Annotated in this window: 57 protein-coding genes, 1 tRNA gene and 1 riboswitch (2 of these 59 running past the window's edge); of the genes, 44 read left to right on the top strand and 14 right to left on the bottom strand. The window is 72.1% G+C overall.

The window, feature by feature from the left end; all coding sequences use genetic code 11:
• The 5 genes from hisB to hisIE form a co-directional block, all read left to right on the top strand.
• Positions 1-710, top strand: partial view of a bifunctional histidinol-phosphatase/imidazoleglycerol-phosphate dehydratase HisB gene (hisB, locus tag FXF60_RS01375; protein WP_151523445.1) — the 3' portion only. It extends 385 nt beyond the left edge of the window; only the last 710 of its 1,095 coding nucleotides appear in the window; its start codon lies beyond the left edge, outside the window; its stop codon occupies positions 708-710.
• Complete coding sequence (hisH, locus tag FXF60_RS01370) at positions 707-1,309, top strand: imidazole glycerol phosphate synthase subunit HisH (RefSeq protein ID WP_151523444.1); 603 nt, start codon at positions 707-709, stop codon at positions 1,307-1,309. The genes hisB and hisH overlap by 4 nt, the downstream gene beginning before the upstream one ends.
• 35 nt (positions 1,310-1,344) lie before the next feature.
• The gene (gene hisA / locus FXF60_RS01365; RefSeq protein WP_238335632.1) at positions 1,345-2,100 is read left to right on the top strand and encodes a 1-(5-phosphoribosyl)-5-[(5-phosphoribosylamino)methylideneamino]imidazole-4-carboxamide isomerase; all 756 of its coding nucleotides are present in this window, start codon (positions 1,345-1,347) and stop codon (positions 2,098-2,100) included.
• A complete protein-coding gene (gene hisF / locus FXF60_RS01360; RefSeq protein WP_151523442.1) occupies positions 2,097-2,870 on the top strand; it encodes an imidazole glycerol phosphate synthase subunit HisF in 774 nt (257 codons plus the stop codon). Before hisA ends, hisF begins: the two co-directional genes overlap by 4 nt.
• Positions 2,871-2,951: 81 nt before the next feature.
• On the top strand, positions 2,952-3,572 hold the full coding sequence (hisIE, locus tag FXF60_RS01355) for a bifunctional phosphoribosyl-AMP cyclohydrolase/phosphoribosyl-ATP diphosphatase HisIE (protein WP_238335631.1): 621 nt from the start codon (positions 2,952-2,954) through the stop codon (positions 3,570-3,572).
• A 37-nt stretch (positions 3,573-3,609) separates the two neighbouring features.
• On the opposite strand, the gene FXF60_RS01350 is transcribed toward hisIE, so the two are convergent.
• The gene (locus FXF60_RS01350) at positions 3,610-4,215 is read right to left on the bottom strand and encodes a hypothetical protein (RefSeq protein ID WP_151523440.1); all 606 of its coding nucleotides are present in this window, start codon (positions 4,213-4,215) and stop codon (positions 3,610-3,612) included.
• A gap of 318 nt (positions 4,216-4,533) precedes the next feature.
• Here FXF60_RS01350 and xerD point away from each other — a divergent pair, with 318 nt between their 5' ends.
• The 17 genes from xerD to FXF60_RS01270 all read left to right on the top strand — a co-directional run bounded on the left by xerD (position 4,534) and on the right by FXF60_RS01270 (position 22,472).
• Positions 4,534-5,511, top strand: a complete 978-nt coding sequence (gene xerD / locus FXF60_RS01345; protein ID WP_192796546.1) for a site-specific tyrosine recombinase XerD — start codon at positions 4,534-4,536, stop codon at positions 5,509-5,511.
• A 123-nt stretch (positions 5,512-5,634) separates the two neighbouring features.
• Positions 5,635-6,519, top strand: a complete 885-nt coding sequence (locus tag FXF60_RS01340; protein WP_151523439.1) for a ParA family protein — start codon at positions 5,635-5,637, stop codon at positions 6,517-6,519.
• Positions 6,520-6,530: 11 nt separating this feature from the next.
• Positions 6,531-7,442 (top strand): segregation and condensation protein A, encoded by a 912-nt coding sequence (locus FXF60_RS01335; RefSeq protein ID WP_437440841.1) that lies wholly within the window; start codon positions 6,531-6,533, stop codon positions 7,440-7,442.
• Positions 7,426-8,070 carry an SMC-Scp complex subunit ScpB gene (scpB, locus tag FXF60_RS01330; RefSeq protein ID WP_437440840.1) on the top strand — a complete coding sequence of 215 codons (645 nt, stop codon included), beginning with the start codon at positions 7,426-7,428 and terminating at the stop codon, positions 8,068-8,070. Before FXF60_RS01335 ends, scpB begins: the two co-directional genes overlap by 17 nt.
• Complete coding sequence (locus FXF60_RS01325; protein WP_151523438.1) at positions 8,067-8,999, top strand: pseudouridine synthase; 933 nt, start codon at positions 8,067-8,069, stop codon at positions 8,997-8,999. Before scpB ends, FXF60_RS01325 begins: the two co-directional genes overlap by 4 nt.
• Before the next feature lie 104 nt (positions 9,000-9,103).
• Complete coding sequence (locus tag FXF60_RS01320; protein WP_151523437.1) at positions 9,104-10,123, top strand: S66 family peptidase; 1,020 nt, start codon at positions 9,104-9,106, stop codon at positions 10,121-10,123.
• Positions 10,124-10,250: 127 nt separating this feature from the next.
• Complete coding sequence (gene cmk / locus FXF60_RS01315; protein ID WP_151523436.1) at positions 10,251-10,991, top strand: (d)CMP kinase; 741 nt, start codon at positions 10,251-10,253, stop codon at positions 10,989-10,991.
• Between the two features lie 14 nt (positions 10,992-11,005).
• The gene (locus FXF60_RS01310; protein WP_238335630.1) at positions 11,006-11,857 is read left to right on the top strand and encodes a sulfurtransferase; all 852 of its coding nucleotides are present in this window, start codon (positions 11,006-11,008) and stop codon (positions 11,855-11,857) included.
• Positions 11,858-11,860: 3 nt separating this feature from the next.
• The gene (locus FXF60_RS01305) at positions 11,861-12,349 is read left to right on the top strand and encodes a SufE family protein (protein ID WP_151523434.1); all 489 of its coding nucleotides are present in this window, start codon (positions 11,861-11,863) and stop codon (positions 12,347-12,349) included.
• Positions 12,346-13,890: a ribosome biogenesis GTPase Der gene (gene der, locus FXF60_RS01300; protein ID WP_238335629.1), complete on the top strand. Its 1,545-nt coding sequence runs from the start codon at positions 12,346-12,348 to the stop codon at positions 13,888-13,890. Before FXF60_RS01305 ends, der begins: the two co-directional genes overlap by 4 nt.
• Positions 13,891-13,955: 65 nt before the next feature.
• Positions 13,956-14,029 (top strand) — tRNA-Pro (locus FXF60_RS01295).
• Between the two features lie 450 nt (positions 14,030-14,479).
• Positions 14,480-15,607, top strand: a complete 1,128-nt coding sequence (locus FXF60_RS01290; RefSeq protein WP_151523433.1) for a toll/interleukin-1 receptor domain-containing protein — start codon at positions 14,480-14,482, stop codon at positions 15,605-15,607.
• Between the two features lie 413 nt (positions 15,608-16,020).
• A complete protein-coding gene (locus FXF60_RS16410) occupies positions 16,021-16,179 on the top strand; it encodes a hypothetical protein (RefSeq protein ID WP_192796545.1) in 159 nt (52 codons plus the stop codon).
• A gap of 51 nt (positions 16,180-16,230) precedes the next feature.
• Positions 16,231-18,201: a BCCT family transporter gene (locus tag FXF60_RS01285; protein WP_151523432.1), complete on the top strand. Its 1,971-nt coding sequence runs from the start codon at positions 16,231-16,233 to the stop codon at positions 18,199-18,201.
• Positions 18,188-19,735, top strand: a complete 1,548-nt coding sequence (betC, locus tag FXF60_RS01280; protein ID WP_238335628.1) for a choline-sulfatase — start codon at positions 18,188-18,190, stop codon at positions 19,733-19,735. Before FXF60_RS01285 ends, betC begins: the two co-directional genes overlap by 14 nt.
• A 97-nt stretch (positions 19,736-19,832) precedes the next feature.
• On the top strand, positions 19,833-21,473 hold the full coding sequence (locus FXF60_RS01275; protein ID WP_238335627.1) for a BCCT family transporter: 1,641 nt from the start codon (positions 19,833-19,835) through the stop codon (positions 21,471-21,473).
• 24 nt (positions 21,474-21,497) lie between these two features.
• Positions 21,498-22,472 (top strand): nucleoside hydrolase, encoded by a 975-nt coding sequence (locus FXF60_RS01270; protein ID WP_151523429.1) that lies wholly within the window; start codon positions 21,498-21,500, stop codon positions 22,470-22,472.
• 50 nt (positions 22,473-22,522) lie between these two features.
• Here FXF60_RS01270 and FXF60_RS01265 read toward each other — a convergent pair whose 3' ends face one another.
• Positions 22,523-23,773, bottom strand: coding sequence for an aspartate aminotransferase family protein (locus tag FXF60_RS01265; protein ID WP_151523428.1), 1,251 nt, complete (start codon positions 23,771-23,773; stop codon positions 22,523-22,525).
• A gap of 117 nt (positions 23,774-23,890) precedes the next feature.
• Between FXF60_RS01265 and FXF60_RS01260 the strand changes: the two genes are divergently transcribed.
• Positions 23,891-25,342 (top strand): NAD-dependent succinate-semialdehyde dehydrogenase, encoded by a 1,452-nt coding sequence (locus FXF60_RS01260; RefSeq protein WP_238335626.1) that lies wholly within the window; start codon positions 23,891-23,893, stop codon positions 25,340-25,342.
• Here FXF60_RS01260 and FXF60_RS01255 read toward each other — a convergent pair.
• Both FXF60_RS01255 and FXF60_RS01250 read right to left on the bottom strand, forming a co-directional pair.
• Entirely contained in the window at positions 25,330-26,052 is a 723-nt protein-coding gene (locus FXF60_RS01255) for a GntR family transcriptional regulator (RefSeq protein ID WP_238335625.1), read from the bottom strand. The two genes, FXF60_RS01260 and FXF60_RS01255, sit on opposite strands and share 13 nt — an antisense overlap.
• On the bottom strand, positions 26,049-26,813 hold the full coding sequence (locus FXF60_RS01250; RefSeq protein WP_151523427.1) for a maleate cis-trans isomerase family protein: 765 nt from the start codon (positions 26,811-26,813) through the stop codon (positions 26,049-26,051). The genes FXF60_RS01255 and FXF60_RS01250 overlap by 4 nt, the downstream gene beginning before the upstream one ends.
• Before the next feature lie 86 nt (positions 26,814-26,899).
• Between FXF60_RS01250 and FXF60_RS01245 the strand changes: the two genes are divergently transcribed.
• Entirely contained in the window at positions 26,900-29,767 is a 2,868-nt protein-coding gene (locus FXF60_RS01245; RefSeq protein ID WP_151523426.1) for an FAD-binding and (Fe-S)-binding domain-containing protein, read from the top strand.
• Between the two features lie 12 nt (positions 29,768-29,779).
• On the opposite strand, the gene FXF60_RS01240 is transcribed toward FXF60_RS01245, so the two are convergent.
• Genes FXF60_RS01240 through FXF60_RS01225 form a run of 4 tightly spaced genes read right to left on the bottom strand, consistent with a single transcriptional unit; the run spans position 29,780 to position 34,216 of the window.
• Entirely contained in the window at positions 29,780-30,964 is a 1,185-nt protein-coding gene (locus tag FXF60_RS01240; protein WP_151523425.1) for a M20 family metallopeptidase, read from the bottom strand.
• The gene (locus tag FXF60_RS01235; protein WP_151523424.1) at positions 30,961-32,175 is read right to left on the bottom strand and encodes an aminotransferase-like domain-containing protein; all 1,215 of its coding nucleotides are present in this window, start codon (positions 32,173-32,175) and stop codon (positions 30,961-30,963) included. The genes FXF60_RS01240 and FXF60_RS01235 overlap by 4 nt, the downstream gene beginning before the upstream one ends.
• Complete coding sequence (locus tag FXF60_RS01230; RefSeq protein ID WP_151523423.1) at positions 32,172-33,392, bottom strand: M24 family metallopeptidase; 1,221 nt, start codon at positions 33,390-33,392, stop codon at positions 32,172-32,174. The genes FXF60_RS01235 and FXF60_RS01230 overlap by 4 nt, the downstream gene beginning before the upstream one ends.
• On the bottom strand, positions 33,389-34,216 hold the full coding sequence (locus tag FXF60_RS01225; protein ID WP_238335624.1) for a maleate cis-trans isomerase family protein: 828 nt from the start codon (positions 34,214-34,216) through the stop codon (positions 33,389-33,391). Before FXF60_RS01225 ends, FXF60_RS01230 begins: the two co-directional genes overlap by 4 nt.
• Before the next feature lie 66 nt (positions 34,217-34,282).
• Between FXF60_RS01225 and FXF60_RS01220 the strand changes: the two genes are divergently transcribed.
• The 15 genes from FXF60_RS01220 (at position 34,283) to FXF60_RS01150 (ending at position 48,415) form a co-directional block, all read left to right on the top strand.
• Positions 34,283-35,278 (top strand): D-2-hydroxyacid dehydrogenase, encoded by a 996-nt coding sequence (locus FXF60_RS01220; RefSeq protein WP_151523422.1) that lies wholly within the window; start codon positions 34,283-34,285, stop codon positions 35,276-35,278.
• Positions 35,275-36,723, top strand: a complete 1,449-nt coding sequence (locus tag FXF60_RS01215; RefSeq protein ID WP_151523421.1) for an amidase — start codon at positions 35,275-35,277, stop codon at positions 36,721-36,723. The genes FXF60_RS01220 and FXF60_RS01215 overlap by 4 nt, the downstream gene beginning before the upstream one ends.
• On the top strand, positions 36,720-37,235 hold the full coding sequence (locus tag FXF60_RS01210; protein ID WP_151523420.1) for a DUF3830 family protein: 516 nt from the start codon (positions 36,720-36,722) through the stop codon (positions 37,233-37,235). Before FXF60_RS01215 ends, FXF60_RS01210 begins: the two co-directional genes overlap by 4 nt.
• A gap of 26 nt (positions 37,236-37,261) precedes the next feature.
• On the top strand, positions 37,262-37,750 hold the full coding sequence (locus FXF60_RS01205; protein WP_151523419.1) for a hypothetical protein: 489 nt from the start codon (positions 37,262-37,264) through the stop codon (positions 37,748-37,750).
• A 52-nt stretch (positions 37,751-37,802) separates the two neighbouring features.
• The gene (locus FXF60_RS01200; RefSeq protein WP_151523418.1) at positions 37,803-38,438 is read left to right on the top strand and encodes a CDP-alcohol phosphatidyltransferase family protein; all 636 of its coding nucleotides are present in this window, start codon (positions 37,803-37,805) and stop codon (positions 38,436-38,438) included.
• Positions 38,435-39,352 (top strand): DUF881 domain-containing protein, encoded by a 918-nt coding sequence (locus FXF60_RS01195; protein ID WP_151523417.1) that lies wholly within the window; start codon positions 38,435-38,437, stop codon positions 39,350-39,352. Before FXF60_RS01200 ends, FXF60_RS01195 begins: the two co-directional genes overlap by 4 nt.
• Complete coding sequence (locus FXF60_RS01190; protein WP_151523416.1) at positions 39,349-39,681, top strand: small basic family protein; 333 nt, start codon at positions 39,349-39,351, stop codon at positions 39,679-39,681. The genes FXF60_RS01195 and FXF60_RS01190 overlap by 4 nt, the downstream gene beginning before the upstream one ends.
• 1 nt (position 39,682) lies before the next feature.
• Entirely contained in the window at positions 39,683-40,498 is an 816-nt protein-coding gene (locus FXF60_RS01185) for a DUF881 domain-containing protein (protein WP_151523415.1), read from the top strand.
• Between the two features lie 68 nt (positions 40,499-40,566).
• Positions 40,567-40,956, top strand: a complete 390-nt coding sequence (gcvH, locus tag FXF60_RS01180; protein ID WP_151523414.1) for a glycine cleavage system protein GcvH — start codon at positions 40,567-40,569, stop codon at positions 40,954-40,956.
• Between the two features lie 93 nt (positions 40,957-41,049).
• Positions 41,050-41,511: an FHA domain-containing protein gene (locus tag FXF60_RS01175; protein ID WP_151523413.1), complete on the top strand. Its 462-nt coding sequence runs from the start codon at positions 41,050-41,052 to the stop codon at positions 41,509-41,511.
• Complete coding sequence (gene ftsR / locus FXF60_RS01170; RefSeq protein ID WP_238335623.1) at positions 41,508-42,308, top strand: transcriptional regulator FtsR; 801 nt, start codon at positions 41,508-41,510, stop codon at positions 42,306-42,308. Before FXF60_RS01175 ends, ftsR begins: the two co-directional genes overlap by 4 nt.
• Positions 42,309-42,368: 60 nt before the next feature.
• Entirely contained in the window at positions 42,369-42,863 is a 495-nt protein-coding gene (locus FXF60_RS01165; protein ID WP_151523412.1) for a bifunctional nuclease family protein, read from the top strand.
• Positions 42,864-42,960: 97 nt separating this feature from the next.
• Positions 42,961-43,551 carry a MerR family transcriptional regulator gene (locus FXF60_RS01160; RefSeq protein WP_151523411.1) on the top strand — a complete coding sequence of 197 codons (591 nt, stop codon included), beginning with the start codon at positions 42,961-42,963 and terminating at the stop codon, positions 43,549-43,551.
• A 58-nt stretch (positions 43,552-43,609) separates the two neighbouring features.
• Positions 43,610-43,706: riboswitch (glycine riboswitch) on the top strand.
• Between the two features lie 85 nt (positions 43,707-43,791).
• Entirely contained in the window at positions 43,792-46,671 is a 2,880-nt protein-coding gene (gene gcvP / locus FXF60_RS01155) for an aminomethyl-transferring glycine dehydrogenase (protein WP_151523410.1), read from the top strand.
• Positions 46,672-46,882: 211 nt separating this feature from the next.
• Positions 46,883-48,415, top strand: a complete 1,533-nt coding sequence (locus FXF60_RS01150) for a glutamate-cysteine ligase family protein (RefSeq protein ID WP_367889948.1) — start codon at positions 46,883-46,885, stop codon at positions 48,413-48,415.
• 12 nt (positions 48,416-48,427) lie between these two features.
• Here FXF60_RS01150 and FXF60_RS01145 read toward each other — a convergent pair whose 3' ends face one another.
• On the bottom strand, positions 48,428-49,051 hold the full coding sequence (locus tag FXF60_RS01145; protein ID WP_151523408.1) for a histidine phosphatase family protein: 624 nt from the start codon (positions 49,049-49,051) through the stop codon (positions 48,428-48,430).
• Between the two features lie 18 nt (positions 49,052-49,069).
• Here FXF60_RS01145 and FXF60_RS01140 point away from each other — a divergent pair, with 18 nt between their 5' ends.
• Both FXF60_RS01140 and FXF60_RS01135 read left to right on the top strand, forming a co-directional pair.
• Positions 49,070-49,501, top strand: a complete 432-nt coding sequence (locus FXF60_RS01140; RefSeq protein WP_151523407.1) for an OsmC family protein — start codon at positions 49,070-49,072, stop codon at positions 49,499-49,501.
• A 13-nt stretch (positions 49,502-49,514) separates the two neighbouring features.
• Positions 49,515-50,759 (top strand): APC family permease, encoded by a 1,245-nt coding sequence (locus FXF60_RS01135; RefSeq protein WP_151523406.1) that lies wholly within the window; start codon positions 49,515-49,517, stop codon positions 50,757-50,759.
• Here the strand turns inward: FXF60_RS01135 and FXF60_RS01130 are convergent.
• Positions 50,664-51,386, bottom strand: a complete 723-nt coding sequence (locus FXF60_RS01130) for a DUF421 domain-containing protein (RefSeq protein WP_192796543.1) — start codon at positions 51,384-51,386, stop codon at positions 50,664-50,666. The two genes, FXF60_RS01135 and FXF60_RS01130, sit on opposite strands and share 96 nt — an antisense overlap.
• Positions 51,387-51,459: 73 nt before the next feature.
• Here FXF60_RS01130 and FXF60_RS01125 point away from each other — a divergent pair, with 73 nt between their 5' ends.
• The 3 genes from FXF60_RS01125 (at position 51,460) to FXF60_RS01115 (ending at position 53,962) form a co-directional block, all read left to right on the top strand.
• Positions 51,460-52,461, top strand: a complete 1,002-nt coding sequence (locus FXF60_RS01125) for a GNAT family N-acetyltransferase (protein WP_151523404.1) — start codon at positions 51,460-51,462, stop codon at positions 52,459-52,461.
• A gap of 9 nt (positions 52,462-52,470) precedes the next feature.
• Positions 52,471-53,277 (top strand): alpha/beta fold hydrolase, encoded by an 807-nt coding sequence (locus tag FXF60_RS01120; protein WP_151523403.1) that lies wholly within the window; start codon positions 52,471-52,473, stop codon positions 53,275-53,277.
• Positions 53,278-53,341: 64 nt separating this feature from the next.
• On the top strand, positions 53,342-53,962 hold the full coding sequence (locus tag FXF60_RS01115) for an L-threonylcarbamoyladenylate synthase (RefSeq protein WP_151523402.1): 621 nt from the start codon (positions 53,342-53,344) through the stop codon (positions 53,960-53,962).
• A gap of 18 nt (positions 53,963-53,980) precedes the next feature.
• Here FXF60_RS01115 and FXF60_RS16405 read toward each other — a convergent pair whose 3' ends face one another.
• The 4 genes from FXF60_RS16405 to FXF60_RS01100 form a co-directional block, all read right to left on the bottom strand.
• A complete protein-coding gene (locus FXF60_RS16405) occupies positions 53,981-54,313 on the bottom strand; it encodes a hypothetical protein (protein ID WP_192796542.1) in 333 nt (110 codons plus the stop codon).
• Between the two features lie 83 nt (positions 54,314-54,396).
• Positions 54,397-55,545, bottom strand: a complete 1,149-nt coding sequence (locus tag FXF60_RS01110; RefSeq protein WP_151523401.1) for a methyltransferase domain-containing protein — start codon at positions 55,543-55,545, stop codon at positions 54,397-54,399.
• A gap of 21 nt (positions 55,546-55,566) precedes the next feature.
• Positions 55,567-56,085, bottom strand: a complete 519-nt coding sequence (locus FXF60_RS01105) for a DoxX family protein (protein ID WP_151523400.1) — start codon at positions 56,083-56,085, stop codon at positions 55,567-55,569.
• A 12-nt stretch (positions 56,086-56,097) separates the two neighbouring features.
• On the bottom strand, positions 56,098-56,756 hold the 3' portion of the coding sequence (locus FXF60_RS01100; protein WP_302849006.1) for a homocysteine S-methyltransferase family protein. Its footprint extends 307 nt past the window's final position; 659 of the gene's 966 nt are visible here — the last part of the coding sequence; its start codon lies beyond the right edge, outside the window; its stop codon occupies positions 56,098-56,100.

Genomic DNA, 56,756 nt, shown 5'->3' with positions numbered 1-56,756 from the left:
TGGGCGACCGGGCCACGGACGCCGAGTTCGGCGCCAACCTCGGCATCGCCTCCTTCCTCGTGGGTGAGGACGGCGGCACGGGCGAGCCGCGCACCACCTGGGCCGAGGTCGCGCACCAGCTGGCCGACGCCCCGCGCACCGCGCGGGTGGAGCGCGCCACCTCGGAGACGTCGATCACCGTCGAGGTGGACCTGGACGCCACCGGCGGCAGCCGGATCAGCACCGGCATCGGGTTCTACGACCACATGCTGGACCAGCTCGCCAAGCACGGCGGCTTCCGCCTGCACGTCCGGTGCGAGGGGGACCTGCACATCGACGACCACCACACCGTGGAGGACGTCGCCCTCGCCGTCGGCGAGGCCATCCGCACCGCCCTGGGCGACAAGCGGGGGATCGGGCGCTACGGCTTCATCCTGCCGATGGACGAGGCCCAGGCGACCGCCGCGATCGACCTGTCCGGGCGGCCCTACTTCGCCTACGAGGGGAGCTTCGACCGGGAGAGCGTGGGCGACTTCTCCACCGAGATGGTGGAGCACTTCTGGCGCTCCTTCGCCGACGCGATGCGGTGCACCCTGCACCTGTCGGTGACCGGTGGCAACACCCACCACAAGATCGAGGTGGGCTTCAAGGCGGTCGCCCGGGCGCTGCGGATGGGGATCGCCCGGCAGGGTGACTCCACCGAGCTCCCGACCACCAAGGGCGTGCTGTGAGGGTCGCCCTCGTCGACGGGGGCGGCACCAACATCGGCTCGGTCAGCTATGCCTTGGAGCGGCTCGGCGCGACCAGCCGGCTGACGGCCGACCCCGCCGACATCCTGGCCGCCGACCGGGTGATCCTGCCCGGCGTGGGGGCCGCGGGCGCCGGCATGCGACGACTGCGGGAGCTGGGCCTGGTGGACACCTTGGCGCAGGTGCAGGCGCCCCTGCTCGGGGTATGCCTGGGCATGCAGCTGCTCTTCGAGCGCTCCGCGGAGGACGGCGGGGTGGCGACCCTCGGGCTCGTCCCCGGCGAGGTGGTGGGCATACCGGGCGGTCAAGGGGTCCGCGTGCCGCACATGGGGTGGAACGCCCTCACCGGACTCGCCGACGACCCGCTGCTGGCCGGGATCGAGGACGGCGACCGTGCCTACTTCGTCCACTCCTACGCCGCCGCGCCGAGCGCGCACACCCTCGCGCGGACCGTGCACGGGGAGCCGTGGACCGCCGTGGTGCGATCCGGCCTGCGGTGGGGTGCGCAGTTCCACCCGGAGAGGTCGGCGTCGGTCGGCGCGCGGCTTCTGCGAAACTTCCTGGTGGAGGTCGATCGATGACGCCAGGCCTCCGCACCGACACCGGAGAGAACTCTGTGAGCCACACCGGACCGTTCACCGTCTATCCCGCGATCGACGTCCGCGCAGGTGCCGTCGTCCGGCTGCACAAGGGTGACTACGACCAGGAGACGCGCTACACCGACAACCCGGTGGCCGTGGCGGAGAACTACGCCCGGTCCGGGGCGGCGTGGCTGCACCTCGTCGACCTGGACGCCGCACGCGCCGGGGGCTACACCCTCATCGGGACCCTGACGCGGATCGCGGAGACGACCGGCCTGCGGGTGCAGACCGGGGGAGGGGTCCGGCACGAGGACGACGTACAGCAGCTGCTGGACGCCGGGGCCGAGCGGGTCGTCGTCGGCTCGCTCGCGGTGCGGGAGCCCGCGACCGTCGTCGGGTGGCTGGACCGCTTCGGCCCGGAGCGGATCACCGTGGCCCTGGACACCAGGATCGGCGAGGACGGCACCTGGGTGCTCCCGACCTCGGGCTGGACCTCGGTGGGGGAGCACGACCTCACCACCACGTTGCACCAGTACGGCGACTCGGGGCTGCGGCACGTGCTGTGCACCGACATCGGCCGGGACGGCACGTTGTCCGGCCCGAACTTCCACCTCTACACGATGCTCACCCGCTCCAACCCGGCGCTGCAGGTCCAGGCCTCCGGCGGTGCCCGGTCGGTCGACGACGTGCGCGCCGCGAAGCGTCACGGCTGCGCGGGGATCATCCTGGGCAAGGCGCTGCTCGAGGGTCGCCTCACCGTGGGCGACGCGGTTCGGGAGGAGCAGGTATGACGCTGGCCCGCCGCATCATCCCCTGCCTGGACGTGCGGGAGGGCAGGGTGGTCAAGGGCACCCGCTTCCGCGACCACCGCGACATGGGCGACATCGTCGAGCTCGCCGAGCGGTATGCCCGGGAGGGGGCCGACGAGCTCGTGTTCTACGACATCACCGCCAGTCCCGAGGGCCGCGGCGTCGACGTGGACTGGGTCGAGCGGGTGGCCCGTGCGATCGACATCCCGTTCTGCGTCGCCGGCGGCATCCGGTCGGTGGACACGGCCCGCGCGGTGCTGCACGCCGGCGCGGACAAGGTGTCGGTCAACACGCCCGCCACCCAGCGGCCCGCGCTGGTGGGTGAGCTGGCCGACGCCTTCGGTGTCCAGTGCGTCGTGGTCGGCGTGGACAGCCTGCGGGACGCGGACGGGCAGTGGCGGATCCGGCAGTTCACCGGCAGCCCCGAGGCCACGCGTGCGCTGCCCACCACCACGCTGGACTGGGTGCGCGAGGTCGTCGGGCTGGGTGCCGGGGAGGTCGTGCTCAACTGCATGGGCTCGGACGGCGTGCGCGACGGCTACGACGTCGAACAACTGACAGCTGTCCGGTCCCTGTGCCCGGTGCCCCTCGTGGCCAGCGGTGGCGCCGGCGCGCCGCAGCACTTCGTCGACGTCTTCCGCGAGGCGGACGTCGACGGCGCGCTCGCGGCGACGGTCTTCCACGACGGGTCCATCCCCATCCCGTCGCTCAAGCGGACCCTGGCCGACGCGGGGATCGAGGTCCGCTCATGACCGACCGAGCGTCACGAATGGATGTCTCATGACCGACCGAGCGTCACGAATGGATGTCTCATGACCGACCGAGCGTCACGAGTGGTTGCGCCAGACGTGGGCTTCGGGGTCGGCGACGTCGACTTCTCGAAGACGGACGGGATCATCCCCGGCGTGGTGCAGCACGCCCGGACCCGCCAGGTGCTCATGGTCGGCTTCCTCGACGAGCAGGCGCTGACCACGACGATCCAGACGGGCCTGGCCACGTTCTACAGCCGGAGCCGCGGCGCCCAGTGGACCAAGGGGGAGACCAGCGGCAACGTCCTCCGGGTCGAGGGCATCGAGCTGGACTGCGACCGGGACACCCTGCTGCTCCACGTCATACCCACCGGCCCCACGTGCCACACCGGTGAGCAGACCTGCTTCGACCCCGGCGCCCGCCCCGGGTCGTTCGTGCACGAGCTGGACGAGCTGGTGCGCGGACGTCACGAGGAGCGGCCGGAGGGGTCCTACACCACGACGCTCTTCGACGCGGGGGTGCGGCGGATCGCACAGAAGGTCGGGGAGGAGGGTGTCGAGACCGCGCTTGCCGCGGTGGCGCAGGACGACGAGGCGCTGCTCGGCGAGTCGGCCGATCTCGTCTACCACCTGCTGGTCCTGCTCCGCTCCCGCGACCTCGGGCTCGCTGACGTCGAGAGGGTGCTGCGCGAGCGGCACGGCTGAGGGTCGCGGCACCGGGCCGGGGGGCCGGCGCAGGCGGTTAGCGTCGCGCGCGCAGGCCCACCTCCGCCAGCTCCAGGTCTGCGAGGGCACGCAACGCCTCGGGGTCGCCCGAGGTCCAGGCGCCCACCGGGTCGGGGACGAGCCGCTGCAGCCGCCGAGGATGCTGACGCACCAGCGCGCGGAGGGCCAGCAGCTGCACCGACTCGGGGTCGTCGAGCTCGCCTCCCAACGAGCGTGCGCGACGGACCCAGGCGAGGCGCAGCAGCGCCCACACGAGCACCACGACGAGGATGGGCGTGCCGGCGCTGAGCAGGCTCACCAACCAGGCGACGGTCGTGACCGACCCCTCCAACCGGTCCCCGGCAGTGACCAGGTCGGTGCCGACCCCAGCCGCTCCGGTGAACGGTGCCTGGAGGTCGTCGCCGACGAGGGGGATCTCGGTCACCCGGCCGGCGACGTCGTTCATCCGGGTCTGCAGGCCCGTCCCGGCCGAGCGCAGCGGGTCCGCGGGGGCCGCGAGCGTCATCACCAGGCCGAACACCCACCGCCCGACGAGCACCCAGACCACCACCCAGCCCAGGACGAACAAGTCCGCCGCGACCTGGCGGGTGCGACGGACGGGAGCATCGGCATACCAGCGCATGGGGCCATCCTGACCCACGCGACCCCCGCCCTCACCCCGACCGGCCGCACGTTTTGCGCGGACTGGCCGCACGTTTTGCGCGGACTGGCCGCACGTTTTGCGCGGACCGGCCGCACGGTTTGCGCGGACTGGCCGCACGACCATGCACAGTGCGCGGTCGGTCGACACAAACCGCGCGGTCGGTCGATACAAACCGTGCGGCCGGTCGACACAAACCGCGCGGTCGGTCGATACAAACCGTGCGGTCGGTCGACGCACACTGCGCGGTCGGTCGACGCAAACCGTGCGGCCGGTCGGAGTGCTGAGAGGATCGGAGGCGTGACCCCAGAGCCGCCTGCGACCCCGACGCCGCTGGCGCGTGCCGCGGGGGACTGGCTGGACCACCTGCGGGTGGAGCGGGGCAGGTCCGAGCACACGCTAAGGGCCTACCGGCGAGACCTGGACCGCTACGTCGCCTTCCTCGCCGCCCGCGGGGTCACCGCGCCGGACGAGGTGCAGGAGCAGCACGTGAGCGACTTCCTCGCCCACCTGCGCACCGGCGACGAGGACCACCGGCCGCTGGCCGCCACGTCCGCGGCCCGGGCCGTGGTGGCGGTCCGGGGTCTGCACACCTTCCTGGCGGGCGAGGGTGAGTCGGCCGACGACCCCGCCCGCGCCGTCGCCCCGCCGACCCCACCGCGGCGGCTGCCCAAGGCGCTGGGCGTCGCGGAGGTGGAGCGGTTGCTGCAGGCGGCGGCGCTCGGCGACACCCCCGCGGCCTTGCGCGACCGGGCGCTGCTCGAGGTGCTCTACGGCTGCGGTGCGCGAGTCAGTGAGGCGATCGACCTCGACGTCGACGACCTCGACCTGGCCCGGCCCGAGGACGGGGACGCGGACGGGCTCCCCGGGGTCGTGCGGCTGTTCGGCAAGGGCCGCAAGGAGCGGATCGTGCCCATGGGACGGTATGCCCGTGACGCGGTGGACGCGTGGCTGGTCCGGGGTCGGCCCGAGCTCGCGCGCCGGGGCAAGGGCACGCCCGCCGTCTTCGTCAACGCCCGGGGCGGACGGCTGTCGCGGCAGTCGGTCTGGACCGTCATCAAGGCGGCCGCGGAGCGGGCGGGTCTGGGCGACGCGGTCTCGCCGCACACCCTGCGCCACTCCTTCGCCACCCACCTGCTCGACGGGGGCGCGGACGTGCGGGTGGTCCAGGAGCTGCTCGGGCACGCGTCCGTCGCGACCACCCAGATCTACACGCACGTCTCCACCCAGCACCTGAGGGAGGTGTATGCCCAGGCCCACCCGCGGGCGCGGGGCTGAGCGCATTGCCAACCCTCGACCTCAGGTCGAGGTGCAGAGGAGTGACCCGACCTGGACCCGTGGATTAGGGTCGGAGCGATCGGCGGGACGCCGACCACCACCGAACGGATCTGGAGACACCACGTGAGTCACGACCGGCTGCCCGGCACCGAGACCTCGGGCGTGGGCCAGGAGGGGCCCACCGGCCGTCCGCTGCCCGACTTCCCCGTGCCCGAGCCGCTGGCCAGCCACGGCCCCGCGCGCATCATCGCGATGTGCAACCAGAAGGGTGGGGTGGGCAAGACCACCACGACGATCAACCTCGGCGCCGCCCTCGCGGAGTACGGCCGGAAGGTGCTCATGGTCGACTTCGACCCGCAGGGCGCGCTCTCGGTCGGTCTCGGGGTCCGGACGCACGAGCTGGACGTGACGATCTACAACCTGCTGGTCGAGCGGGGGCACGACGTCCGCGACGTCATCCAGCCGACCGCGGTGCCCGGGATCGACGTGCTGCCGGCCAACATCGACCTGTCCGCGGCCGAGGTCCAGCTGGTCGGGGAGGTCGCCCGCGAGCAGGTCCTGGCCCGCACCCTGCGTGCCGTGGTGGACGACTACGACGTCGTCTTCATCGACTGCCAGCCCTCGCTCGGGCTGCTCACCGTCAACGCGCTGACGGCGTCCCACGGCGTCATCATCCCGCTGGAGACCGAGTTCTTCGCGATGCGCGGGGTGGCCCTGCTCATCGAGACGATCGAGAAGATCACCGACCGGCTCAACCCGCGGCTGGAGATGGATGGGATCCTCGCCACGATGTACGACGGTCGCACCCTGCACTCCCGTGAGGTCGTCCGCAGCGTCGTCGACCACTTCGGCGACACCGTCTTCCACACCGTCATCAGCCGGACCGTGAAGTTCCCCGACGCCACCCTCGCCGCCGAGCCGATCACCACCTACGCCAGCACGCACTCCGGCGCGGAGGCATACCGTCAGCTCGCCCGCGAGCTCATCGCGCGGGGCGGCGCCCCCTGAGCGAGGTCGGTGTGCCGCCTGCACCGGCCCCCGAGACCGGGGCGACCGATCCGCACGCAGCGGCCGGCACCACGGGGGAGGAGACCCCGGGCGGGGTGCTGGTCAGCGGACGGGGCGGGTTCGAGGTCCATCTCGACGTCTTCTCCGGTCCGTTCGAGCTGCTGCTCGGCCTCATCGCCAAGCACAAGCTGGACGTCACCGAGATCGCGCTGGCCAGGGTGACCGACGAGTTCGTCGCCTACCTGCGCGCCGCGCAGGAGGATGAGGGTGAGTGGGACCTGTCGCAGGCGAGCGAGTTCGTCCTCATCGCCGCGACCCTGCTCGACCTCAAGGCGGCCCGGCTGCTGCCGAGCGCCCGCGAGGACGACGAGGAGGACCTGGCACTCATCGAGGCCCGCGACCTGCTCTTCGCCCGCCTGCTGCAGTACCGCGCGTTCAAGCAGGTCGCCGACGAGCTGCGGCTGCAGATGGAGGGCAAGGGCCGGATCTTCGCCCGGGACGTCGGGGTGGAGGAGCGCTTCGCCTCGCTGCTGCCCGATCTGGTGCTCACCGTGACCCCGGAGCAGCTGGCGATGATCGCCGGCACGGCGATGATCCCCAAGCCGCCCCCGGCCGTCGGGGTGGAGCACCTGCACGCCGCGCAGGTGTCGGTGCGGGAGCAGGCGTCCATCCTCGTCTCGCGGCTGCGCGACCGGGGGAGCGCCAGCTTCCGCGACCTGGTCGCGGACGCCGACACCACCTTGGTGATCGTCGCCCGCTTCCTGTCCCTGCTCGAGCTCTACCGTGACACGGTGGTCGCGCTGGAGCAGGACGAGGCGCTGGGCGAGATCATCGTCCGCTGGACCGGTCCGGACTCCGGGGAGGTCGGCGACCAGGTCGGGGCGGAGTTCGACGAGGAGGTGGCCGATGAGCCAGCAGGATGAGCAGCGCGAAGGGCCGATGGAGATCGCCGACCAGGTGGTGGAGACCGAGCAGGTGGCCTTCGACATCCACGACTTCCCGGGTGGGGCGAGGTCGGCGATCGAGGCGGTCCTCATGGTCATCGACGAGCCGGTGACCGAGGAGGCGCTGGCCAGCGCCCTGGAGCTGCCGGTCGACGACGTGGGGGCGGTGCTCGACGAGCTCGCCCAGGAGTATGCCGAGGCCGGCCGCGGATTCATGCTGCGCCGGCTCGGTGGTGGGTGGCGGGTCTACAGCCGGCCGGAATACGCACCGGTGGTGGAGAAGTTCCTCCTGGGTGGCCAGCAGGCCCGGCTCACCCAGGCCGCGCTGGAGACCCTGGCGGTCATCGCCTACCGGCAGCCCATCAGCCGGGCGAGGATCGGTGCCATCCGCGGGGTCAACGTGGACGGGGTCGTGCGGACCCTGCTGGCTCGCGGCATGGTCACCGAGACCGGTCAGGACCCGAGCGGTGGAGCGGTGCTCTACGGCACCACCGACCTGTTCCTCCAGCGGATGGGCCTGGACAGCCTCGACGACCTGCCGGCCCTGGCCCCCTATCTCCCCTCGGCCGAGGTGCTCGAGGAGCTCGCGTCGGAAGGACTCGCATGACCAGCGGCAAGCGCAACCCCGGAGGCCGTGGCGGCCAGGGCAGAGGCCAGCGGCAGGGCGGACGGCAAGGAGCCGGCCGGTCCGGACCGCGCGTCCCCGCCCAGGGCGGTGGCGCCGGCCCCCGGCGCGCCGGGGGCACCCGGCCGCCCCGCCGCCGTCGTCCGAGCACACCGCCGGACCCGGCGACCCGTGACGTGCACAGCCCGGAGGGGGTGCGGCTGCAGAAGCTGCTGGCCGGTGCCGGCTTCGGGAGCCGCCGCGCCTGCGAGAAGCTCATCGAGGAGGGCCGGGTCGAGGTCGACGGGCAGGTCGTCATCGAGCTCGGGGTGCGGGTCGACCCCGCCACCCAGACCGTGCACGTCGACGGCGACCGGGTCGTCGTCGACACCGACAAGGTCTACCTCGCCTTCAACAAGCCGGCCGGCGTGGTCTCCACCATGGAGGACGAGGAGGGGCGCCCGTGCCTGACCGACTACGTCGGTCATCTCTCGCACCGGCTCTTCCACGTGGGACGGCTGGACGTCGACACCGAGGGGCTGCTGCTGCTCACCAACGACGGTGACCTGGCGCACAAGCTGCAGCACCCGGCATACGGCGTGCCCAAGACGTATGTCGCCCAGGTCCACGGGGTCGTCGGGCCCGGCATCGGCAAGCAGCTCCGCGACGGCGTGGAGCTCGAGGACGGGGTCGCGAGGGCGGACAGCTTCAAGCTGGTCGACGATATCCCCGGTCACTCCATCGTGGAGATCGTGCTGCACGAGGGCCGCAAGCACATCGTGCGCCGGATGATGGAGGAGGTCGGCTACCCCGTCGAGGCCCTCTCCCGGGTCCAGGTGGGACCGATCAAGCTGGCCGAGCTGCGCCCCGGCAAGTACCGCGCCCTGTCCGCCGAGGAGGTCGCCCAGCTCTACCGCTCGGCGGGGGAGTGAGGTGTCGGCGTCGCGCCGGGCCGCCGAGGGGAGGGTCCCGTGGGAGTCGGGCATATCCCCGATATCCACGGGACAGACGTGACCCGGCGACCTAGTGTGGCCGGGTGAGACCGAGGTTCCCCGAGCCGCTGCGCCCGGGCGCCGTCGTCGGAGTGACGAGCCCCTCCGCGGGCGTGCCGGCTGAGCTGCACGCGCGCCTGGGTGTCGCGGTCGAGGCAGTGCGGACCCGCGGCTACGACGTCATCGTCGGCGGGTGCATGGACGGGACCACCCACGTCAGCGCCTCCGCCGCCGACCGGGCGGCGGAACTGCAGCGGATGCTGCTCGACCCGAGGATCGCCGCCGTGGTGCCGCCCTGGGGCGGGGACACGGCCATCGACCTGCTGCCTCTCCTCGACTGGGACGGGCTGGCCGCGGCGGAGCCGACGTGGATGGTGGGATTCTCCGACATCGCCACCATCATCACCCCGCTCACGCTCCGGGCCGGGTGGGCGACCATCCACGGGCAGAACCTCATGGACACGCCCTACTCCGTGCCGGACGGGATCGCGAGCTGGCTGGACCTTGTCGCCCTGCCACGCGGAGCGACCGTGCGGCAGACCTCGCCGGGGCGGTATCGCGAGGGCATCGTCGACTGGGTCGAGCACCCGGAGGACGACACCTACGCGCTCGACCTCGTCGGGGGCTGGACGCGCCTGGACGGCGACGGCGAGGTCGACGTCACAGGGCGGCTCGTCGGCGGCTGCATCGAGACGCTGGCGAACCTGGCGGGCACGGCATACCTCGACCCTCGTCCTCTGGCCAGCCTCGGGGATGGGCTGGTGGTCTACGTCGAGGCGGCGGAGCACGATGCCCTCACGATCTGCCGCAACCTGCACGGTATGCGCCTGGCCGGCTTCTTCGACGACGCCTCAGCGGTCCTCGTGGGACGGACGACGGCCCCGGATGGTGCCACCCTGACTCAACACGAGGCGGTCATGGACGCCCTGGACGGTCTCGGCGTCCCGGTGGTCGCCGACGTGGAGTGTGGCCACGTGGCGCCGCACCTGCCGCTGGTCAACGGGGCGCTCGCGCGGGTCGAGCACTCCGCCATGGGGTCCGTCGTGACCCAGACGCTGGCCTGACCCACCTCTGGGCGCCGGTAGGTCATCTGAGTGCCCTTTCGTGCAGGCTGCCGAATGACCTGGCGGCTCACGTGCAGGCGCACCGCAGTGGCCCGGAGCCCCGGTCCTGAGCCGTTAGGCTGGGTCGGTGCAGTCCAGCCCCATCACCGTCGCCATCGACGGGCCCTCCGGGTCCGGCAAGTCCTCCGTCTCCAAGGCGGTCGCACGCGACCTCGGGCTGGCCTACCTCGACACCGGCGCGATGTACCGCGCGGCCGCGTGGCACTGCCTCGACCAGGACCTGGAGCTGAGCGACCAGGAGACCGTGGCGCAGGCCGCGCGCGACCTGCCGCTGCGGATCTCGACCGACCCGGACGACCAGACGCTGCGGGTCGGCGGCACCGACGTCACGGACGCGATCCGCGAGACCCGGGTCACCTCCCAGGTCTCCGCGGTGGCCACCAACCTGGACGTGCGTGCGGAGATGCGCCGCCGCCAGCGCGAGATCATCGACGCCGCCCGGGCGGACCAGGGAGGCATCGTGGTCGAGGGCCGGGACATCACCACGGTGGTGGCTCCGGACGCCGAGCACCGCATCCTCATCACCGCCTCCGAGGAGGCGCGCCTGGCCCGCCGCTCGACCGAGCTGCACGGTGGGGCCGACGCCGACCAGGTCGCCGCGACCCGCGACCAGATCGTCCGCCGCGACCAGCTGGACTCGACGGTGAGCGCCTTCATGGAAGCCGCGGACGGGGTCGTGACGTTGGACACCTCAGACCTGTCCTTCGACCAGGTCGTCGCGGCGGTGCTCGGCCTCGTCCAGGGCGAGGTCGAGCCGCACCGGCGCGCGGACGAGCGCGCCCCGCATACCCCTGACGTCCAGAGCTGATGCGAGGAGAAGACATGAGCGAGAAGATCGACGCCTACGCCCACCCCGAGCGCCTGGTCACGACCGACTGGTTGGCGGAGCACCTGGCCGACGACGACGTGGTGCTGCTCGAGTCCGACGAGGACGTCCTGCTCTACGACACCGGCCACATCCCCGGCGCCCTCAAGCTCGACTGGCACACCGACCTCAACGACCCGCTGACCCGCGACTACGTCGGTGGCGAGCGGTTCGCGCAGGTCATGGGCGAGCGCGGGATCGGGCGCGGCACGACCGTGGTGATCTACGGCGACAAGTCCAACTGGTGGGCGGCCTACGCGCTGTGGGTGCTCACCCTCTTCGGCCACGAGGACGTCCGTCTGCTCGACGGCGGCCGGGCGAAGTGGGTCGAGGAGGGCCGGGAGCTGACCACGGAGGTCCCCGAGGTCACGCCCGTCGACTACCCGGTCGTGGAGCGGGACGACAGCGCCGTCCGTGCGTTCAAGGCCGACGTCCTGGACCACCTGGGGCAGCCGATGGTCGACGTCCGCAGCCCCGGCGAGTTCTCCGGCGAGCTGCTGCACATGCCCGACTACCCGCAGGAGGGCGCCATGCGCGGCGGCCACATCCCCGGGGCGAAGTCGGTGCCCTGGGCACGTGCGGCCAACGAGGACGGGACCTTCAGGTCGCGCGAGGAGCTGGAGCAGATCTACCTCACCGAGCAGGGCCTGGACCCGTCCGACGACGTCGTCGCCTACTGCCGGATCGGTGAGCGCTCCAGCCACACCTGGTTCGTGCTCACCCACCTGCTGGGCTTCGGCACCGTCCGCAACTACGACGGCTCCTGGACCGAGTGGGGCAACTCGGTCGGCGTGCCGGTGGAGCGGTGAGGTATGCCTGAGCAGACCGACAGCGATCGCGCCGACCTTCCAGAGGCGATGGCCGAGCTCGCCGAGGACTTCCACGCGGTCAGCCAGCCGGAGCGCCTGCAGCTCCTGCTCGAGCTGTCCCGCGAGCTCCCCGCGCTGCCCGAGCGGTACGTCGGACAGCTGGACAAGATGGAGCGGGTGGACGAGTGCCAGTCGCCGCTCTTCCTCGCGGTCGAGGTCGAGGACGACGCCGACCGGACGGTCCGGCTCTTCTTCGACGCCCCTGCCGAGGCACCCACGACGCGCGGCTTCGCCGGGATCCTGCACGAGGGCCTGGACGGGCTGACCGCCCGGCAGGTGCTCGACGTGCCCGACGACGCGCCCTACCGCTTCGGGCTCGCCGAGGCCGTGTCGCCGCTGCGCATGCGCGGGATGGTCGGCATGCTGGGCCGGATCAAGCGCCAGGTGCGGCTGCGGTCCGAGGCGCTGAGCGCCGCCGGGGAGAGCGCATGACCGGGCACGACCCGACCGTCGACGACACCGACCACCCGGTCGAGGTGGAGTGGACCGGCGGTGACCCGGACGGCATACCCGACCTGGAGCCGAGCGACCAGGACGAGGCGCTGGAGCAGGCCCTCCTCGCCGGGCTGGACGACTTCGAGCTGTCCGAGGAGGACCAGGCGCTGGTCGAGCGCGGCGAGCTGCCGGAGGACTCCGCGCAGGACGCCGGCGGGCGCCCCGTGGTGGCCGTCGTCGGACGACCGAACGTCGGCAAGTCGAGCCTGGTCAACCGCGTCCTGGGGCGGCGCGAGGCCGTGGTCGAGGACGTCCCCGGGGTGACCCGGGACCGGGTCGCCTACGACGCCGAGTGGTCCGGACGTCGGTTCACCCTGGTCGACACCGGCGGCTGGGAGGTGGACGCGACGGGGATCCACCTGCGGGTGGCGGAGCAGGCCGAGGTCGCCGTGCAGCTGGCCGACGCGGTGATGTTCGTCGTCGACGCGACCGTCGGCGCCACCGACACCGACGAGCAGGTCGTGCGCCTGCTGCGCCGGTCCGGCAAGCCGGTGGTCCTGGTGGCCAACAAGGTCGACGACCAACGCTTCGAGGCGGACGCGGCGATGCTGTGGAGCCTCGGGCTGGGCCAGCCGTGGCCGGTCTCGGCGCTGCACGGCCGCGGGTCCGGCGACGTCCTGGACGCCCTGCTGGACGTGCTCCCGGAGCGGTCCGCCGTCGTCGGCACGGCTCCGGAGGGCGGCCCGCGTCGCGTCGCGCTGCTGGGTCGGCCGAACGTCGGCAAGTCCTCGCTGCTCAACAAGCTCGCCGGCGCGGACAGGGTGGTGGTCGACGACGTCGCCGGCACGACCCGTGATCCTGTCGACGAGCTGATCGAGCTGGGGGACGACGGGCGGGTATGGCGCTTCGTGGACACCGCGGGCATCCGGCGGCGGGTGCACCAGACCAAGGGCGCCGACTTCTACGCCTCGCTGCGCACCCAGGCGGCCCTGGAGAAGGCCGAGGTGGCCGTGGTCCTGGTCGACGTGTCCGAGCCGATCGCGGAGCAGGACATCCGGGTGATCCAGCAGGTCGTCGACTCCGGTCGCGCCCTGGTCGTCGCCTACAACAAGTGGGACACGCTGGACGAGGAGCGCCGCTACTACCTGGAGCGGGAGATCGAGCGGGAGCTGGTGCAGATCACCTGGGCACCGCGGGTCAACATCTCCGCCTCGACCGGACGCAACGTGGCCAAGCTCGTGCCGGCGCTCGACACGGCGTTGGCCTCCTGGGACCGGCGCATCCCGACCGCCAAGCTCAACGCCTTCCTCGGCGAGGTCGTGGCCGGTCAGCCGCACCCGGTCCGGGGCGGGAAGCAGCCGCGGATCCTCTTCGCCACGCAGGCGGACACCCGGCCGCCGAGGTTCGTGATCTTCGCCTCCGGCTTCATCGAGGCGGGCTACCGCCGCTTCCTCGAGCGTCGCCTGCGCGAGCAGTTCGGCTTCGCCGGCACCCCGATCGAGATCTCGGTCCGGGTCCGGGAGAAGCGTCGCCGCTGACCCAGCCGTGCGATTGGGTCGGCAAGGGCGGGATGGGCTAACCTGATCCTCGCCCAAACGGGCCTCGGGCTGTGGCGCAGTTTGGTAGCGCACTTGACTGGGGGTCAAGGGGTCGCAGGTTCAAATCCTGTCAGCCCGACCGAGAGAAGTAGCAGTTCAGAGGCGGTTTCGGAGAGATCCGAGGCCGCCTCTGGTTGTGTCCAGTGGTCGTCTGACAGCAACAGTGACAGCACGGCGTTCGTGTGGCTGGGATACGTGCAGGGCTGCCAGGCATGTTCGGGGCTAAGGGGCCCTCGCGCCGGAGGGCGGGGACTCCGTCGCCGTGGATGGGGTCTGTCTCTGGCAAGTCAGCAGGGGCGCCTCCTGCACAACGGGAGGCCGTCGTCGCCCCTGACGACGTCGCCGTCGTGCAGGGATCATGCCGACGAGGCTCGGGGAGCGGAGGTTATGCGAGACGGTGTGAGGCGCCCTATGGGGAGCCGCGGTGTCTGCCAGCGCGTCCCCATGACCGTAGTGTCGTCAGCGCAATACTGGGTCAGTCCGTTGTTTCAGAGGGCGCCAGTGAAGAGTCTCGGATAGCGTGATCTGCATGTCACAGATTGGGTTTTGGTCATACGTACGCGCCGATGATGAGACCGATATGGGTCGCATTGGACTCTTGTGTGAGGACGTGACTCGGCACTATCAGAGCGAAACGGGGGAGTCTATTGGGATCTTTCGAGATCTCAGCGAAGACGGGTTAGGTTGGGGAGACGATTGGCAAGAGAAAATCAACCACACTCTGTCCAACGTAGCATTCTTCATCCCAATCATCACTCCAAGCTTCTTCAAGAGTGCCTCCTGTCGGAGCGAACTCCAATTCTTTGCGGCGCGCGCGGAGAAGCTGGGGATCACAGAGTTGATCATGCCCATTCTCTACATTCCGGTGCCCGCGATGGAGGCAGAAAGCCCAGAAGATCCGCTTGTGGCAATGATCAAGCGGTATCAGTGGACGTCCTGGGGAGACCTCCGGTTCACCGATCGTGAGAGTGGGAAGTACCGCGCTGCCGTGAATGGCCTCGCTCGGTCGTTGATGGAGCGTGTAGCGCACTTGGCCGAGCCAGAGGTCGTGGCAGCGGTAGAAGCCGCGGTCCGCGAGGGTAAAGGTGACGATGGTCCCGGCGTCCTCGAAAGGTTGGCGAGCATGGAGGAGGCCTTGCCACGCCTCGGTGAAACGGTCACGAAGATCAGCGGTGCCGTGAGGGACATCGGAGGCGTGATGCACGAGGGGACCGCTTCGATCGAGGCTGGCGTTGGTGCGGGCAAGGGCTACGCGGCAAGGTTGACCGTTGCGCGTCGTGTGGCACTGGAACTTGAAGAGCCAGTCACGAGGGTCGAAGTCCTGGGACAGGATTTCACATCAGACCTGGCGGACATAGATGCCGGACTGAGGGTCTTCTTCCAGCAAGTTGAAGAGCAAGGGATACCTGACGAGAATCTCCCCGATGCACGTCGGATGGGAGAAAGCCTCGTTACCCTCGCAGATGTGACCGAAGAGAGTATGGCGTCAACGCAGAAGATGATCGACGCTATTCAGCCTGTCGAGTCCATGTCTCGTGATCTTCGTGGGCCGATGCAGAGGCTGCGTGCTGGACTAGTTGCAATGGTGCAGGCGCGCGAGACGACAAGGGCCTGGGCGGATTTGGCAAACGAGCACGGCCTTGTCGACGGGGACTGAGGTCCGTCGCAGGCACAGTCTCCAGACCCGTACCCATGCGGAGTGGCTATTCGGACCGATCGAGGAGCCGGGGTGGGGGAGGGCGTCACCCCCCACCCTTCGGCGGGAACTTGGCCAGTCCGGTGACGCCAAGACGGCGGGGGTTCGGGTCGTGGCGGCGGCGGGATGCGTGCCCGTATCAAAGTGCGCTCGTCCGGCGCGGCCGTCCACGCGGAGCCCGTGCGGCAGAGCGTGTGAGCGTCGTGGCGCGCAGTGTGGCGTGGTGCTGTGGGAAGGTGCAGGTCAGGGGCGGCTTTGACGTCTGTCGGAGCCGCCTCTGGCATACCCGTCCCCGCACGGATCCACCGTCCGGTCCGTCTCCACCCGGGGCGTCACCCGTGACAGGACACCGCAGTCGCTGTAGGTTGCGGCGCATGCCTGGGCCGGAGAACGCAGACGTCACCTCATCGCTGCGTCGTCCGGTGTGCGTGCCCGGGCCGTGCAGCGGGCACCTGGCCACCCGGCCCACGATCGGGTTCGCCGACGACTCGTGGTCGCTGGCGGCGATCGGGTGGTGGGGCGGCGAGCCCTGATCGGGCGCGACACCGACCCGCCCACCACCCACCTCCCGAGGGGACCCGCCCATGACCACGGAGCAACGACCAGCAGCCCAGAAGATCGGTGACGAGGCCAGGCGCGCGGGCAAGAGGCTCGGCCGCCTCGACTACCAGCGCCCGGAATACCCGCACGGCATCCACCCCGCCCTCGTCCCCGGCATCTCGATCGACGAGCAGCGCCGACGTTACGGCCTGAGCAAGACGGTCTTCGTGCTCGCCGGGGTGCTGACCGTCATCTTCGTCATCTGGGGGGTCGCGGACCCCGAGGGCGTGGCCACGGTCGCGCAGGCCGCCTTCGACTGGTCCACGAGAAACGTCTCGTGGCTGTTCAACAGCGTGGCGATCATCCTCCTGCTCGTGCTGCTCGGGATCGCCTGCTCGCCCTACGGACGCATCCCGCTGGGCAAGGACGGGGAGGAGCCGGAGTTCAGCACCTTCGCCTGGGTCTCCATGCTCTTCGCCGCCGGGATCGGGATCGGGGTGCTCTTCTTCGGTCCCTCCGAGCCGCTCACCTACTTCGTCAACCCGCCACCGCTCACGGCGGAGCCCGAGTCCACCGAGGCCCTGCACGGTGCGCTGGCGCAGACCTACTTCCACTGGGGGTTCCACGCGTGGGCGATGTATGCCCTCGTCGGGGGAGCGGTGGCCTACTCCGCCTACCGGCGCGGCCGGAGCCTGCTGATGTCCTCCGTCTTCCGGTCCATGTTCGGGGCGCGGCACACGGACGGGTTCGCCGGCAAGCTGATCGACTCCTTCGCCATCATCGCGACCCTCTTCGGCACCGCGGCGGCGCTCGGGATCGCGGCCATGCAGATCGGCACCGGCGTGAGCATCGTCACCGGGGTCGGAGAGCTCACCAACACGGTGCTGATCGTCATCCTGCTGGTCCTGACCGGTGGTTTCATCGTCTCGGCGGTGTCCGGCGTGGCCCGGGGGATCCGCTACCTGTCCAGCATCAACATCGTGCTGACCGTCGGCATCGTCGGGATCGTGCTGGTGCTGGGGCCGACCCTCTTCCTGCTCAACCTGCTGCCGTCGGCGATGGTCGAGTACACCGGCTCGATGTTCGACATGATGGGCCGGTCGCTGTCCTGGGGTGAAGAGACGCAGACCTTCCAGTCCGCATGGACGGTCTACTACTGGGCCTGGTGGATCTCCTGGTCCCCCTTCGTCGGGATCTTCATCGCGCGCATCTCCCGTGGTCGCACGGTGCGGCAGTTCCTGCTGGGGACCATCCTCATCCCCTCGACCATGCTGTTCGTGGCCTTCGGCGTGATGGGCGGGACGTCCATCTGGATGTACCGCGAGGGACTGCCCGGGTTCGCCGCCGACCTGGCGCCGGCCCAGGTCTTCTTCACCATGATCGACAACCTGGACTACGTCGCCTGGGTGCCCTACGTGGCGATCGTGGTGCTGTCGATCTTCTTCATCACCTCGGCCGACTCGGCCTCCGTGGTGATGGGGATGCTGTCCAGCCGGGGTGACCAGTCGCCGCGGCGCGGGGTGGTCGTCTTCTGGGGGCTCGTGATGTCCGGCATCGCGGTCGTCATGCTCTCGCTGGGCGACGCGACCGCGCTGCAGGGGCTGCAGCAGCTGGTCATCGTCACCGCGGTGCCGTTCGCGATCGTCATGCTGCTCATCGTGGTCGCGTGGTTCCGCGACCTGCGCACCGACCCCACCACGCTGCGGCACCTGTATGCCCAGAGCGCCATGCAGCACGCCGTCATCGAGGGGGTGCAGAAGCACGGCGACGACTTCTCGCTGCAGGTCGGCAGGGCCGGTCCGGGAGACGGTGCCGGCTCCCACATCGACTCCGAGGACGAGAGCTACACGGACTGGTACCAGCGCCGGGACGAGGACGGTGAGCCGGTGGGCTACAGCTACGAGACCGGCGAGTGGGAGGACGGCTGGACGCCCGAGGGCGAGGACCCGTCACCTCCCGAGGAGGATGGCAAGACCCTCCCCGTGCCGGAGGACGCACGTCGTGCCGAGGACTGAGCGGCGCGGTGCGCCGAACATCGTCCTGATCCAGGCCGACCAGCTCGCACCGCACTACATCGGTGCCTACGGCGACGAGGCGGCGCGCACCCCGCACATCGACGAGCTGGCGCGCGAGGGTGCGGTCTTCGACCGGGCCTACTGCACCACACCCCTGTGCGCGCCCTCGCGTGCCTCGATGCTGACCGGCCGCCTGCCCTCGGACCTCGGGTGCTACGACAACGGGGACGACTTCGCGGCGACCGAGCCGACGTTCGCGCACCTGCTGCGCTCCGCCGGGTACCACACCGCCCTCGTGGGCCGGATGCACTTCATCGGTCCGGACCAGCACCACGGGTTCGAGCAGCGGCTGACCACCGACGTCTACCCCGCCGACCTCGACATGGTCCCCGACTGGGACCGGCCGTTGGACCAGCCGCTGCAGTGGTACCACGACGCGGCGCCCGTCTTCGACGCCGGGGCGGCCGTCGCCACCGTCCAGCAGGACTTCGACGACGAGGTCGTCTTCAGCACCCTGCGCCACCTCAACGACCGGGCCCGGGCGGACCAGGCGGCGGGGGAGCGGCAGCCGTTCCTGCTCGTGACCTCGTTCATCCACCCGCACGACCCGTACGAACCACCCGCGGAGCACTGGGAGCGGTTCGCCGACGTCGACATCCCGGCACCGGCCCACCCCGAGGTGCCGGAGCCGGACCCGCACAGCCACCGGCTGCGGCAGATGTGCGGCTTCGACCGCCGTCCGCCGGGTGCGGACGACACCCGCCGGTCGCGCCGCGCCTACTACGGGGCGGTGAGCTATGTCGACGACATGGTGGGGCGGATCCGGGCCCGGCTGACCTCGCTGGGGCTGGCCGACGACACGGTGATCATCGTCACCAGCGACCACGGCGACATGCTCGGCGAGAAGGGCCTCTGGTTCAAGATGTCGCCCTACGAGCAGTCCTCGCGCGTCCCGATGATCGTGCACGGCCCCGAGGGGCTCGTGCCGCAGGGGAGGTTCGCCAACCCGGTGAGCCTGCTCGACGTGCTCCCGACGCTGCTCGAGCTGGCCGGCGAGGAGCCGGCCGACGAGAGCGACACACCGGTCCGGGGGGTGTCGCTGCTGGAGAGCGCCCGTCGCGAGCGGCGCGGCGCCCGGCCCACCGACCGGGACGTGCTCGTGGAGTATCTCGCCGAGGGCACCCACCGCCCCCAGGTCACCCTGGTCCGTGGCCCGTTCAAGCTGGTCGTGTGCCCCGGCGACCCGGACCAGCTCTTCGACCTCGACACGGATCCGGACGAGCTGCGCAACCGCGCCGACGACCCGGATCTCGCCGAGATCGCGCTGTCCCTGCGCGCAGAGGTGGAGGGTCGCTACGACCTGGCGGCACTGGAGGACTCGGTGCGGTCCAGCCAACGGCGACGCCGGGTCGTCGCCGAGGCCCTCAGCACCGGTCGCCCGCGACCGTGGGACCTGGTGCCGGAGGCGCAGCAGCGCTACGTGCGGGGTGACTTCTGGGACGCCCTCGGCTACGGTCAGGTTCGCGCCGACTAGGCAGGGCACGTCGAGTGTCAGGCTAGCCATGCCGTGAATGTCTCGCTATGGTCAGATTGTCAACAAAAAGACAAAATCTAGCCCTAGGGAATTCACCGTGGACGCACTTGCCCAACGCCTCGGGTTGCGCACCAACCCGCAGATCTTCTTCACGTCGGCCGGCCTCATGGTCCTCATCCTGGCCCTGCTGCTGCTCTTCCCCGCGAGCATCGGTGACGGCTTCGCCGCCGCGCGGACGTGGGTGACGACCAACCTAGGGTGGTTTTTCATCTTCGGCGTCACCGTCTGGCTGGTCTTCCTGATCTGGATCGCCAGCAGCAAGTACGGCGACCTCAAGCTCGGCAAGGGGGACGAGGAGGCCGCCTACACGCGCACCTCCTGGTTCACCATGCTGTTCGCCGGAGGCATCGGCACCGTGCTGATGTTCTGGGGCGTCGCCGAGCCCATCTCGCACTTCACCACCCCGCCCTTCCCGGGCGTCGAGCCCTACAGCGCGCAGGCGGCCGAGGACGCGATGAACGTCGCGCTCTACCACCTCGGCCTGCACACCTGGGCCATCTTCACCCTGCCCGGTCTGGCGTTCGGCTTCTTCATCTACCGCTACGACCTGCCCATGCGGGTCAGCTCGGTGTTCTACCCCTTTCTCAAGGAGCGGATCCACGGCCCGATCGGCAAGACCATCGACGTCTTCGCCGTGCTCGGCACCCTCTTCGGTCTCGCGGTCAGCCTGGGCCTGGGCACCTCCCAGATCAGCGCCGGGCTCTCCGAGCTGACCGGTGTCGGCGACAGCGTCTTCATCCGGGTCGTGGTCATCACCGTGCTCACCGCGGTCGCGACCGTCTCGGTCGCCGTGGGGCTGGACAAGGGGATCAAGCGGCTGTCCAACCTCAACATCGGGATGGCGGTCGGCATGATGATCTTCGTCCTGTTCACGGGCGGCGCCACGGTCTTCCTGCTGCGTGAGCTGATCGAGAGCGCCGGCAACTACTTGGCGGCGCTGCCGTCGCTGGCCTTCTGGAACGACGCGCTGGCCAACGCCACCCAGGCCGACGGATGGGGCTGGCAGGCCGGCTGGACCGTCTTCTACTGGGCCTGGACCGTGACCTGGGCGCCGTTCATGGGCGTCTTCCTGGCGCGGATCTCCCGTGGTCGCACGGTGCGCGAGTTCGTCGGCGGGGTCCTCGTGGCGCCTTCGCTGTTCACCCTCATCTGGTTCGTGATCTTCGGCTGGTCCGCCATGAACATCGACGGCATCGGTGGAGACGGTGGGCCCGTGTCGGCCGCCGTGGCCGAGAGCGTGCCGCTCGCGATGTTCACCTTCTTCGAGAACTTCCCCCTGACCACGCTGATGCAGGGTCTGGTGGTCGTCATCGTCGCGCTCTTCTTCGCGACGTCGGCCGACTCCGCGGCCCTGGTCATCGACATGCTCTGCAGCGGTGAGAACGAGGAGGGACCCGTCGCTCAGCGCGTCTTCTGGGCGGTCTGCCTCGGTGCCCTCGCGGCCCTGCTCATCGTGCTCGGCGGCGACGAGGCCCTCCCCGCCCTGCAGGAGGTCATCACCGTGGTCGGGCTGCCCATCTTCATCCTGGTCTTCGCGATGATCCCGGCGCTCTTCGTCGGGCTGAAGTCGGAGAAGCGGCGGGTGGCGCGCGGCGACGAGAGCGTCACCCCGCAGGAGGAGATCAACCGGGACCCGGAGGAGGCCGACCGGGAGCCGGAGGAGACGCCCACGGCCTGACCCGGTCGTGCGAGGATCCGGTCCATGGAGAAGATCATCCTGGACTGCGATCCCGGTCACGACGACGCGATCGCGATCCTCCTGGCCGCGGCGAGCCCGGCGATCGAGCTGCTCGGGATCACCACCGTGTCGGGCAACCACGACGTCGACCACACGACGCGCAACGCCCTGGCGACGTGCGCCGTCTACGGCATCGAGGTCCCCGTGGCGCGGGGGGCTTCCCGCCCGGTCGTGGCCGATCAGGTGCTTGCCATCGAGATCCACGGGGAGACCGGGCTCGACGGTCCGGTGCTGCCGCCGGCGACCTTCGACCTGGACGAGCGGCACGCGGTCGACCTCATCGTCGACACGGTGATGTCACACGAGCCGGGCACGGTCACGCTGGTGCCCGTCGGCCCGTTCACGAACATCGCCCTCGCGGCGCGCAAGGAGCCGCGCATCGTGGACCGGGTCAAGGGCGTCGTCTGCATGGGAGGTGCCCTCACCCGCGGCAACATCACCCCGGCGGCGGAGTTCAACGTCTATGCCGACCCGCACGCCGCGGACATCGTCCTCCGGGCCGACTGGGAGGTGACCATGTTCGGCCTGGACCTGACCCACCAGGCTCAGGCGACGCCCGAGCTGCAGGAGCGGGTCCGGGCGGTGGGTGGTCCGGTCTCGACCTTCGTCCTCGACATCTGGGACTTCATCGACACCACCCACGGTGGCCTGCTGCAGCTGGCCCACCCGGCGATCCACGACGCCTGTTGCGTCGCGGCCCTGATCGACCCCACCATCTTCGCGACCGAGAAGGCTGACGTCCGGGTCGAGGTCGCGGGCCGGTGGACCACCGGGATGACGGTGTGCAACTTCGAGCGGATGGGCGGGATGCGGCACTTCGGCGGCACGGCCCGCGACCAGGTGGACTTCCGGCACACCGTGGCCACCGAGATCGACCACGACCGCTTCTGCGACCTGATCGTGGACTCGGTGCAGCGCCTCACCGCCGGACTGGGGTGAGCGGGCACCTGCACGTGTCGTCGACCCGGGCGGGCGGGTGACGTGAGTGCTCAGAGCACGTCGGCGAGCGTCTTCTCCCAGGCGTCCCCGGCCTCGTCCACCTGCTCCTCGGTGACCACGAGGGCGGGGATGAAGCGCACCACCTGCGACCACGCGCCGCAGGTGAGCAGCAGCAGCCCGTGGTCCGCGGCCGCCCGCTGGGCGCGGGCGGCGGTCTCGCCGTCCGGCACGCCGTCCGCCGTGCGGAACTCCGCACCGAGCATGAGCCCCAGACCGCGCACGTCGGTGATGGCGGTATGCGCGTCCGCGGCGGCCAGCAGCCGACCGCGGAGCTGCTGGCCGCGGGCCGCGGCGTTCCCCACGAGGTCCTCCCGCTGCATCACGTCCAGCGTGGCCAGGGCGGCGGCGCAGGCGACCGCGTTGGCGCCGTACGTGCCGCCCTGGGACCCGGGCCAGGCACGGCTCATCAGCTCCTCGGAGGCCGCGATCCCGGACAGGGGGAAGCCCGAGGCGATCCCCTTGGCGGTGATGAGGACGTCGGGCGTGACGCCGAAGTGCTCGTGCCCCCAGAACCTCCCGGTCCGCCCCCACCCGGTCTGCACCTCGTCCAGGACCAGCAGGATGCCGTGCCGGTCGGCCCGCTCGCGCAGACCGGCCAGGAACTCGGCGGAGGCGGGGACGTAGCCGCCCTCGCCGAGCACCGGCTCGACGAGGAAGGCGGCGGTGTCCTGCGGGGAGCTGATGGTCTGGAGCAGGTAGTCGAGCTCGCGCAGCGCGAAGGTGGTGGCCTCCTCCTGGCTCCAGCCGTAGTGGGTGGGGTGGGGGAAGGGCGCGACCGCGACGCCGGGCATGAGCGGCGCGAACCCGGAGCGGAACTTGGTGCCCGAGGTCGTCATCGACGCCGCCGCGACCGTGCGCCCGTGGAAACCCCCGTGGAAGGTGATGACGTTGGGCCGGCCGGTCGCCTGCCGCGCCAGGCGGAGCGCGGCCTCGACCGCCTCCGAGCCCGAGTTCACGAAGAACATCGAGTCCAGCCCCGTCGGCAGCACCTCCGACATCCGGTCCACCAGGTCCAGCAGCGGCCGGTGCATGACGGTGGTGTACTGCGCGTGGATGATCTTGGCGACCTGCTCGGTCGCCGCTCGCACGACGTCGGGATGGGCGTGCCCCGTGCTGGTCACGCCGATGCCGGCGGTGAAGTCGAGGTATCGGTCGCCCTGCTCGTCCCACAGGACCGCGCCCTGGCCGCGGTCGGCGATGACGGGGGTGGCCTGTTTGAGCAGCGGGCTGAGGTGCGCCACGGTCGGCTCCTGACGTTGGTAGATTGTCGACAATCTGAACGTACCGCAAGGAGGTCGATCGTGGGCAACGGGCAAGCAGAGGCTGAGGCAACGACGAGGGCAGGTGCGTTGCACCGGGTGCCGACCGACCTGTTCATCGCCGGGGAGTGGGTGGGAGCCGAGACGGGGGAGCGCTTCGACGTGCTCGATCCCGCCACCGGGCAGGCGGTCGCCAGCGTCGCCGACGCCGGACCCCAGGATGGTCTGCGCGCGCTCGAGGCGGCCGCGCAGGTGCAGCCGGAGCTGGCGGCCACGTCACCGCGCCAGCGCGCCGACTGGCTGAACGCCGCATACCAGGCGGTCATGGACCGAGCCGACGAGCTGGCGCTGGTGATGACCCTCGAGATGGGCAAGCCGCTGGCCGAGGCCAAGGGCGAGGTGACCTATGCCGCGGAGTTCCTGCGCCACTTCGCGGAGGAGGCGCTGCGGATCGACGGCGGCTACCAGACGGCTCCCGCGGGCAACGCCCGCTTCCTGGTGATGCGCCAGCCGGTCGGCCCCTCGCTGCTCATCACGCCCTGGAACTTCCCGATGGCCATGGGGACCCGCAAGATCGGTCCGGCCCTCGCCGCCGGCTGCACCAGCGTCATCAAGCCGGCCCAGCAGACGCCGCTGTCGATGCTGGCACTGGTGCAGATCCTGGACGAGGTGGGAGTGCCCTCCGGCGCGGTCAACGCGGTCACCACCACCGGGGCGGGGGCGCTGATGGAGCCGATGATCCGCTCCGGGCAGGCGCGCAAGCTGTCGTTCACCGGGTCGACGAAGGTGGGCAAGGTGCTGCTCGAGCAGTGCGCCGAGCGGGTGCTGCGGACGTCCATGGAGCTCGGTGGCAACGCACCCTTCATCGTCTTCGACGACGCCGACCTGGACGACGCCGTCGCCGGGGCGATGGCCGCCAAGATGCGCAACATGGGCGAGGCCTGCACGGCGGCCAACCGGATCTACGTGCAGGAGTCGGTGGTCCAGGAGTTCGGGCGTCGGCTCGCGGCCGAGATGGGCGGGCTGTCGGTCGGGCCGGGCACGCGCGAGGACGTCACGGTCGGTCCGCTGATCGACCAGGCGGCGCAGGACAAGGTCGCCGAGCTGGTGCAGGACGCGGTCGACGGTGGTGCCGAGGTGCTCACCGGGGGGACGGTGCCGGAGGGTGAGGGCTACTTCTACCCGCCGACGGTCCTCACCGGGGTCTCGCCGCAGGCCAGGATGGCCAGCGAGGAGATCTTCGGGCCGGTCGCCCCGCTGACCCCCTTCACCTCTGAGGCCGAGGTGCTCGGGCTGGCGAACGACACGCCCTACGGCCTGGTGTCCTACGTCTACACCCGGGACCTCGACCGGGCGCTGCGGATGGCCGAGGGGCTGGAGTCCGGGATGGTCGGGCTCAACCAGGGCGTCGTGTCCAACCCGGCGGCCCCCTTCGGCGGGATCAAGGAGTCCGGCCTGGGGCGTGAGGGCGGCTCGGTCGGCATCGACGAGTTCCTCGAGATCAAGTACGTCGGCATCGCCGGCCCGCGACCAGCGGATCAGGAGGGCTGAGGTCCGCCCGAGTCGTCGGTGAGGCTGCCCGCGGTGGACCCTGTGAGCCGCTGCAGCGCGTCCAGCATGTGCTGCACGATCAGCGCGTCGGTATGCCGTGGATCCCCGGCGCCGAGGGACCGGGCGATCTCCCGGTGCTCCCCGACCCGCGCCTCGTCGACCGCGTAGGTCGGCTCGAGCAGGTGGATGCACATCCGGGTCTCGGTGAGCAGGGTCGCGTGGATCCGGGACAGGTGCGGGCTGTCCGCGTGCTCCACCAGGACCTGGTGGAAGTGGATGTCCGCCAGGCTGACGGCGCGCACGTCGCGGACGGCGGCGGCCGCCGCCATCTCGTCGACGACGGCCAGCAGCGCCGCGGACGTGTCCGCGGAGCACGTCTCGTGGATGCGGCCGCCGGCCGCGCGCTCGATGGCCGCGCGGGCGAGGTAGAGGTCGCGCACCCGGGCATCGGTCATCTCCACGACGAACAGGCCCCGGTTGCGGTGCGCGACCAGCAGCCCCTCCTGGGTCAGCCGCTGCAGCCCCTCCCGCAGCGGGCCCCTGCTGACCCCCAGGCGCGCGGCATACTCCACCTCGCCCAGCTGGCTGCCCGGCGCGATCTCACCCTGCGCGATGGCCTCCCGGATCCGGGAGGCGACCATGCTCGGTGTGGACTCGCGGGGGACCGGGTGCAGTGCGGGCGTCGTGCTGCGCTGTGCGTGCATGGTCATGCCCTCGCCCCTGTCGACGACGTGCTCCCGCGCTCCTGGACGTCGGCCTCGAAGAGGCGACCGAGGCCGGGTGCGGCGGGGACCGCGCCGACCAGGCCGAGGCCGGCGTGGACGGTCACCTGGTTGGCGGTGAGCACCGTGGTGCCGAGCTCGGTCTCCAGCTCGGTGATCCACCGGAGGGTGTGCATGGCGGTGTCCGGGACGAGCACCGCCTCCGCACCGACCCGGTCGACCCCGCCGGCGAGGCGCAGCACCTCCTCGCGACCCAAGGTGCCCACCTCGGCGGCGGTGACGATGTCGTGGCTGCCCATGGCGGTCACCGTGATGCCGGCGTCGCCGAGGAAGGTGACGAACGCCTCTGCGACGTCCTGCGGGTAGGACGCGGCCACGGCCACCCGGGTCAGCCCGAGCACCCGGCAGGCCCGCACGAAGGCGAGCGACGTGGAGGTGGTGGGCAGCCCGGTGTGCGCCGCCAGCCGGTCCACCTGTCGGCGCGCGCCGTCGGTGCCGAAGACGAAGCTCCCGGAGGTGCAGGCCCACACCACGGCGTCGCAGCCGTGCGGCAGCTGGTCCGCCCCCTCGGCGAGCCGCCCGGGGCCGCCGAGGTCGAGCAACGCGTCGACGCGGTGCGCGTCCTCGCCGACGCTGGTGTGCACCAGCGGCAGCGAGAGCTGCTGGCCGTGGGTGCGCAGGTGCTGCTCCACCCACGGGTAGTCGTCCTCCGCGCTGTGGCCGGGATAGAGGATCCCGATCGTGCTCATGCACCACGCCCCTGTGGTCGGTGGCCCTGCCTGTGGGCGGGCCGGGAGATGCTTAGATTGTAGACAATCACGGCGAGGAGGGCAGGATGGCGTACGACGTGGCCGCGCTCGGTTGGTCCCTGGACGCCCAGGTGCGGGGCACGGTCCGGCAGGACCCGCTCGGTCGGGCGCTGTATGCCACGGATGCGTCCAACTACCGCGTCGTCCCGGACCTGGTCGTCCTGCCGCGGGACGAGGCGGACCTCGTGGCGGCCCTGGGCCTGGCCCGTGAGGCCGGGGCACCGGTGGCGCTGCGGGGGGCAGGGACCTCGATGGCGGGCAACGCGCTCGGTGGCGTGGTGGTCGACGTGTCCCGCCACCTGGACGCGATCCTCGACCTCGACCCCGTCGCCCGGACGGCGACGGTGCAGCCCGGTGTCGTGCTCGGCCACCTCGTGGCCGCCGCGCGGCCGCACGGCCTGACCTTCGGCGCCGACCCCTCCTCGGCCAGCCGCTGCACCCTCGGCGGGATGATCGCCAACAACGCCTGCGGGGCACACTCGGTGGCGTGGGGGACCACGGCGGACAACGTGCGCAGCCTGCGGGTCCTCACCGCGGACGGTGCGCAGGCCCGGCTCCGGGCGGGCACCCAGGGGCCCGTCGACCCCTCGGTCGCCTCGATCCACGGTCGGCTGGGTGAGCTGGGACGCGACAACGCCACCCTGATCGGGCGGCGGTTCGGCACCTTCAGCAGGCAGATCTCCGGGTATGCCCTCCAGCACCTGCTGCCGGATCCGGGCGTCGACCTGGCACGGCTGCTGTGCGGCAGCGAGGGCACCCTGGCGACCACGCTCGAGGCCACGGTGGACCTCGTCCAGCCGCCCCCGGCCGTCGTCCTGCTCACCCTCGGCTTCCCGACCGCCGTCGCGGCCGCGCGCAGCGTGCCCGTGGTGCTCCCGCACCAGCCGCTGACGATGGAGTCGATCAACGCGACCCTGGTCGAGCGACTCCCGGACGACACCCGGCGCGCGGCCCGGGCGGCCGGCCTGCCGGAGGGCCAGATGTGGCTGCTCGTCGAGGTGGGTGGTGCGGACGAGGCGGACGCGCGCGCCCGCGCCGACGCGGTGGCCGAGGCGGTGCGCGACGGCATACCCCACAGCACGGCCGCCGTCGTCACCGAGCCGGGTGCGCAGGCCGTCCTGTGGCGCTGCCGACGTGACGGCACCGGCCTGGCGACGCGCCGCGCCGACGGCGCCGAGGCGTGGGCGGGCTGGGAGGACGCGGCGGTGCCACCGGACCGGCTGGGGGACTACCTGACCGGCCTGGACGACCTCATGGGGCGGTTCGGCTACTCCGGTGCCTCCTACGGCCACTTCGGCGAGGGCTGCATGCACATGCGCATCGACTTCGACCTCGTCTCCGACGCGGGCGTGCGGGCCTACCGCTCGTTCGTGGAGCAGGCCACGGATCTCGTCGTGTCCCTCGGGGGCTCGGTCTCCGGGGAGCACGGCGACGGCCGCGCCCGCGGGGGTCTGCTGGAGCGGATGTACGGCGCCGACAGCACGGCGCTGTTCGCCCAGGTCAAGGCTGCGTGGGATCCGGAGGGGAGGCTCAACCCCGGGGTGGTCGTCGACCCTCCCGCCGTGGACACGGCGCTGCGGCAGCACGGTCACGCGGAGGGCTTCCCGGAGCGGACGAGGCTCGCCTTCGCGCAGGACGCCGGCAGCTTCGCGCAGGCACAGCGCCGGTGCGTCGGCGTCGGCAAGTGCATCCAGACCTCGGGTGGCGTCATGTGCCCCAGCTACCAGGTCACGCGGGACGAGACCCACTCCACGCGGGGCCGGGCGCGGGTGCTCTTCGAGATGATGGAGGGCGACGTCATCACCGACGGGTGGCGCGCCGAGGAGGTGCGCGAGGTCCTCGATCTCTGCCTGTCCTGCAAGGGGTGCGTCGGGGACTGCCCGGTCAACGTCGACATGGCGAGCTACAAGGCCGAGTTCACCCACCAGCACTACCGCGGCCGACCCTGGGCCAGGCCCCGGTCGCACTGGTCGATGGGCTGGCTCCCGCTGCTGGCGAGAGGCGCCGCGCTGGCCCCGTCGGCGACCAATGCGGTGACCGGCTCGGCGGCAGCGGGCCTGCTCAAGCGGGCCGGGGGCATCGCTCCCGGCCGAGCGATCCCTCGCTTCGCGGACCGGCCCTTCACCCGGTGGTTCCGGCGGGAGCACCGGCCGGCCCGCGGGGAGGGCCGCCCCAAGGTGCTGCTCTGGCCGGACACCTTCACGACCTATCTCTCGCCCGACGTCGGCCGTGCCGCGGTGCGCGTGCTGGAGGACGCCGGGCTGGAGGTCCACCTGCCGCGGGGCCCCGTGTGCTGCGGCCTGACGTGGATCTCGACCGGTCAGCTGGGAGTCGCGGGCCAGGTGCTCAGCAGGTCCCTGGCCACCATCGGGCCGGCGCTGCGGGCAGGGGCCACCGTCGTGGGGCTGGAGCCGAGCTGCACCGCCGTCTTCCGGCACGAGGCGGTCGACCTGCTTCCCGACGACCCGCTCGCCGGCCTGGCGCGCACGCAGGTGCGCACCCTCGCCGAGACCCTCGCGGAGCACGCACCTGACTGGGCGCCGCCGCGCCTGGACCGGGACGCGCTGGTGCAGGTGCACTGCCACCAGCACTCGGTCCTCGGCTTCGACGCCGACCGGGCACTGATGGAGCGGGCGGGCATCCGGGCCCAGGTGCCCGACTCCGGCTGCTGCGGGCTGGCGGGCAACTTCGGCTTCGAGGACGGCCACGAGGACATCTCCCGCCAGGTGGGCGAGCGGGTGCTCGCGCCGATGGTCCGGGCGGCGGAGCCGACGACGGAGGTGCTGTCCGACGGGTTCTCCTGCCGCACCCAGATCGCCTCGCTCACCGACCGCCGCGGGCGGCACCTCGCCGAGCTGCTCGCCGACGGCATACCCCGGCGCGGCGCACCGTGAGGCGGCGGCCGGTCAGCCCAGCATCCGCACGATGGTGAGGGCGTAGGCACGCGCCGCCAGCAGCAGGTCCTCGACGGCCACCGACTCGTCCGGCCGGTGCGCCTGCTCGGTGACCGAGCCGGGCCCCTGCACGACGACGGGTATGCCCCACGCCTGGGCGACCAAGCCGCCGTCGCAGGCCGCGGTCCAGCCCTGGACCGCCCCGGGTGCCCTTCCGGCGTCCACGACCGCCGCGTCGCACGCCCGCACCAGCGCCTCCTGCGGGTCGGTCTCGAAGGCGGGCATGTCCATCGGCGAGCACACGCTCCAACTGAGCCCCTGCGCCTCCAGGTCCAGCTCCGCCAACCGGTCCCGCACCGTGTCCAGCACCGGCCCGATGGGCTCACCCGGCAGCAGCCGCCGGTCGACCTCCAGCGTGCAGAGGTCCGGGACGGCCGACCCGGAGATGCCGCCGGTGATGACGCCGACGTTCACCGTGGCGGGACCGACCAGCGGGTGGGCGTCCGCCGCGAGCTCGGCGTGCCAGCGGTCCAGGTCCGCGACCACCCGGGCGGCGCCGCTGATCGCGTTGCGGCCGTCCGAGGGCCGACCGGCGTGGGCGGACACGCCGCGCACCTCGATGTGGAGGTAGGACGCGCCGCGCGCCGCGACGACGGTGGCCAGGTCGGTCGGCTCGGCGACGACGCAGCCGAGCAGGTCCGGCGCGGCCTGGGCGATCAGGCTGCGGATGCCGATGCCGTTCTGCTCCTCGTCGCAGACCGCGTCCAGGAGGACCGGTCCGGAGAGCTGCACACCCGCCTCGCGCACGGCGGCCATGGCGACCAGCACCGCGGCCAGTCCTCCGAGCATGTCGGCGCTGCCCCGGCCCACCAGGCGTCCGGCCACGACCTGACCGGCATACGGGTCGTCGCTCCAGTCGTCCAGGTCTCCCGGGGGCACCACATCGGTGTGTCCGAGGAAGAGCAGGCCGGGCCCGGGTCCGGCTGCCAGCCTGCACCGCACGTTCGGGCGCCCGGGCTCCACCGCGACGGTGTCGACCTCGAGGCCCAGCACCCGTGCCGCCTGGGCCAGGACGGTCGCGGTCGCCTCCTCCTCGCCGGGCGGGTTCGCGCCGGGTGCCCGGATGAGGTCCTGCGCCAGTGCCACCAGCCGGTCCTGCGCCAGCGCCCCCAGCACCGCCTGCTCGGCGTCCCTCACGCCCCGACCGCTTCGACGGCCCGGGCCAGTCGTGCCACCCCTTCGTGGATCCGGTCGGGGGGAGTGGAGGCGAAGCACAGCCGGAGGTCGTGCGGGAAGCGCCGCGCCGGGGAGAAGGCGTTGCCCGGGATGTAGGCCACGCCCTCGGCCAGGGCGGGCTCGAAGAGCGCCTCGGTGTCGAGGTCGTCGCCGAAGGACACCCAGAGGAAGAACCCGCCCTCCGGGTCGGTCCAGGTCGCGCGCCCGGAGAAGTGCTCGGTCAGGGCCGCCTGCATGGCCTCCTTGCGGCGACGGTACTCCTCGCGCTGGGTGGCCAGGTGCTGCTCCAGGTGGCCGGCGCGGAGGAACTCGGCCACCAGCCGCTGCGCGGGCAGGTTGGTGCACGTGTCCATGGACTGCTTGGCGTGGATCAGCAGCTGCCCGAGCGCCGGGTCGGCATCCACCCATCCCACCCGCAGACCGGGGGCGATGATCTTGGAGAAGGTGCGGACGGAGAAGACCAGCGGGTCGCCGGCGGCCAGCTCGTGCAGGCTGGGGACCGGGTCGCCGGCGAAGCGCAGCATGCCGTAGGGGTCGTCGTCGAGCACCATGCTGCCCCAGCTCCGGGCCAGCTCCAGCAGCTCCTGGCGCCGGGCGAGGGACATCGACGTGCCGGACGGGTTCTGGAAGGTGGGGACCGTGTAGATGAGCTTGGGCGTGCGGCCGGCCCGCTCGACGGCCGCACGCAGCGCGTCGATGGACATCCCCTCCTGGTCCACCTCGATCTCGGCGAGCTCGGCCTGGTAGGCGAGCGCCGTGGCGCTGCCGTTGGTGTAGGTCGGGGACTCCACGGTCACCAGGTCGCCGGGGTCGACGAACAGCTTGGCCGCCAGGTCCAGGCCCTGCATGCCTCCCGCGGTGATGGTGAGCCGCTCCTCGGACGTCTCGTCGGTGGTCCCGGCGAGGGTCTCCAGCAGGGCGCTGCGCAGGCCGGGGTCTCCCTCGGTGGCGGCGTAGTCGAAGGCGTCGGCGCCGCTCAGGCTGCTCCGTGCGGCCTCGCCCAGCTGGGCGGTGGGTATCGCCTCGGCCGCCGGGCTGCCCATCGCGAAGCGGACGATGTCGTGGGTCTGCCTGGCCAGCAGCGACGTGCTGGAGTCGATGACCGACCCGACCAGGAGGTCGGCCCGGGTGGCCAGCGGCAGCGCGGTCGCGGCGGTCGTGTGGGAGGTCATGCGTGGATCACCAGTCCTTGGTCGAGGGGGGCGAGCAGTTCCGGTCCCGCGTCGGTGACGAGCACCGACTCGGAGGTCTCGTAGCCCCAGCCGTCCATCCACATCCCGAGGATCATGTGGAAGCACATCCCCGGGGCCAGGGTCGTGGGGTCCTCGGCGCGGAGGCTGACGGTGCGCTCCCCCCAGTCGGGGGGATAGCCGATGCCGATCGAGTAGCCGATCCGGGAGTCCTTGCGCAGCCCGTGCCGGGTGAGCTCGGCGGTGAAGGCCGCGTGCACGTCGGCCGCCGTCGCGCCGGGGTGCATCGTCCGCAGCGCCTGCTCCAGCGCCAGACCGGTGGCTTCGGCGGTCTGCGCGAGCCGGTGCGGCGGAGGGCCCAGGCTCACCGTCCGGGCGAGCGGCACGTGGTAGCGACGGTGCACACCGGACAGCTCGATCGTGGTGGCCTCGCCCCGGCGCAGCGGTTCGGCCACCCAGGTCAGGTGCGGCGTCCCCGCGGTCTCACCCGTGGGCAGCATGGGCACGATCGCCGGGTAGTCGCCGCCGAGCGCCTCGGTGCCGTGCGCCTGCGCCTGCTGGATCTGCGCGACCACGTCACACTGCCGACGTCCCTCCCGCAGCGCCTCGACAGCGGTCGTCATGGCGCGGACGGTCACCTCTCCCGCGGCGCGCATGAGGGCGATCTCGGTGTCGGACTTCACCACCCGCAGCCAGTTCACCAGCTCACGGCTGTCCACCAGCCGGGCCTCGGGCAGGGTGCCTCCGAAGGCGAGGAAGGCACGGGGGGAGAAGAAGTGGGCGTCGAGCTCCATCGCGACGGTGCAGCGGCCGGGTGGCAGGGCTCCCACCTCGCGGCCGGTGCTCGCGATCCACTCCCACGGGTGGATGTCGTGCCGGTGCACGTAGTGCTCCGGGTATCCGTGGATCCGCTCCCGGGGGAGCGTCGCCGTGTGGTGCCCGCCCTTGGCGTCCATGGCCCGCAGGACGAGGTGCGCCTCGCCCTCGGCGGGCACCAGCAGCGCCTGCGGCATGTAGAAGGACCAGGCGTTGTAGCCGGTGAGGTAGTACAGGTTGGCAGGGTCGGTGACCACGAGCGCGTCCAGCTCGCGTTCGCGCAGCACCTGCTGGGTGCTGGCCATCCTGCGCTCGTGCTCGGGCCGGAGCGTGTGCGGGTGCGCCGTCTGTGCGGCGTCGGTGATCTCGGTGAGCTCGCTCATGTCCGCCCCTCGCCGTCGAGCCGGCTGATCGTGCCCTCCGCACCCACGGCGGGCTGGTGCTCCAGCAGCACCTGGCCGGGGCCGACGGCGGTCAGACCGACGGCTCCGAGCGCCTGCCAGAGGGTGACCTGGTTGGCGCTCAGCACCGGTATGCCCAGCTCGGCCTCCAGCGGGGCGAGGATGTCGTAGGTGCGCAGGTTGGTGCAGGAGATGAACACGGCCTCGGCGCCGGCGCGGACGGTGCGTCGCACCAGGTCGGCGGTGACGGCCTCGGGCACGGTCCAGATCTCACCGACCAGGCCCAGGTGGCCGGTGCCCACGACCTCGAGCCCGGCCTGGGCGAGGAAGCGTCCGAGGCTGTCGGTGACGGACTCGTCGTAGGGGGTGACCACGGCCACGCGGCGCACCCCGAGGGCGCGCAGCGCGGCCACCGCGGCCCCGCTGGTGGTGACCGCGGCCGGTGCGCCGGCCTCGACGATGGCCTCCCGGAGCGCGACCTCGCCGTCGACCCCGGCGACGAAGCTGCCCGAGGTGCAGCCGTAGGCCACGACCGAGGGAAGCACGGTGGACAGGTCGTGGGTGGCCTGGCTCACGGCTCCCGGGGCCCGGACGGCGCGTGCCTGCGCCATGCCCACCGGGAGGGGCAGGTGCGGTGTGCGGGTGAGGTGCAGGGTGGCGCCCGGCCGGCACCAGCGCCACAGCTCCCGGTCCAGCGCGAAGTCGTAGGGGACCACCACGCCGATCCCAGGCTCTCGCAACGCCCTCTCCGACCCGGAGAGACCGTCGGCCCGCGTCCGCCCGGACGTCGCCACGCTCTCGTGCACCTGCACCACGATGCCCGACGAAGCAGATTGTTGACAATCCGACACGGCCTTTCTAGCGTCGCGCCTGTGACCGGACCTCGCCCGCGTGTGGTGGTGCTGACCGCCCCTGGCCTCGACCCGCCGACCCAGCTGCGCGACGTGGCGGACGAGGTGGAGGTCTGCGTGGTGCACGCCGACGGGCTGTCCCAGGCGCTCCGTGGCGCCGAGGTGCTGCTGCTCTGGGACTTCTTCTCCTCGGCCGTGCAGGACGCCTGGCCCTGCGCCGATGACCTGGAGTGGATCCACGTCGCCGCCGCCGGCGTGGACTCGCTGCTCTTCGACGAGCTCCGCGAGTCGTCGGTCCTGGTGACGAACGCGCACGGCGTCTTCGACCGCCCGATCGCCGAGTTCGTGCTCGCGAGCGTGCTGGCACAGGTCAAGCGGCTGCACGAGAGCATGCAGCTGCAGCGGGAGCACGCCTGGCGGCACCGGGAGACGACGCTGCTGCGCGGGCAGCGGGCGCTGGTGGTGGGGACCGGCGGGATCGGCCGGGAGATCGCCCGGCTGCTCGCAGCCGTGGGATGCGAGGTGCGGGGGGCCGGTCGTCGCGAGCGCGACGACGACCAGGACTTCGGCCGGGTCGTGCGCAGCGACGAGCTCGCCGAGCACGTGGGGTGGGCCGACCACGTGATCAACGCCACGCCGCTCACGCCGGCCACCCGGGGGCTGCTCGACGCCGAGGTGTTCGCGGCGATGCGACCCGGGGCGCACGTCGTCAACATCGGTCGCGGCGCCAGCCTGGTGGAGGCCGATCTGCTGCAGGCCCTCGCGGCCGGTCACCTCGCCGGTGCCTCGCTGGACGTCTTCGAGAGCGAGCCGCTGCCTGCCGGGTCACCGTTGTGGGACGCCCCGGGACTCGTGGTCTCCGCGCACCTGTCCGGTGACGTCGTGGGGTGGCGCGACCGGCTCGCCGAGCAGTTCGTCGGCAACCTGCGGCGGTGGCTCGCGGGCGAGCCGCTCGCCGGCGTCGTCGACACCGGCCTGGGTTACGTCCCGGGCGGGGCCGGGCCGGTGGAGCCATGAGTGTCGGGCGTCCTACGGTCACCGAGCTGTCGGCGGGCTTCGCCGAGGGGAGCCGCAGCCCCGTCGAGGCGACCGAGCAGGCGCTGCAGGCGATCGAGCGCCTGGACCCGTTCGTGCACGCCATGGTCCTGGTGGACCCGGACGGCGCCCTGCGGGCGGCGCACGAGGCGGCCGCGCGCTGGGCGGCGGGCACGCAGCTCAGCCCGGTGGACGGCATACCGACCACCATCAAGGACATCCTGCTGACCCGTGGTTGGCCGACCCTGCGGGGGAGCCTGCTCATCGAGGAGGGTGGACCCGATGACTGGCCGGAGGACGCACCCGCGGTGGCTCGGCTGCGGGCGGCCGGGTGCGTGCTGCTGGGCAAGAACAGCACGCCCGAGTTCGCGTGGAAGGGCGTCACCGACTCGCTCCGGCACGGCCCCACGGCGAACCCGTGGGACCCCGCCCTCACCGCGGGCGGGTCGAGCGGGGGAGCAGCGACCGCGGTCGCGCTCGGGATGGGTGCCTGGTCGGTGGGCACCGACGGCGGCGGTTCGGTGCGGATCCCGGCATCCTTCACCGGCACGGTGGCGCTGAAGCCCACCTACGGACGCGTCCCGCTGTTCCCGGCCAGCCCGTACGGCACGCTGGCCCACGCGGGTCCGATGACGACCTGCGTGCCGGACGCGGCGCTCATGCTCGACCTCATCGGGCAGCCGGACCCTCGCGACTGGTCCGCCCTGCCCGCGCCGCCGGTCTCCTTCCGTGAGGGCCTGGAGGAGGGCGTCGCCGGGCTGCGGGTGGCGCTCTCGCCCCGCCTCGGCCTCGACGTGGACAACGACCCCGAGGTGGAGGCCGCGGTCCTGGGGGCCGCGGAGCTGCTGGCCGCCGCAGGTGCGCACGTGTTCGAGGTGGACCCGGGCATCCCGGACTCCGTGGACGCCTTCCACACCCTGTGGTTCAGCGGGGCGGCCAAGGTCATCGAGGCCTACGGCGAGGGCGCCCTGGACCGGGTGGACCCGGGGCTGCGCGAGGCGGTGCTGCGGTACGGCGTCGACGCCACCGCGGCCGACTACCTGGACGCGACCGCGGTCCGGATGGAGCTGGGCCGGCGGATGGGGATCTTCCACGAGAGCTACGACGTCCTGCTGACCCCGACGATGCCGATCCCGGCGTTCGACCTGGAGCACCAGGCGCCGGGTGGGCAGGACGTGCTGTGGACCTCCTGGACGCCGTACACCTACCCGTTCAACATGACCCAGCAGCCGGCGCTCTCGGTGCCGTGCGGGCGCACCGCAGACGGCCGGCCCGTCGGTCTGCAGGTGGTCGGACCCCGCCACGCGGACGCCCTGGTCCTGCGGGTGGGCCGCGCCGTGGAGCTCGCCGTGGACGGGCGTCAGGCGGCCGAGCCGACCGGTCCGAAGCTCCCACCGCTGCTGTCGCACCCCCAGGAGGGACCATGAGCAGGTTCATCACCATCACCCTCGAGCAGCGCGGGGTGACCTGTCGGGCACGGTTGCTCGACGAGGAGGCGCCGCGCACCTGCTCGGCGGTGTGGGACGCGCTCCCGGTGAGTGCGCAGGTCTACCACGGCAAGTACGCCCGCAACGAGATCTACACGCTCGTCCCGCACCCGGGCCGGGAACCCGGCGCGGAGAACACGACGATCACCCCCATCCCGGGCGACGTGTGCTGGTTCACCTTCGACGGGGACCAGCTCGGCAATGCTGCCTACGGCTACGAGACCCAGGACGAGCACCGGGCGGCAGGCCACGGTGATCTGGTCGACCTGGCGGTCTTCTACGGGCGCAACAACCTGCTCGTCAACGGCGACCAGGGCTGGGTGCCCGGCAACGTCTTCGCGGAGATCGTCGACGGGCTGACGGAGATGGCCGCCGCCTGTCAGGACCTGTGGATGGGAGGTGTCCGGGGGGAGCGTCTCACCTTCGCCCGCGCGGACCCGCCGCAGGGGTAGCCAGCGCGCGTTGGTAGCGTGAGGTGATGTCACGGACGTGGACCTGGGTCGCGGTGCTCTTCGCCGCCGGGGTGGTGCTGTCGCTGCCGCAGGTGTGGCTCTGGCGTCCGACACCGGACACGCCGCTGGCCACCGGCGTCTATCTGGCCTCCGGACTCACCTACCACCTCGCCGGCATGCTCATGGGGGTCTCGGCCATCGCCGCGGCCCTTCTCGTCGCCACCCGCACCGGAGTCCTGACCGTCCGGCACCGTCCGGGTGCGAGGCTGCTCTGGTGGGGGATCGCGCTGGTGGTCCTCGGTCTCCTCGGTCCGTTGCTGGGCCAGGGGCTGGTGCGCGGTGAGCAGGGCGGCGGCATGGTCGAGCCCGCCTGGGTCCTGACCCAGGTGACCTCCTGGGTGGCGATTCTCGGCTACGGCCTGATCGCCGGGTGGCTCGTCTCGCGACCGGACCCGCGCGGCGGCACCGACGACCGTCGGTCGGACTCGGTGAGAGACCCGTCACAGATGCGGTGAGCGGCGCGTCGGCGCGCTCGGGACGCGGCGGTGAACGCCTAGACTCCGGCGTATGACGGGCGTCCAGGGGGACAGGTCCGGTCAGGTCGAGCAGCACCGGGTGCTGCCGGTGACCGACCGGCTCTGGACGGTGCCCAACCTGCTGTCCATGATCCGCCTGCTGCTGGTCCCGGTCTTCGTGTGGGCGCTGCTCGAGCGGCAGTTGGGGTGGGCCGCCCTGGTCCTCGTCGTCGCCGGCGCATCGGACTTCGCGGACGGCAAGATCGCCCGTCGCTACGGCCTCACGAGCAGGCTCGGCCAGGTGCTGGACCCGATCGCCGACCGGCTCTACATCGCCGCCACGGTGGTCGGTCTCGCGGCCGTCGACGTCATCGGCTGGTGGCTGGTCGCGGTCCTCTTCGCCCGGGAGACGTTCATCGTGCTCCTCTACCCGGTGGTGCGCCGGTACCGGCTCCCGATCCCGGAGGTCACCTTCATCGGCAAGGCGGCCACGTTCAACCTGCTCGGCGGCTTCCCGCTGCTCCTGCTGGGGCAGGTCGACGGCTGGTGGACCGTCGTCAGCCTCGCGTGCGGTTGGGCGCTGGTGTGGTGGGGGACGGTCCTCTACTGGATCACCGGCCTCGCCCACGGCTGGCAGGTCGCGGACATGGTGCGGCAGCGGAGGCGGGCGGGGGTGGTCGGCGGATGAGGCTTCCCCGCGCGCAGGCCGATCCCAACCCGGCCGCCTCGATGGCGCTCCTCGATGAGGTCCTCGACCCACCCCTCGGACCGGGCTACCACTCGGCGGCCCGGTCCCGTCAGGACGCCGGACTCCCGGCCTCGTCGGGGACGCGCACCTGGCTCATGTTCGGCACCACCGTGGTCCTCGGTGCGGTGCTCACCATGGCGGCGACCACGTTGCGCGCCCCGGACCCGGCCGAGGCCGCGGGCCGGGCACAGCTCATCGACCGCATCGAGGCGACCGAGATCCGCGGCGACGAGCAGAGCCAGCTCGTCGACGCCCTCCGCGCCGACGTGCGCGAGCTGGAGCAGCAGGCCCTCGTGGCCGAGAGCGGTGGCTCGGGCGACCAGATCGCCGGCGCCGCGCTGATGGCCGGTGCCGTCGCCGTCGTCGGGCCAGGCGTCGAGGTCACCCTGCGCGACGCGGAGCAGCCGGCCGACAGCGCACCCGGCGAGGACGTCGAGCCGGAGCGCATCACCTCCCGCGACCTCCAGCTGGTCGTCAACGGGCTGTGGCGGTCGGGCGCCGAGGCGATCTCGGTGAACGGCCACCGGTTGACGAGCACCTCGGCCATCCGGTTCGCCGGCGAGGCCATCATCGTCGACTTCCGCGGGTTGACCCCGCCCTACACCATCCTGGCGATCGGTCCACCGGACGAGCTGGCGGGTGAGCTGACCTCCGGGCCCACCGGTGCCTACCTGGACGAGATCGCGCGTCAGTTCGACCTCCCCTCCGACGTCGTGACCGCGGACGAGATCACCGTCGCCGCCGGGTCACGGCTGACCACCCGGGTGGGGACCGTCGCCACCGGTGAGGCACCCCCCGCGCCCACCCCGGGCGTCCTGCCCAGTCGTCGACCCGTGGGGGAGGAGCCCCGATGATCCCCGTCCTCGGCCTGGTGGTCGGTGTCGTCCTGGGTCTGGTGATCAGCCCCGAGGTGCCGACCTGGCTGCAGCCCTACCTCCCGATCGCCGTCATCGCCGCCCTGGACGCGGTGTTCGGTGCCGCGCGCGCCTCGCTCGAGGGCATCTTCAACGACCGGGTCTTCGTCATCTCCTTCCTGTCCAACGTCGTCGTCGCGGCCCTCATCGTCTTCCTCGGCAACCAGCTCGGTGTCGGTGCACAGCTGTCGACCGGCGTGGTGGTGGTGCTCGGCCTGCGGATCTTCTCCAACGTCGCGGCCATCCGCCGACACCTCCTCGGTGCCTGACGTGGCGGACCGGGAAGAGGACGCGGGACCCGCGCCGGCGTCGGCGTCCTCCCGTCGGCCCCGGCTGCGTCGCCGGGCGGCGCCCACGCAGGCCGAGGCGCGGCGCAGGCTGCGTGCCTTCGGGCGGTTCCGGCCCACCACCGGCCAGCTCGTGGCGGCCGTCCTGACCGCCATGCTCGGTGTCGCGCTGGTGGCGCAGGTGCGCGTCACCGAGCAGGCCGGGCTGGAGCAGCTGCGGGAGACCGAGCTGGTGGCCCTGCTGGACGACGTCACCAACCGGGCGAACGCGCTGCGCGAGGAGGTGGACCAGCTCGAGGAGGACCGCACCCGCCTGCTCGGCGCGGAGGGGGACGCGGCGGCTGCCGAGGCGGCCCGGCAGCGGCTGCAGTCGTACCAGATCCTGGCCGGCACGGTGCCGGTCGAGGGCCCGGGCATCACGGTCCTGGTCGACGACGGAGGCTCGGTCGTCACCCAGACCATGCTGCTGGACGGCATCCAGGAGCTGCGCGACGCCGGCGCCGAGGCGATCCAGATCGGCACGGTCCGCGTGGTGGCCTCGTCCTACGTGAGCACCGACGACGAGGGCCGGGCGCTGCTGGACGGGCAACCGCTGGGGTCGCCGTACACCATCACCGCGGTGGGCGACGCGCATACCCTCGCCGGTGCCATGGCCATCCCGGGCGGCTTCTCCGACTCGCTGCGCAGCGCGGGGGCGGCGGTCACCGTCGTCGAGGCGGATTCGGTGGTGATCGATGCGTTGCACGAGCCGATCGAGGCTCGTTACGCTCAGCCTGTGCCGTCGACCGGGACCCCCTAGGTTCCCCTGGCGAGGGACGACGCCGTCCCGTGCGGGTCGGCGTACACGTATTCAGTCCGAGGAGAGCGATGAGCAGCCTGCAGTACCCCGACGACCTGCGCTACACGAGCGACCACGAGTGGATCCGGGACGTCGGAGACGGGGTCGTCCGGGTCGGCATCACCGCCTACGCGCAGGACGCGCTCGGTGACGTCGTGTACGTCTCCCTCCCGTCGGTGGGTGACCAGGTCGCGGCGGGCGACTCCTGCGGCGAGGTCGAGTCGACCAAGTCGGTGAGCGACATCTACGCCCCGCTCGCGGGCGAGGTCACGTCGGTCAACGAGCTGCTCGACGCCACGCCGGAGCTGGTGAACACGGACAGCTACGGAGACGGGTGGATGTACGAGCTGACGCTCGCCGACGCCTCTGTCCTCGACAACCTCATGGACTCGGCCGCCTACGAGGCGCAGCTCGACTGAGGTGTCGGTCACCTGACGTAGAGTTGAGTCCATCGACCAGGCCGTCCGTCGGAGGCCCAGGTCGGCCAACCCACCGACGAGGAGGTCCGCACCGTGAGTGGTGAGAATCGTGACCGTGAGCACCACGACCAGGGCTCCGACCCCACCACGGCACGGATCCCCGGAGGCGCGGACCTGCCCGCGGCCGAGTACACCTTCGACGACGAGGCCCCACGGCTGTCCGCGGACGACCAGCGCACGGTGGACGCGCTGCGTCCCGGCACGGCCCTGCTGATCGTCCTGCGCGGGCCGAACACCGGAGCCCGGTTCCTGCTGGACGCCGACGAGGTGACCTCCGGCCGGCACCCGCACAGCGACATCTTCCTCGACGACGTCACGGTCTCCCGGCGGCACGCGCAGTTCGTCAAGGAGCAGGAGGGCTACGCGGTGCGCGACGTGGGCTCCCTGAACGGCACCTATGTCAACCGTCAGCGGATCGAGGAGATGCCGCTCAACCAGGGCGACGAGGTGCAGATCGGGAAGTTCCGGCTGGTCTACTACCGCGGCCGCTCGTGAGCTCAGCCGCTCAGGAGCACGCCGGCGGTCCACCGCCCGGCGGCCCGACCTCCGGCGCCGGGGTGTCCATCGGCGCGGTGCTGCGGGAGCTGCAGGGGGACTTCCCGGACCTGACGATCTCCAAGATCCGCTACCTCGAGCAGGAGGGCCTGATCAGCCCGGACCGGCGCGCGTCCGGCTACCGCCTGTTCACCGACGCGGACACCGCCCGGCTGCGCTTCATCCTGACCGCCCAGCGGGACCGCTTCTGGCCGCTGAAGGTCATCAAGGACGCGCTGGACCGGCTCGACCGCGGGCTGGACGTCCCCGGGCTGACCGGTCCCACGCCGCAGGCGAGCCCCGCGGCTCCGGCCCCCGCGCCGGAGCCGGAGCCGGCGACCCACGCGCCGGTCGCCGACCTCAGCGCCTCGGCGCTGCGCCGCCGCCGCTCGGTCCGTCTGTCGCCGCCCGAGCTGCGCGAGCGCACCGGCCTGGACTCTGCCGCGTATGCCCAGCTCAAGGCGTTCGGGCTGCTGCGCACCGACTCCGGCGGCAAGCACCACGCCGACGACGTGGACGTGGCAGAGGCCGCGGTGGCACTGGCGAGGTTCGGGCTGGAGGCGCGGCACCTGCGGCTGTTCCGCGTGGCGGCCGACCGGGAGATCGGGCTGACGCAGCAGCTGCTGGAGCCGTTGCGCCGGCGCCGCGCCCGCGGTGCGAGCGGACCGGACCCGGCCGAGCGCGAGGCGGAGCTGCTGGCGCACACCCTCTCGCTGCACGTGGCCCTGGTCCGTTCCGGGCTGAACCAGACCCGCTGAATCCTGGCCGGGGCGCGTTCCAGGTCCCTGCCGGCCGGGGTGGGCGGTACCGTGGTGAGGGTGAAAGAGCTCGACGTGCTCGGTGTCCGGGTCGAGATGCCGACCAACAGCCCCATCGTCCTGCTGCGCGAGCGTGACGGGCAGCGGTACGTCCCGATCTGGATCGCCGCCCCGGAGGCGACGGCCATCGCCTACGCGCAGCAGGGGGTGGAGCCCCCCCGTCCGCTGACCCACGACCTCATGGTCACCATCATCGAGGCGCTGGGCCGGCGGCTGGAGCGGGTGCACATCACCGAGCTGCAGGAGGGCATCTTCTTCGCCGAGCTGCACTTCGACGGTGAGACGGTCCTGTCCGCGCGGCCCTCGGACGCCATCGCGCTCGCGCTGCGGGCGGCGACCCCCATCCTCACCACCGAGGAGCTGCTCGACGAGGTCGGCGTGACCATGGCGGTCGAGGAGGAGGACGAGGTGGAGCGCTTCCGCGAGTTCCTGGACGAGGTGTCCGCCGAGGACTTCGAGTCCTCGTCCGATCGCGGCGAGGAAGGACAGGACTGATGTCCCGGCGTGGCGTCGTTGACCAGGGGTCGGCGTGCGCATACCGTCACCTTGTGCACCACACGAGTCACACGAGTCACAACATCGAGGAGGACCGGTGAACGCTGGAGCAGATGCGCCGGGCGGACCCACCGGTCACCAGGGTCAGGAGAGCCCGTCCCAGGGTCTGCTCTTCACCGATGACACGGCGGCCCTCGACGACGGCATCGGCTACCGCGGCCCTACGGCCTGCGGTGCGGCCGGCGTGACCTACCGGCAGCTGGACTACTGGGCCCGCACCGGCCTGCTCGAGCCGTCGGTGCGCAACCCCTCCGGCTCGGGGACCCAGCGGCTCTACAGCTTCCGGGACATCCTGGTGCTCAAGATCATCAAGCGGCTCCTCGACACCGGCGTGTCGCTGCAGCAGATCCGGGTGGCCGTCACCGCGCTGCGTGAACGGGGTGTGCAGGACCTCGCCCGCATCACGCTGATGAGCGACGGGGCCAGCGTCTACGAGTGCACCTCCGACGACGAGGTCATCGACCTGGTGCGCGGGGGTCAGGGCGTCTTCGGGATCGCCGTCGGCAGCGTGTGGCGCGAGGTCGAGGGACAGCTGGCGCAGCTGCCGAGCGAGCGGGCCGAGGATCTGCCGGGCGACCACCCGGGGGACGAGCTGTCCGCGCGGCGCCGGGCCCGCAAGACCTCCTGAGGACGCCGCCGGCCGACCCGGTCAGGACCGGACCGGGCTGCTAGATTGGGATCGCCGACGACGTCGCGTGGGAGAGTCCTCTCCGGTATGCGGTGAGGCGCCGAAGGGGCATCCTCCCCACCAAGCTCTCAGGCGCCCAGGACCACGCGGAGCAGGCAACTCTGGAACGCCCCGGCCCTGGCCGTGGCAGGCAGAGGGGGAAGTGCCCGCACGAGGCCCGCGCCCGAAGGAGACGCCCCCATGAGCCAGCCCACCGACCAGTTCGTCGCCCGACACATCGGCCCCCGCGAGGACGACGTCGTCCGGATGCTGGAGGTCGTCGGCCACGACAGTCTCGAGGCGCTGGTCGAGGCGGCCACCCCGGAAGGCATCCGGGGTGCCGCGCCGCTGGCGATCGAGGCGGCGCCGAGCGAGCAGGCGGTCATCGCCGAGCTCCGGGAGCTGGCGGCGAAGAACGTCGTCGTGACGCCGATGATCGGGCTCGGCTACTACGGCACGCAGACCCCGCCCGTGGTGCTGCGGAACATCCTGGAGAACCCGGCCTGGTACACCGCCTACACGCCGTACCAGCCGGAGATCTCGCAGGGCCGACTCGAGGCCCTGCTCAACTTCCAGACCGTCGTCACCGACCTGACCGGACTGGCCGTGGCGGGTGCCTCGATGCTGGACGAGGGCACCGCCGCCGCCGAGGCCATGGCGCTGATGCGGCGCAGCAGCAAGGTGGGGCAGGACGCGGTGCTGCTGCTCGACGAGCACGTGCTGCCCCAGACCGAGGCGGTCGTCCGCGCCCGGGCCTCGGCGGTCGGCTGGGAGGTCGTCACCACGGATGTCACCACCGTGACCGACGCGTCGAGCCTGCGGGCCGCGGCCGGGGACCGCGAGGTCTTCGGCGTGATCGTGCAGTACCCCGGTGCGGACGGCCAGGTGCGCGACTTCGCCGCGGTGGCCGACGCGGCGCACGAGGAGGGGGCGCTGCTGACCGCCGCCGCGGACCTGCTGGCCCTCACCCTGCTGGCCCCGCCCAGCCGGTGGGGCGCCGACGTCGCCGTGGGCAGCAGCCAGCGCTTCGGTGTGCCGCTCGGCTTCGGTGGACCGCACGCCGGCTATCTCGCGGTCCGGGACGGGCTGGAGCGCACCCTGCCCGGCCGACTCGTGGGGGTCTCCAAGGACGTCGACGGCAAGCAGGCATACCGCCTGGCGCTGCAGACCCGCGAGCAGCACATCCGACGGGAGAAGGCCACCTCCAACATCTGCACCGCGCAGGTGCTGCTGGCCGTCATGGCCTCGATGTATGCCGTGTGGCACGGCCCGGAGGGCCTGCGCCGGATCGCGGTGCGGTTGCACGCCCAGGCGCGCGCCCTGGCGGACGCCCTCGCCGGGGCCGGGCTCGAGCTCGGCGTCGACCGCTACGTCGACACCCTGACGGTGCGGGTGCCCGGCCGGGCCGCCGAGGTCCTGGCCGCAGCGCTGGAGCAGGGCATCAACCTCTGGCAGGTCGACGAGGACACCGTGCTGCTGTCGGTGGACGAGCTGACCACCGAGGCCGACCTGCGCGCCGTCGCCGAGGCCTTCGGCGCCGACCCGGAGCAGGTGCGGGTGGACGCGACGACCGCCCCCGAGCTCGGTGACCTGGCCCGGAGCGAGGACGAGGCATACCTCACCCACCCGGTCTTCTCCAGCCACCGCAGCGAGACCGCGATGCTGCGATACCTGCGGTCGCTGGCCGACAAGGACTACGCGCTGGACCGCGGGATGATCCCGCTGGGCTCGTGCACGATGAAGCTCAACCCGACCACCACGATGGAGGCGGTCACCTGGCCGGAGTTCGGGTCGCTGCACCCGTTCGCCCCCGCCGACCAGAGCCGCGGCTACCGCGAGCTGATCGACCAGCTGTGCGGCTGGCTCGAGGAGATCACCGGCTACGACCGGGTGTCCCTGCAGCCCAACGCGGGTGCGCAGGGCGAGTTCGCCGGTCTGCTGGCGATCCGGAAGTACCACCTCGCCGCAGGAGACGACCAGCGCACCATCTGCCTGATCCCGTCCAGCGCCCACGGGACCAACGCGGCCAGCGCGGTGATGGCCGGCCTGAAGGTGGTGGTGGTCAAGAGCACCGCGTCCGGTGAGGTCGACCTGGAGGACCTGCGGGCCAAGATCGAGACCCACGGCCCGCAGCTCGCGGCGATCATGGTGACCTATCCCTCGACCCACGGTGTCTACGAGGACACCATCGGCGAGCTGTGCGCGCTGGTGCACGAGGCCGGGGGCCAGGTCTACGTCGACGGAGCCAACCTCAACGCCCTGCTCGGCATCGCCAAGCCGGGGGAGTTCGGCGGCGACGTCAGCCACCTCAACCTGCACAAGACCTTCACCATCCCGCACGGTGGCGGCGGCCCGGGGGTCGGCCCGGTCGGCGTGCGGGAGCACCTGGCGCCCTACCTCCCGAACCACCCGCTGGACCCGCAGGCGGGCCCGGAGACCGGGCCGGGCCCGATCTCCGCGGCACCCTTCGGGTCGGCCGGCATCCTGCAGATCCCCTGGGCCTACATCCGGCTCATGGGTGGGGCGGGGCTGACCCGCTCGGGGCAGGTCGCGGTGCTCAGCGCCAACTACGTCGCCCGCCGGCTGCACGAGCACTTCCCGGTGCTCTACACCGGGGCGAACGGCCTGGTCGCCCACGAGTGCATCCTGGACCTGCGCGGGCTGACGAAGGCCACCGGCGTCACCGTCGACGACGTCGCCAAGCGGCTGATCGACTACGGCTTCCACGCGCCGACGATGTCGTTCCCGGTGGCGGGCACCCTCATGGTCGAGCCCACCGAGTCCGAGGACCTGGGCGAGATCGACCGGTTCATCGAGGCGATGATCGCCATCCGCGCGGAGATGGACGACGCCGCGGCCAGCGACGAGGGGGCCGAGGGCAGTGCCCTGCGCGGGGCACCGCACACCGCGCTGTCCCTGGCCGGGGAGTGGAGCGCCTCCTACGACCGGATGACCGCCGCCTACCCGGCCGGGGTGGACCCGGACCGGAAGTACTGGCCGCCGGTGCGTCGCATCGACGGGGTCTACGGCGACCGCAACCTGGTCTGCTCCTGCCCACCCCCGGAGGACTTCGAGGACTGACCCCCCATACCCGGACCGGCCCCCATACCCGGACCAACGTCGGGTTCCTGCAACCTTCATCGCTGAACATGCCGATGAGGGTTGGAGGAAGCCGACCACACTCCCGGGTCCGGGTCCGGGGCCGGGTCTCGGCGGGGATCACGGGTCCGCGCAGGCCGGTGTCTGGTGATGCAGGCCACAGTGTGTGAGGATTCTGCGCATGGGCCAAGAGGTGAGTCACAGCGAGTTCACGCGGGAGCAGCGCCTGGCGTTCCGGGCCAAGGTCCGCGACGACCTCGACTGCTTCGAGCAGATGCTGGAGGGCAGCAGGTTCGACTTCACCCGGCCGCAGATGGGGCTCGAGGTCGAGCTCAACCTGGTCGAGGAGGACGGCCTGGCCCCGGCCCTGCGCAACCAGGACGTCCTCGCCGACATCGGTGACGGCGACTTCCAGACCGAGGTCGGCCGCTACAACATCGAGCTCAACGTGCCGCCACGGCCGATGGCCGGAGACCAGGCCGTCCGGCTGGAGCGCTGGCTGGCGCAGTCGCTGCGGCGGGCGGGCGACGCGGCGCGTGGGCACTCCTGCCGGGTCGCCGCGGTCGGTATCATCCCGAGCCTGCGGGCCGAGCTGTTCGACGACCCCTGGCTGTCCGACGGGGTGCGCTACGCCGCGCTCAACGACTCGCTGGTCCGGGAGCGTGGCGAAGGCTTCGAGCTGGAGATCGAGGGACCGACGGGGGAGGAGGTCCGCAGCTTCCACGACACCATCGGCCCGCTCTCCGGCTGCACGTCGGTGCAGCTGCACCAGCAGGTCACGCCGCAGGACTTCCCGGTCTACTGGAACGCCGCCACGGTCATCTCCAGCCTGCAGATCGCGATGGGGGCCAACTCACCGTTCCTCTTCGGCAAGCGGCTGTGGGCCGAGACCCGGATCCCGCTGTTCACCCAGATGACCGACACCAGGTCGATCGAGCTCAAGCACCAGGGGGTGCGCCCGCGCGCCTACTTCGGGCGCTCGTGGATCACCTCGATCTTCGACCTCTTCGAGGAGAACGTCCGCTCTTTCCCCGCCCTGCTGCCGGAGACCTCGGACGAGGACGCCAAGGCCGTGCTGGCCTCGGGCGGTGTGCCGCGCCTGCTGGACCTGAAGCTGCACAACGGCACGGTATGGCGCTGGAACCGGCCGATCTACGACACCACCCAGGGCGTGCCGCACCTGCGGGTGGAGAACCGGGTGCTGCCGGCCGGGCCGACGGCCGTGGACACGGTGGCCAACGCGTGCTTCTACTACGGGCTGCTGGAGTCCTTCACGACCAGCGGTCGCCCGATCTGGACCAAGATGGCCTTCGCCGACGCGGACCGGAACTTCCTCGACGCCGCCAAGCACGGGATCAACGCCACCCAGACCTGGCCCGGCCTGGGCCGGCTGCCCGCGGTCGACCTGGTGGCCGACCACCTGCTGTCGGTGGCCGACGACGGGCTCGCCGGGCTCGGGCTGCGGCGCGAGGTGCGCAGCCACTACCTGTCGATCATCGAGGGGCGGTGCCGCGCGGTGACCAACGGTGCGAGCTGGCAGGTCGCCGTCACCCAGGCCTACGAGGACGCCGGCTACAGCCGGGACGAGGCCCTGACCCAGATGTTCGGGCACTACCTGGACCACGCGGAGGACAACGCCCCGGTGCATACCTGGGAGGTGCCGACCGTCGAGGCCCGCTCGGTCGCGGACCAGACGAGGACGAGCGCCGAGGCGCAGCCGGCCTGAGCGAGCGCCGCCTCAGCGGTGGTTCCAGGCCTCGACCGTGGGCTGCTCCCGGTGGTGGCCGAGGATCCCGACCGACCCGACCTCGAAGGTCAGGTGCTGACCGAAGCGTGGCGCCTGCCGGAGGTAGACGCTGGTGAGGATGCGCAGGGCGTGCCCGTGCCCGACGAGCGCGACGTCGCCGTCGAAGAGGTGCGGCCAGACGCGTTCGAGCACGACGCTGGCGCGGGCGGCGACCTGCTCCACCGTCTCGCCGGGAGTGTCACCAGGGATGATCCGGTGGTGGAAGACGTTCCATCGATACCCCAGCTCGCGCCGGATCTCTGGCGTGCTGCGCCCCTCGTAGCCCCCGTAGTCCCACTCCCGCAGGTCCTCGTCGACCTCGTCCACCTCCAGACCGGCGAGCTCGGCGGTATGCCGCGCGCGCCGCAGCGGTGAGCACCGGACGTGCGCGAAGCTGTGCTGCGCCAGGACGTCGCGCAGGCCGGCGGCCGCCTGCTCGCCCTCGGGCAGCAGCGGCAGGTCGGTGAGACCGGTGTGCTGGCCGGACCTGGACCACTCGGTCTCGCCGTGCCGGACGAGCACCAGCCGGTGCGGGGGGATGGCGGGCCCGGGCATCTCGCTCGTCGGATCACTCACCCCTGGCACACTACGGGTATGGCTGACGATCCGCACCGGTCCGTGTCCCTGACCCGCACCGGACCTGGTCACTTCGAGGCGCGCAACGCCCGCGGCGGCACGATCGCCGTCGGCGGTGGAGCCGGGGAGGACGGAGCCGCCTTCACCCCGGTCGAGCTGCTCCTGGCCGGTGTCGCCGGTTGCTCGGGCATCGACATCGACCTGCTGACCTCGCGCAAGGCCGAGCCCACCTCCTTCGAGATCTCGGCCGGCGCGGACAAGCTCCGCGACGAGGACGGCAACCACCTCGGTCCGGTGACGGTGACGGTCCAGGTCACCTTCCCTGGAGGAGAGGGCGGGGACGCCGCGCGCGAGCGGCTGCCGGAGGCGGTGGCCATGTCGCGCGACCGGTTGTGCACGGTCTCCCGCACCGTCGCCCTGCCCACACGGGTGGACTTCGAGGTGCGATGAGCGCTGTCCGCGGATGAGCGGGAGACCGCTGCGCCGCACCCTCGGACTGGCTGACGCCGTCACGGTCGGGCTGGGTGCGATGGTGGGTGCCGGGGTCTTCGCGGTGTGGGCGCCGGCGGCCTCGGCTGCAGGCCCGGCCACCCTGCTGGCCCTCGTCCTCGCCGGTGCCGTCGCGACCTGCAACGCGCTCTCCTCGGCCGCCCTGGCGGCGCGACACCCTTCCGCCGGCGGCACCTACGTCTACGGCCGCGAGCGCCTCGGTGCGGTGTGGGGCTACCTGGCCGGGTGGATGTTCGTCGTCGGCAAGAGCGCGTCCTGCGCGGCGATGGCGATGACGGCGGCCGCCTACCTGGCGCCGGGCCGGGAACGTCTCGCCGCCGCCGTGGCGGTCGTGGTGGTCACCGTCGTCAACCTGGCGGGCGTCCAGCGCTCGGCCGCGGTCACGAGGGTGCTCGTGTCCGTGACCGTCGCGACGCTGCTCGGGGTCGTCGTCGCCGCGGCGTGGCCCTCGACCCCCACCACGCCGGTCCCGCTGGCGCAGGGTGCGGGGACCGCCGGGCTGCTGCAGGGCGCGGGGCTGTTCTTCTTCGCGTTCGCCGGGTATGCCCGCATCGCCACCCTGGGTGAGGAGGTCAAGGACCCCGCCCGGGTGATCCCGCGGGCCGTGGTGGTCTCGCTCTCGGCCGTGCTGGGGCTCTACCTGCTCGTCGGGGTCAGCCTGCTGCGCGTCCTCGGTGTCGACGCCACGGCCGGCTCGGACGCGCCGGTGGCCGACCTGCTGGCGGTCGCGGTGCCGTGGGACGTCGCGTCCTGGGGTCTGCGCCTCGTCGCGGGCGCGGCGGCCCTCGGTGCGCTGCTCAACCTGGTGCTCGGCATCTCCCGGACCACGGTGGCGATGGCGCGCGACGGGCACCTGCCGCGACCGCTCGCGGCGGTGGCGGGACCGCAGCGGGTGCCGCGGGTGGCCGAGCTCGCCGTGGGAGCCGTGGTGCTGCTCGTCGTCCTGGTGGCCGACCTGCGCGGCGCCATCGGCTTCTCCAGCTTCGGCGTGCTGCTCTACTACGCGGTCGCCAACGCCAGCGCCCTGACGCTGCGGGGGGAGTGGCGCCTGGCCCGCGTGGTGCCGCCGCTGGGTCTCGTCGGCTGCCTCGTGCTGGCGGGATCACTCCCGGGATCCGCCGTCCTGGGCGGGCTGGCCGTCCTCGCCCTGGGGCTGGTCGGCTACACCCTGACCCGGGGCGGGCACGCTGCGCGGTGAGGAGTCGCCGCCCGGCTCCGAGGGGTGGGCCGCACGGGGCTGCTCCGCCGGTCCGGTGTGCAGGTGGCCCGCCTCCCGCAGGTGCTCCTGCACCCGGTGAGCCCCCTTGACCCCGAGGAGGGCACGCGGGTGGATCGCCTGCCCCGCCCGGACCACCGAGATCTGGCCGTTCGGCTCCAGGACGACCAGCGCGGCCTGCGACAGGTGGCTGATGCCCGCCTGGCGCAGCGAGCTCCAGAGCATCGGCGTGGTGAGCCCGTAGGAGCGCATCGTGTCGTTCTGGACCCGGCCCGCCACGACGAGGACCACGGCTCGGGCGCGGGACTGCTCGTCCAGCTGGGGCAGGGGCAACCGCCGCAGGTTGCGGAAGGACACCTCCAGGCCCGCCAGCGTCCCGAGGGCGATCAGCCCACCGGTCAGGGTGGGGACGTGGCCCATGGTGGAGCGACCCACGATCGCTCCCAGGACGGTGACGATCGCGAGGTCCAGGCTGCGCGGGCTGGAGTAGAGGCGCTGCCCCCACAGACGCAGCACGGCGCCGAAGACGAAGTAGATGGTGATCGTGCTGAGCACCACGGCGATCGCCCCGGCGGGGGTGATGCCGATGTAGTGCCACAGATCACGCATGGCCCTCATCGTTGCAGATGGCGCAGGGTAAACAGGTGGCGGTGCGAGGGTCGTGTCGGGCACGCTTGCTCCCATGGCACACGAGACGACGAGCGGCACGGCATACCGCTGGAGCACCCTGGGCGCCGCCGACGTCGAGGCGTGGTCCGACCTGGTCAACCACCTGGCGACCGTGGACGGCACCGAGGAGTTCATGTCGGCCGAGGACCTGGCCGAGGAGCTGCAGGCTCCGGGTCACGACCCGGAGCAGGACACCTGGGCGCTCTGGGACGGCGCGAGCCTGGTGGGGTATGCCTCGGTCAGCGCCCCCAGGACGCCGGACCGCGACGGGCAGTCCCGCGGCTACATCGGTGGCGGCGTGCGCCTGGAGTACCGCGGGCAGGGTCTGGGCAGCGCGCTGCTGGACCGGGCCGAGCCGCGGGCGGAGCAGCTGGCGCAGGAGCGGCACCCCGACCTCACCGGGTACCTCTCGGCGGACGGCGGGCTGGACGGGTCCAGCGCCCGCGGGCTGCTCGCCGACCGGGGGTATGCCGTCGCCCGCTACTACAACTACCTGACCCGGGGCCTGGACGACCTGCCTGCGGTGGGGGAGGTGGCCGGCGTCGAGCTCGTCAACCCCACCGACGCCGACCTGGAGGACACCAGGCTGGCCCACAACGCGGCCTTCGCGGACCACTGGGGGTCGGGGCCGGTCGACGGCGAGCGCTGGCGGGACATGTGGACCTCGCGCAGCTCCCGTCCCACGGTGTCCACCCTGGCCCGTGGCCGGGGAGGTCCGCTGGACGGTCAGGTGCTGGCCTACGTGCTGCTCGGGCAGTGGGTTGACCGCGAGGCCTACGTGTCGATCCTCGGGACCGTCCCGCAGGCCCGGGGCCGGGGGATCGCCGCCATCGCGCTGGCACGGTCGATGCGGCTGGTCGCCGACGCCGGTGACTACGACCTCATCGGGCTGGACGTGGACTCCGAGAGCCTGACCGGTGCCACCCGGCTCTACGAGCGGCTCGGGTTCACCCTCAAGATGCAGACGGCGGCGATGCGCAGGCCGCTGGGTGAGCCGGCGGCCGCCGCCGGTTAGTCTGCCCCGGTGAGCGAGCAGACCACCCGCCCCCTGGCGCAGACCGTCATCGGTGAGGGGGAGGGCCGGCCGGTCGTCTTCTGCCACGGGCTGCTCGGGCGCGGCCGCAACTTCACCGGGATCGCCAAGGCGCTGCAGCCGGAGTTCCGCTGCGTGCTGCTCGACATGCCCGACCACGGCAGGTCGCCCTGGACGGACCGGATCGACTACGCCACCGCCGCGGACCTGCTGGTGCAGCAGCTCCGGGTCCTCGCCGTCGACGGCCCCGTGCACCTGGTGGGGCACTCCATGGGCGGCAAGACGGCGATGACGGCCGCCCTGGCGGCGCCGGACCTCGTGGACCGACTCGTGGTGGTGGACATCAGCCCCACCGGGTCGGGAGAGGTGAGCCAGTTCGAGCACCTGCTCTCCGCGCTGCTGGAGCTGGACCTGGGTGCGATCACCTCGCACGGGCAGGCGGACCGGATGCTCGCCACCGCGGTGGACTCACCCGCGCTGCGTGGCTTCCTGCTGCAGAACCTGCGTCGCGACCCCGCGACCCAGGCCTTCGGCTGGCAACCGAACCTGGAGGTGCTGCTGCGCGACCTGGACGTCGTCACCGGCGACATCCCCCACCAGGACCGCACCTTCGAGGGGCCGGTGCTGTGGATCGCCGGCGGCGACTCGCCCTACATCGCCACCGAGCACGAAGGGCCGATGCGGGCGCTCTTCCCGCGGACGGTGCAGGTGACCGTCAAGGGTGCCGGCCACTGGGTGCACTCCGAGCAGCCGGACGCGTTCACCGCGACCCTGCGCCACTTCCTGCGGCACAGCTGACCCGCTGCAGGCTGCTCGGGTCCGGGGGTGGGGTCGCGGGCGCACCGGTGGTTACAGTCGGGGTATGGCTCGCTTCCTCGACATCCACCCGGTCGACCCCCAGCCGCGCCTCGTCCAGCAGGTGGCCCAGGTGCTGCGCGACGGAGGCCTGGCGGCCTTCCCCACGGACGCCTGCTACAGCCTCGGGGCGCACCTCGGTGACCCGGACGCCAAGGCGCGGATCGTCAGCATCCGGCAGGTGGACGAGCGGCACCACTTCACCCTGATGTGCGCGGACTTCTCCCAGCTCGGCCAGTTCGTGCAGCTGGACAACGCGGTCTTCCGCGCTGTCAAGGCCGCGACCCCCGGCTGCTACACCTTCATCCTGCCCGCCACCAAGGAGGTGCCCCGCAGGCTGCTGCACCCCAAGAAGCGGACGGTGGGCGTGCGCATACCGCAGGACCCGATCTGCCGTGCGCTGCTCTCGGAGATGGGTGAACCGCTGCTGACCAGCACGCTGCTCATGCCCGGCGAGGAGGAGCCGCTGGGCTACGGCTGGGAGGTCAAGGAGCGGTTGGACCACCTCGTCGAGGTGGTGGTCGACGGGGACCAGACCGGGTGCGAGCCGACGACCGTGGTGGACCTGTCCGAGGGCTACGCCGAGGTGCTCCGCGTCGGCTCGGGGGACCCGGAACCGTTCCGGTGACCGGAGCGGGTGCGGCGCTCAGCCGTCCTCGCGCCGCCAGCTGAGCCCGTCGGTGTCGGAGCCCAGCTCCTGGTCGACCTCGCGCTCGATGTAGTCCCGGCGCTCCACGGTGGGGGCGTCGACCTCGAAGAGCAGACCGGTCCCGGGGTCGCCGGACTCCTGGACCGTGATGCGCACCTGGCCGCCGTCCCGGAACGGGATCGTGTAGCCGTCCTGCTCGCGCAGCGAGCCACGGTGCAGCTGGGACCGCTCCATGTAGTCCTCGAGCACGGCCTCCGGCTGCTCGACGTCGAGGAAGGCCGAGCTCCGCTCGTGCCCGGCGTGGGACACGGCCTCGAAGGTGTTGGGCATCGCTCTGGCACTTCCTCGTCGTCGGGGATGTCGCGGGGGACCATCATGGCAGAGTCGACCGGGTGCGGTCGGGGCGACCCGCCTCAGACGTGCTGCAGCAGCACGGCCACCTCGTGGTGCCGCGTCTGGGGGAACATGTCGAACACCCTGGCGCGGCTGACCCGGTAGCTCGGCATCCGGTCCAGGTCCCGGGCCAGGCTCTCGACGGAGCAGCTGGAGTAGGCGACATGGGGTATGCCGGAGCCGTCGAGCCAGCGCGCCAGGAGCGTCCCGATGCCGCGCCGCGGCGGGTTGACGACCACGAGGTCGGGGCGGTCGGCGGGCGCGGACGCGAGGGCGAACGCGGTGGCGTCCTCGGTGACGAGGGTCAGCCCGTGAGCGAGGGCCGCGGGCAGCTCGCCGCGGGTCCGGGCGGCGCTGCGGACGGCCTCGGCGGAGAGCTCGACCCCGGTCACCTCGCGACCAGGGCGGGCCAGGTGGACGGCGAAGCCGCCCACGCCGCAGTACAGGTCCCAGACCGTCGCGGGGGCGATCTGCGCCGCCCAGTCGCGCACCTGGGCGTAGAGCTCCGCGGCGACCGCGGTGTTGGTCTGGAAGAAGCTGCGCGTGCCGAGGTGCAGCCTCACCTCCCCGACCCGCATGGCCAGCGTGCGGTGCGGCGTGAGGACCTCCTCGTCCGGCCCCTCCAGGACCGCCGCGTGGTCCGGCTGCAGGTTGAGGCTGGCCACCCGCACCGTCGGCAGGTCGTGGCGCTCGGCCAGCGCTGCCAGGAGCTCCTCGACCCGGCGCCGTTGCCCGGGGGAGCGCAGGACGAGGCGGGCCATCAGCTCGCCGTCGGGGGAGTGGGTCAGCAGGACGTGCTTCAGCTCACCCTGCCGGGACGGGACGTCGTAGGGCGTGAGGCCGGCCTCGGCCACCAGCCCGGGGACGGCGCGGACGACGTCGGCGAGGCCGGGCTCGTAGAGGCCGCAGTGACGCAGGTCCACACCGCGCCCCTGCCGGTCCAGGATGCCGGTCGTCGGGGCACCCCTGCACCCTCCGACCACCAGCTTGGCCTTGTTGCGGAAGCCGGACTCGCGGCTGGGGACGGGCTCGGACCAGGAGGCGAGGTCCACGTGCCCGGCGAGCCGCGCCGCCACCTCGCGCTGCTTCGCGGCGAGCTGCACGGGGTACTCCTCGCCCATCAGCGTGCAGGAGCGGCATACCGCTGCATCGAAGTAGTCGCACTGCACCGGGACAGCGTAGTTCGGACGCTAGGGCCGGCCTCCGGTCCGGAGGCTGTCGACCGAGAGCCTCCCGGCACCGGTGAAGGTGAGCGGGAGCACCAGGGCGATGAGGAGCAGCGCGCTCTCGCCGGTGAGGCCGCCGTCGGCGGTCACCGGCCGGTAGCCGGCCCGCAGGAAGACCCCGAGGGTCCAGACGACCGCGAGCACGGCCGTCAGCAGGAAGGCGGCGGGCCGGGTGAACAGCCCCACCAGCAGCAGGACCGGCAGCGCGACGGCGGCCAGCATGATCAGCCACCCGATGAAGTCCGGGGCCTGGGAGCCGAGATAGGTCTGGTCCACCTGGGCGACGAAGGCGGGCATGTCGGCCGCGGCGTGGACGCCGTAGGGGATGAGGAGCAGCGGACCCAGGCGCAGCAGCAGCAGGCCGAAGTCGAGGGACCTGCCGTGCGCCTCCACCGGACCGGTGACCGCGAAGCCCTCGTCCCAGGGGTCGTCCACCTCGCGGTGGAAGTCGGAGGCGTCCTGACCGTCGACGCTCTCGCTCATCGCACCACTGTCTCAGCCGGGCGCCGCCGGACCGGTGTGAGCGCCCGGCGTGTCCTGCTCCACACCCCACATCGCCGCGACGTGCCGGGCGTCGGTGCCGCAGCAGCCGCCGACGATGCGCACGGCGGGCAGGGACGCCGCGAGGTCGCGGGTCGCGGCCGCGAGCGTGGGGATGTCGCCCTCGTCCAGCTCGAGGGCCTCGTCGAGCTCGGCGTGGCTCAGGGTGGAGGCGTTGACCCGCAGGCCCGCGATCCGCGACGTCCAGTCGGGACCACGACCGGCGCCTGGGGCAGGGAGGGCCCGGGCGATGTGCTGCGGATGGGCGCAGTTGACGAGGAAGTGGCTGGCTGCTCCCGAGGTCGCGTCGTCGACGGCCTCGACCGCGGTCCCGAGAGGGGTGCCGTCGGGCAGGGCGCCGTCGGTCTCCACGGTGAAGGACACCGCGACCGGTATGCCCAGCTCCGCCGCCGCCCGGATCACCCCGGTGGCCTCGCCGACGGAGGTCAGGGTCAGGGCGGTGGCCAGGTCGGCGCCGGCCTCGAGGAAGGCCGCGAGCTGGGGCCGGTGGTAGTCGGCAGCCTCTGCCGGGTCGATCGTGCTCGCGGCGTAGCCGTCGTCGCGCGGCCCGATCATCCCGCTGACCAGGACGGCAGGGAGGTCGGTAGCCCAGG

This window comes from Serinicoccus kebangsaanensis (assembly GCF_008919445.1).
Lineage (GTDB): Bacteria > Actinomycetota > Actinomycetes > Actinomycetales > Dermatophilaceae > Ornithinicoccus > Ornithinicoccus kebangsaanensis.
Note: the sequence above shows the minus strand (reverse complement) of the source record. Positions and strands in the feature narration are given on the sequence as shown.

Bases quoted from the DNA above. Each gene is read 5' to 3' on its own strand.
- hisF (WP_151523442.1), top strand. From the start codon at position 2,097: ATGACGCTGGCCCGCCGCATCATCCCCTGCCTGGACGTGCGGGAGGGC.
- FXF60_RS01350 (WP_151523440.1), bottom strand. From the start codon at position 4,215: ATGCGCTGGTATGCCGATGCTCCCGTCCGTCGCACCCGCCAGGTCGCG.
- scpB (WP_437440840.1), top strand. From the start codon at position 7,426: ATGAGCCAGCAGGATGAGCAGCGCGAAGGGCCGATGGAGATCGCCGAC.
- FXF60_RS01325 (WP_151523438.1), top strand. From the start codon at position 8,067: ATGACCAGCGGCAAGCGCAACCCCGGAGGCCGTGGCGGCCAGGGCAGA.
- FXF60_RS01310 (WP_238335630.1), top strand. From the start codon at position 11,006: ATGAGCGAGAAGATCGACGCCTACGCCCACCCCGAGCGCCTGGTCACG.
- FXF60_RS01305 (WP_151523434.1), top strand. From the start codon at position 11,861: ATGCCTGAGCAGACCGACAGCGATCGCGCCGACCTTCCAGAGGCGATG.
- der (WP_238335629.1), top strand. From the start codon at position 12,346: ATGACCGGGCACGACCCGACCGTCGACGACACCGACCACCCGGTCGAG.
- FXF60_RS01290 (WP_151523433.1), top strand. From the start codon at position 14,480: ATGTCACAGATTGGGTTTTGGTCATACGTACGCGCCGATGATGAGACC.
- FXF60_RS16410 (WP_192796545.1), top strand. From the start codon at position 16,021: ATGCCTGGGCCGGAGAACGCAGACGTCACCTCATCGCTGCGTCGTCCG.
- FXF60_RS01285 (WP_151523432.1), top strand. From the start codon at position 16,231: ATGACCACGGAGCAACGACCAGCAGCCCAGAAGATCGGTGACGAGGCC.
- FXF60_RS01270 (WP_151523429.1), top strand. From the start codon at position 21,498: ATGGAGAAGATCATCCTGGACTGCGATCCCGGTCACGACGACGCGATC.
- FXF60_RS01255 (WP_238335625.1), bottom strand. From the start codon at position 26,052: ATGACCATGCACGCACAGCGCAGCACGACGCCCGCACTGCACCCGGTC.
- FXF60_RS01250 (WP_151523427.1), bottom strand. From the start codon at position 26,813: ATGAGCACGATCGGGATCCTCTATCCCGGCCACAGCGCGGAGGACGAC.
- FXF60_RS01245 (WP_151523426.1), top strand. From the start codon at position 26,900: ATGGCGTACGACGTGGCCGCGCTCGGTTGGTCCCTGGACGCCCAGGTG.
- FXF60_RS01235 (WP_151523424.1), bottom strand. From the start codon at position 32,175: ATGACCTCCCACACGACCGCCGCGACCGCGCTGCCGCTGGCCACCCGG.
- FXF60_RS01230 (WP_151523423.1), bottom strand. From the start codon at position 33,392: ATGAGCGAGCTCACCGAGATCACCGACGCCGCACAGACGGCGCACCCG.
- FXF60_RS01215 (WP_151523421.1), top strand. From the start codon at position 35,275: ATGAGTGTCGGGCGTCCTACGGTCACCGAGCTGTCGGCGGGCTTCGCC.
- FXF60_RS01210 (WP_151523420.1), top strand. From the start codon at position 36,720: ATGAGCAGGTTCATCACCATCACCCTCGAGCAGCGCGGGGTGACCTGT.
- FXF60_RS01205 (WP_151523419.1), top strand. From the start codon at position 37,262: ATGTCACGGACGTGGACCTGGGTCGCGGTGCTCTTCGCCGCCGGGGTG.
- FXF60_RS01200 (WP_151523418.1), top strand. From the start codon at position 37,803: ATGACGGGCGTCCAGGGGGACAGGTCCGGTCAGGTCGAGCAGCACCGG.
- FXF60_RS01195 (WP_151523417.1), top strand. From the start codon at position 38,435: ATGAGGCTTCCCCGCGCGCAGGCCGATCCCAACCCGGCCGCCTCGATG.
- FXF60_RS01190 (WP_151523416.1), top strand. From the start codon at position 39,349: ATGATCCCCGTCCTCGGCCTGGTGGTCGGTGTCGTCCTGGGTCTGGTG.
- gcvH (WP_151523414.1), top strand. From the start codon at position 40,567: ATGAGCAGCCTGCAGTACCCCGACGACCTGCGCTACACGAGCGACCAC.
- gcvP (WP_151523410.1), top strand. From the start codon at position 43,792: ATGAGCCAGCCCACCGACCAGTTCGTCGCCCGACACATCGGCCCCCGC.
- FXF60_RS01140 (WP_151523407.1), top strand. From the start codon at position 49,070: ATGGCTGACGATCCGCACCGGTCCGTGTCCCTGACCCGCACCGGACCT.
- FXF60_RS01135 (WP_151523406.1), top strand. From the start codon at position 49,515: ATGAGCGGGAGACCGCTGCGCCGCACCCTCGGACTGGCTGACGCCGTC.
- FXF60_RS01130 (WP_192796543.1), bottom strand. From the start codon at position 51,386: ATGCGTGATCTGTGGCACTACATCGGCATCACCCCCGCCGGGGCGATC.
- FXF60_RS01125 (WP_151523404.1), top strand. From the start codon at position 51,460: ATGGCACACGAGACGACGAGCGGCACGGCATACCGCTGGAGCACCCTG.
- FXF60_RS01115 (WP_151523402.1), top strand. From the start codon at position 53,342: ATGGCTCGCTTCCTCGACATCCACCCGGTCGACCCCCAGCCGCGCCTC.
- FXF60_RS16405 (WP_192796542.1), bottom strand. From the start codon at position 54,313: ATGCCCAACACCTTCGAGGCCGTGTCCCACGCCGGGCACGAGCGGAGC.
- FXF60_RS01105 (WP_151523400.1), bottom strand. From the start codon at position 56,085: ATGAGCGAGAGCGTCGACGGTCAGGACGCCTCCGACTTCCACCGCGAG.